At 37.7% G+C, this 57,671-nt stretch carries 48 protein-coding genes, 1 rRNA gene, 1 pseudogene and 1 riboswitch (1 of these 51 running past the window's edge); of the genes and pseudogenes, 5 read left to right on the top strand and 45 right to left on the bottom strand.

From position 1 onward, the window contains the following. The 6 genes from ACQKNX_RS21250 to ACQKNX_RS21225 form a co-directional block, all read right to left on the bottom strand. On the bottom strand, window positions 1–904 hold the 5' portion of the coding sequence (locus ACQKNX_RS21250) for a tRNA dihydrouridine synthase (RefSeq protein ID WP_427430637.1). The gene continues 71 nt to the left of window position 1, outside the view; only the first 904 of its 975 coding nucleotides appear in the window; it begins with the start codon at window positions 902–904; its stop codon lies off the left edge, out of view. Window positions 905–1,329: 425 nt separating this feature from the next. Next, a complete protein-coding gene (locus ACQKNX_RS21245) occupies window positions 1,330–3,276 on the bottom strand; it encodes an LTA synthase family protein (protein ID WP_427430563.1) in 1,947 nt (648 codons plus the stop codon). A gap of 513 nt (window positions 3,277–3,789) precedes the next feature. Continuing rightward, window positions 3,790–4,635 carry a methyl-accepting chemotaxis protein gene (locus ACQKNX_RS21240; RefSeq protein ID WP_427430562.1) on the bottom strand — a complete coding sequence of 282 codons (846 nt, stop codon included), beginning with the start codon at window positions 4,633–4,635 and terminating at the stop codon, window positions 3,790–3,792. A 20-nt stretch (window positions 4,636–4,655) separates the two neighbouring features. Further along, window positions 4,656–6,110 carry an aldehyde dehydrogenase family protein gene (locus tag ACQKNX_RS21235; protein WP_427430561.1) on the bottom strand — a complete coding sequence of 485 codons (1,455 nt, stop codon included), beginning with the start codon at window positions 6,108–6,110 and terminating at the stop codon, window positions 4,656–4,658. 456 nt (window positions 6,111–6,566) lie between these two features. Next, a complete protein-coding gene (locus tag ACQKNX_RS21230) occupies window positions 6,567–7,349 on the bottom strand; it encodes an SDR family oxidoreductase (protein ID WP_427430560.1) in 783 nt (260 codons plus the stop codon). Window positions 7,350–7,366: 17 nt separating this feature from the next. Then, entirely contained in the window at window positions 7,367–8,137 is a 771-nt protein-coding gene (locus ACQKNX_RS21225; RefSeq protein WP_427430559.1) for an SDR family NAD(P)-dependent oxidoreductase, read from the bottom strand. A gap of 140 nt (window positions 8,138–8,277) precedes the next feature. Here ACQKNX_RS21225 and ACQKNX_RS21220 point away from each other — a divergent pair, with 140 nt between their 5' ends. Beyond that, on the top strand, window positions 8,278–8,871 hold the full coding sequence (locus tag ACQKNX_RS21220; protein WP_427430558.1) for a TetR/AcrR family transcriptional regulator: 594 nt from the start codon (window positions 8,278–8,280) through the stop codon (window positions 8,869–8,871). A gap of 104 nt (window positions 8,872–8,975) precedes the next feature. On the opposite strand, the gene ACQKNX_RS21215 is transcribed toward ACQKNX_RS21220, so the two are convergent. Together ACQKNX_RS21215 and ACQKNX_RS21210 are read right to left on the bottom strand one after the other, a co-directional pair. Then, on the bottom strand, window positions 8,976–9,959 hold the full coding sequence (locus ACQKNX_RS21215; RefSeq protein WP_427430557.1) for a bile acid:sodium symporter family protein: 984 nt from the start codon (window positions 9,957–9,959) through the stop codon (window positions 8,976–8,978). 11 nt (window positions 9,960–9,970) lie between these two features. Next, window positions 9,971–11,356: an FAD-binding oxidoreductase gene (locus tag ACQKNX_RS21210; RefSeq protein ID WP_427430556.1), complete on the bottom strand. Its 1,386-nt coding sequence runs from the start codon at window positions 11,354–11,356 to the stop codon at window positions 9,971–9,973. 224 nt (window positions 11,357–11,580) lie between these two features. On the opposite strand from ACQKNX_RS21210, the gene ACQKNX_RS21205 reads away from it, so the two are divergent. Further along, window positions 11,581–12,291: a FadR/GntR family transcriptional regulator gene (locus ACQKNX_RS21205; protein WP_427430555.1), complete on the top strand. Its 711-nt coding sequence runs from the start codon at window positions 11,581–11,583 to the stop codon at window positions 12,289–12,291. Window positions 12,292–12,581: 290 nt separating this feature from the next. On the opposite strand, the gene ACQKNX_RS21200 is transcribed toward ACQKNX_RS21205, so the two are convergent. Continuing rightward, complete coding sequence (locus ACQKNX_RS21200) at window positions 12,582–13,664, bottom strand: LuxR C-terminal-related transcriptional regulator (RefSeq protein ID WP_427430554.1); 1,083 nt, start codon at window positions 13,662–13,664, stop codon at window positions 12,582–12,584. A 147-nt stretch (window positions 13,665–13,811) separates the two neighbouring features. Here ACQKNX_RS21200 and ACQKNX_RS21195 point away from each other — a divergent pair, with 147 nt between their 5' ends. Then, complete coding sequence (locus tag ACQKNX_RS21195; RefSeq protein WP_427430553.1) at window positions 13,812–14,705, top strand: 3-hydroxyacyl-CoA dehydrogenase; 894 nt, start codon at window positions 13,812–13,814, stop codon at window positions 14,703–14,705. Between the two features lie 242 nt (window positions 14,706–14,947). Here the strand turns inward: ACQKNX_RS21195 and ACQKNX_RS21190 are convergent, their stop codons facing one another. The 6 genes and pseudogenes from ACQKNX_RS21190 to ACQKNX_RS21165 form a co-directional block, all read right to left on the bottom strand. Next, window positions 14,948–16,156 (bottom strand): MFS transporter, encoded by a 1,209-nt coding sequence (locus ACQKNX_RS21190; RefSeq protein WP_427430552.1) that lies wholly within the window; start codon window positions 16,154–16,156, stop codon window positions 14,948–14,950. A gap of 429 nt (window positions 16,157–16,585) precedes the next feature. After that, window positions 16,586–16,745 (bottom strand): annotated as a pseudogene (locus ACQKNX_RS21185) (IS5/IS1182 family transposase); the annotation flags it as partial. A gap of 478 nt (window positions 16,746–17,223) precedes the next feature. Continuing rightward, on the bottom strand, window positions 17,224–17,874 hold the full coding sequence (locus ACQKNX_RS21180; protein ID WP_427430551.1) for a TetR/AcrR family transcriptional regulator: 651 nt from the start codon (window positions 17,872–17,874) through the stop codon (window positions 17,224–17,226). A 39-nt stretch (window positions 17,875–17,913) separates the two neighbouring features. Then, window positions 17,914–18,978 carry an ABC transporter permease gene (locus ACQKNX_RS21175; RefSeq protein ID WP_427430550.1) on the bottom strand — a complete coding sequence of 355 codons (1,065 nt, stop codon included), beginning with the start codon at window positions 18,976–18,978 and terminating at the stop codon, window positions 17,914–17,916. Further along, the gene (locus ACQKNX_RS21170) at window positions 18,975–19,706 is read right to left on the bottom strand and encodes an ABC transporter ATP-binding protein (RefSeq protein WP_427430549.1); all 732 of its coding nucleotides are present in this window, start codon (window positions 19,704–19,706) and stop codon (window positions 18,975–18,977) included. Before ACQKNX_RS21170 ends, ACQKNX_RS21175 begins: the two co-directional genes overlap by 4 nt. 563 nt (window positions 19,707–20,269) lie before the next feature. After that, window positions 20,270–21,715 (bottom strand): MDR family MFS transporter, encoded by a 1,446-nt coding sequence (locus tag ACQKNX_RS21165; RefSeq protein ID WP_427430548.1) that lies wholly within the window; start codon window positions 21,713–21,715, stop codon window positions 20,270–20,272. A 198-nt stretch (window positions 21,716–21,913) separates the two neighbouring features. Here ACQKNX_RS21165 and ACQKNX_RS21160 point away from each other — a divergent pair, with 198 nt between their 5' ends. After that, window positions 21,914–22,813, top strand: coding sequence for a TetR/AcrR family transcriptional regulator (locus ACQKNX_RS21160; RefSeq protein ID WP_427430547.1), 900 nt, complete (start codon window positions 21,914–21,916; stop codon window positions 22,811–22,813). Window positions 22,814–23,196: 383 nt separating this feature from the next. On the opposite strand, the gene rlmD is transcribed toward ACQKNX_RS21160, so the two are convergent. From rlmD to ACQKNX_RS21080, 16 genes are all read right to left on the bottom strand, one after another. Next, entirely contained in the window at window positions 23,197–24,561 is a 1,365-nt protein-coding gene (gene rlmD, locus ACQKNX_RS21155; protein ID WP_427430546.1) for a 23S rRNA (uracil(1939)-C(5))-methyltransferase RlmD, read from the bottom strand. A 210-nt stretch (window positions 24,562–24,771) separates the two neighbouring features. Next, window positions 24,772–24,894, bottom strand: a complete 123-nt coding sequence (gene cydS, locus ACQKNX_RS21150; RefSeq protein ID WP_340822240.1) for a cytochrome bd oxidase small subunit CydS — start codon at window positions 24,892–24,894, stop codon at window positions 24,772–24,774. A gap of 12 nt (window positions 24,895–24,906) precedes the next feature. Next, a complete protein-coding gene (locus ACQKNX_RS21145; protein WP_427430545.1) occupies window positions 24,907–25,932 on the bottom strand; it encodes a cytochrome d ubiquinol oxidase subunit II in 1,026 nt (341 codons plus the stop codon). Beyond that, window positions 25,929–27,275, bottom strand: a complete 1,347-nt coding sequence (locus tag ACQKNX_RS21140; RefSeq protein ID WP_427430544.1) for a cytochrome ubiquinol oxidase subunit I — start codon at window positions 27,273–27,275, stop codon at window positions 25,929–25,931. Before ACQKNX_RS21140 ends, ACQKNX_RS21145 begins: the two co-directional genes overlap by 4 nt. 355 nt (window positions 27,276–27,630) lie before the next feature. Continuing rightward, on the bottom strand, window positions 27,631–28,545 hold the full coding sequence (locus ACQKNX_RS21135) for a diacylglycerol kinase (protein ID WP_340822233.1): 915 nt from the start codon (window positions 28,543–28,545) through the stop codon (window positions 27,631–27,633). Window positions 28,546–28,723: 178 nt separating this feature from the next. Then, the gene (locus tag ACQKNX_RS21130; RefSeq protein WP_427430543.1) at window positions 28,724–29,284 is read right to left on the bottom strand and encodes a thioredoxin family protein; all 561 of its coding nucleotides are present in this window, start codon (window positions 29,282–29,284) and stop codon (window positions 28,724–28,726) included. A gap of 167 nt (window positions 29,285–29,451) precedes the next feature. Beyond that, a complete protein-coding gene (gatB, locus tag ACQKNX_RS21125; RefSeq protein WP_427430542.1) occupies window positions 29,452–30,879 on the bottom strand; it encodes an Asp-tRNA(Asn)/Glu-tRNA(Gln) amidotransferase subunit GatB in 1,428 nt (475 codons plus the stop codon). 1 nt (window position 30,880) lies between these two features. Then, entirely contained in the window at window positions 30,881–32,344 is a 1,464-nt protein-coding gene (gene gatA, locus ACQKNX_RS21120) for an Asp-tRNA(Asn)/Glu-tRNA(Gln) amidotransferase subunit GatA (protein WP_427430541.1), read from the bottom strand. A gap of 24 nt (window positions 32,345–32,368) precedes the next feature. Beyond that, on the bottom strand, window positions 32,369–32,656 hold the full coding sequence (gene gatC, locus ACQKNX_RS21115; RefSeq protein WP_427430540.1) for an Asp-tRNA(Asn)/Glu-tRNA(Gln) amidotransferase subunit GatC: 288 nt from the start codon (window positions 32,654–32,656) through the stop codon (window positions 32,369–32,371). Between the two features lie 335 nt (window positions 32,657–32,991). Further along, window positions 32,992–34,128, bottom strand: a complete 1,137-nt coding sequence (locus tag ACQKNX_RS21110) for a CamS family sex pheromone protein (protein ID WP_427430539.1) — start codon at window positions 34,126–34,128, stop codon at window positions 32,992–32,994. A 107-nt stretch (window positions 34,129–34,235) separates the two neighbouring features. Beyond that, window positions 34,236–36,233: an NAD-dependent DNA ligase LigA gene (gene ligA, locus ACQKNX_RS21105; protein WP_427430538.1), complete on the bottom strand. Its 1,998-nt coding sequence runs from the start codon at window positions 36,231–36,233 to the stop codon at window positions 34,236–34,238. A 14-nt stretch (window positions 36,234–36,247) separates the two neighbouring features. Next, complete coding sequence (gene pcrA / locus ACQKNX_RS21100; RefSeq protein ID WP_427430537.1) at window positions 36,248–38,500, bottom strand: DNA helicase PcrA; 2,253 nt, start codon at window positions 38,498–38,500, stop codon at window positions 36,248–36,250. A 31-nt stretch (window positions 38,501–38,531) separates the two neighbouring features. Next, complete coding sequence (locus tag ACQKNX_RS21095; protein ID WP_427430536.1) at window positions 38,532–39,221, bottom strand: heptaprenylglyceryl phosphate synthase; 690 nt, start codon at window positions 39,219–39,221, stop codon at window positions 38,532–38,534. Between the two features lie 108 nt (window positions 39,222–39,329). Next, a complete protein-coding gene (locus ACQKNX_RS21090; RefSeq protein ID WP_004225717.1) occupies window positions 39,330–39,650 on the bottom strand; it encodes a YerC/YecD family TrpR-related protein in 321 nt (106 codons plus the stop codon). Window positions 39,651–39,666: 16 nt separating this feature from the next. Continuing rightward, window positions 39,667–40,719 carry a DUF3048 domain-containing protein gene (locus tag ACQKNX_RS21085; protein ID WP_427430534.1) on the bottom strand — a complete coding sequence of 351 codons (1,053 nt, stop codon included), beginning with the start codon at window positions 40,717–40,719 and terminating at the stop codon, window positions 39,667–39,669. A gap of 85 nt (window positions 40,720–40,804) precedes the next feature. Further along, window positions 40,805–42,526 (bottom strand): adenine deaminase C-terminal domain-containing protein, encoded by a 1,722-nt coding sequence (locus tag ACQKNX_RS21080; protein WP_427430533.1) that lies wholly within the window; start codon window positions 42,524–42,526, stop codon window positions 40,805–40,807. Window positions 42,527–42,827: 301 nt separating this feature from the next. Between ACQKNX_RS21080 and ACQKNX_RS21075 the strand changes: the two genes are divergently transcribed. Next, entirely contained in the window at window positions 42,828–43,289 is a 462-nt protein-coding gene (locus ACQKNX_RS21075) for a hypothetical protein (protein ID WP_427430532.1), read from the top strand. Window positions 43,290–43,381: 92 nt separating this feature from the next. Here the strand turns inward: ACQKNX_RS21075 and purD are convergent, their stop codons facing one another. From purD to rrf, 14 genes are all read right to left on the bottom strand, one after another. Continuing rightward, window positions 43,382–44,638 (bottom strand): phosphoribosylamine--glycine ligase, encoded by a 1,257-nt coding sequence (gene purD / locus ACQKNX_RS21070; RefSeq protein ID WP_427430531.1) that lies wholly within the window; start codon window positions 44,636–44,638, stop codon window positions 43,382–43,384. A gap of 266 nt (window positions 44,639–44,904) precedes the next feature. Continuing rightward, on the bottom strand, window positions 44,905–46,431 hold the full coding sequence (gene purH / locus ACQKNX_RS21065) for a bifunctional phosphoribosylaminoimidazolecarboxamide formyltransferase/IMP cyclohydrolase (RefSeq protein WP_427430530.1): 1,527 nt from the start codon (window positions 46,429–46,431) through the stop codon (window positions 44,905–44,907). Between the two features lie 183 nt (window positions 46,432–46,614). Then, a complete protein-coding gene (gene purN / locus ACQKNX_RS21060) occupies window positions 46,615–47,184 on the bottom strand; it encodes a phosphoribosylglycinamide formyltransferase (RefSeq protein WP_427430529.1) in 570 nt (189 codons plus the stop codon). Continuing rightward, window positions 47,184–48,239: a phosphoribosylformylglycinamidine cyclo-ligase gene (gene purM, locus ACQKNX_RS21055; RefSeq protein ID WP_403057525.1), complete on the bottom strand. Its 1,056-nt coding sequence runs from the start codon at window positions 48,237–48,239 to the stop codon at window positions 47,184–47,186. Before purM ends, purN begins: the two co-directional genes overlap by 1 nt. A gap of 179 nt (window positions 48,240–48,418) precedes the next feature. Beyond that, on the bottom strand, window positions 48,419–49,843 hold the full coding sequence (gene purF, locus ACQKNX_RS21050; protein ID WP_427430528.1) for an amidophosphoribosyltransferase: 1,425 nt from the start codon (window positions 49,841–49,843) through the stop codon (window positions 48,419–48,421). Further along, window positions 49,819–52,053, bottom strand: coding sequence for a phosphoribosylformylglycinamidine synthase subunit PurL (purL, locus tag ACQKNX_RS21045; RefSeq protein WP_427430527.1), 2,235 nt, complete (start codon window positions 52,051–52,053; stop codon window positions 49,819–49,821). The genes purF and purL overlap by 25 nt, the downstream gene beginning before the upstream one ends. Beyond that, window positions 52,040–52,723 (bottom strand): phosphoribosylformylglycinamidine synthase subunit PurQ, encoded by a 684-nt coding sequence (gene purQ / locus ACQKNX_RS21040; RefSeq protein ID WP_173479656.1) that lies wholly within the window; start codon window positions 52,721–52,723, stop codon window positions 52,040–52,042. Before purQ ends, purL begins: the two co-directional genes overlap by 14 nt. A gap of 2 nt (window positions 52,724–52,725) precedes the next feature. Beyond that, window positions 52,726–52,974 carry a phosphoribosylformylglycinamidine synthase subunit PurS gene (gene purS, locus ACQKNX_RS21035; RefSeq protein ID WP_024364458.1) on the bottom strand — a complete coding sequence of 83 codons (249 nt, stop codon included), beginning with the start codon at window positions 52,972–52,974 and terminating at the stop codon, window positions 52,726–52,728. A gap of 2 nt (window positions 52,975–52,976) precedes the next feature. Beyond that, entirely contained in the window at window positions 52,977–53,687 is a 711-nt protein-coding gene (gene purC / locus ACQKNX_RS21030; RefSeq protein WP_427430526.1) for a phosphoribosylaminoimidazolesuccinocarboxamide synthase, read from the bottom strand. A 127-nt stretch (window positions 53,688–53,814) separates the two neighbouring features. Next, the gene (gene purB, locus ACQKNX_RS21025; RefSeq protein WP_427430525.1) at window positions 53,815–55,110 is read right to left on the bottom strand and encodes an adenylosuccinate lyase; all 1,296 of its coding nucleotides are present in this window, start codon (window positions 55,108–55,110) and stop codon (window positions 53,815–53,817) included. A gap of 13 nt (window positions 55,111–55,123) precedes the next feature. Next, the gene (gene purK, locus ACQKNX_RS21020) at window positions 55,124–56,248 is read right to left on the bottom strand and encodes a 5-(carboxyamino)imidazole ribonucleotide synthase (protein ID WP_427430524.1); all 1,125 of its coding nucleotides are present in this window, start codon (window positions 56,246–56,248) and stop codon (window positions 55,124–55,126) included. After that, on the bottom strand, window positions 56,245–56,733 hold the full coding sequence (gene purE / locus ACQKNX_RS21015; protein ID WP_340822204.1) for a 5-(carboxyamino)imidazole ribonucleotide mutase: 489 nt from the start codon (window positions 56,731–56,733) through the stop codon (window positions 56,245–56,247). Before purE ends, purK begins: the two co-directional genes overlap by 4 nt. A gap of 212 nt (window positions 56,734–56,945) precedes the next feature. Next, a riboswitch (purine riboswitch) is annotated at window positions 56,946–57,044 on the bottom strand. Between the two features lie 91 nt (window positions 57,045–57,135). Then, complete coding sequence (locus tag ACQKNX_RS21010) at window positions 57,136–57,330, bottom strand: NETI motif-containing protein (protein ID WP_173479661.1); 195 nt, start codon at window positions 57,328–57,330, stop codon at window positions 57,136–57,138. A 238-nt stretch (window positions 57,331–57,568) separates the two neighbouring features. Next, a 5S ribosomal RNA gene (rrf, locus tag ACQKNX_RS21005) occupies window positions 57,569–57,671 on the bottom strand; the annotation flags it as partial.

Here is a 57,671-nt window from a genome sequence, read left to right as displayed (position 1 = left end):
CACCTGCTCCGCGGAATCCTTTAACATAAATTTTGAAGAAGCGATGAAGTGCTGTAACTGAACGTGGTAATTCCTCTGCATATTTATCCTGAAGATCAAGCTGTAATCTTAAAAGATCTAAATATTCTTTACTAGTATGTTCTTTCGGCTCTTTTTCAAAGGCAAAAGGATTTTTAAAAATACCTCGACCAATCATAACCCCATCAACACCATATTGTTCAACAAGCTTCATGCCAGATTCACGATCAGCAATGTCCCCATTAATTGTTATCAGTGTATTAGGTGCAATTTCATCTCGTAATTTCTTAATATCCGGAATTAGCTCCCAGTGTGCTTCTACTTGGCTCATTTCCTTTCTCGTACGTAGGTGGATAGAAAGGTTTGCGATATCCTGCTTTAAAATATGTGTTAGCCATTCTTTCCACTCATCTACTTCAGTGTAACCAAGTCTTGTTTTAACACTTACAGGCAAACCGCCCGCTTTAGCTGCTTGGATTAGCTCCGCAGCAACTTCTGGACGTAAAATTAGACCGCTCCCCTTTCCTCTCGTTGCCACATTCGGTACAGGACAGCCCATGTTAATATCTATGCCTTTAAAGCCTAGCTCTGCCATTCCAACACTCATTTGACGGAAATATTCAGGATTGTCTCCCCATATATGTGCAACCATTGGCTGTTCATCTTCAGTGAAAAGTAGACGCCCTCGCACACTTTTCTGTCCCTCTGGGTGACAGTAGCTATCCGAGTTTGTAAACTCCGTGAAAAATACATCTGGTCTACCTGCTTTACTTACGACATGACGAAAAACAACATCTGTCACATCTTCCATTGGTGCAAGTACAAAAAACGGTCGCGGTAAATCCCGCCAAAAATTATCTGTCATCTCTACTTCAAATCCTCTCATGATGGGATACATTAGTAAATTCTGCTCCCTAAAATGCTTCTACTTCTTACACGTTTGTGCCATGTTTAATACCTAAATCGTGCCCGAACAAAGGGCAAAATGTTAGGTTTAAGTAGTTAAGTCATTATTATAGTATAACCTAGCTTTTTTAATTTATCTTCACACAGTTGCATCTTTAACTAGATTTTCATATTGATTTATTTTTGAAACTAAGAAATAAAAGCAGATGGCCAATTAGAAATGCATGTTTGCACTTTTAAACCGTCTGCTTTTTATGCTTTCACGAAAATTAAAATAGGAATAGTCCCGTGTGTATTCATACTAAAAAGGGCAATTCAAGTAGACGGGAAGATATTCTAAAGCAGTCTTATTATCAACGCTTTAATATCCAACACATCTTCTTGAACTGCCCTCTTAACTAGTAATTATTTAGATTCTACACTCTCATCTTTGCTGTAGTTATACTTAGAAGGATCTACGGGCGTGAATCCTGTTGGCGTATAAAATCTTAATAAGTCACCATTCACTACTTTGTCAGACAACCCTAACTTAAAGTCTACTTCTTTTTTCATAGCTTTCGCTGACTCTAATTGACTATCATCTAATAGTAAACCTGTTTTGTTATCGTAATATTTTTCATTAATTGAATAAATCGAAGGACTAACAAAGTCACCATTTCTAAATGGTACAATTTCATTGTGCTCTTCTGATAATAAATCTGAACCGAATTGAACATAGTTTTGCGTTTCAATTCCTAGTAAATGTAATAACGTTGGAAGAAGGTCTGTTTGACCACCATAAGTATGGTTAGTTTCACCTTGCATTCCTGGGACATGGATGAATAGTGGTACGCGTTGTAAATTAGCACTTTCATATGGTGTAATTTCTTTACCCATAACTTGTTCCATCGCTACATTATGATTATCTGAAATACCATAATGGTCCCCATAAAGAACAATCATCGTATTATCGTATAAGCCTGATTCTTTTAATTGATTGAACATTTGCTCGATTGCTTCATCTGCATAACGTGCAGTTTGGAAATAATTATCTACACTTGCATCTCCAGTAGTAGCTTTATCAATTGTTACTAAGTCTTGATTCATTTTATATGGATAGTGATTCCCTACCGTAATTAACTTTGTATAAAACGGTTGTGGTAACGAACTTAAAAGACTTTGAGATTGTTCAAAGAATGGTTTATCTAATAAACCATATTCAGCCATGTTATCTGAAGAGGCTGTGTCATAATAACTTGCATCATAAAACTTGTCAAATCCAAATGATTTATAAACGACATTTCGGTTCCAGAAGCTTCCGTTATTGCCGTGGAAGACAGCAGAAGTATAACCATAATTTTTTAAAATACTTGGTGCTGCTTGGTACGTATTTTGTGCTTTCGTAATATAAGCAGAACCTTGTGGTAATCCGAATAAAGAGTTTTCTAACATAAATTCTGCATCAGATGTTTTACCTTGTCCTGTTTGATGGAAGAAGTTGTCAAAGTACATTGTATTTTTATCTTTTGCTAATGAATTTAAAAATGGCGTAACTTCTTCACCATTTAATTTATAATCAATAAGGAAGTTTTGGAATGATTCTAAATGTAAATAGACAACATTCATTCCTTTTGCCGTACCAAAATATTTTGGATTAGGGTTGGCATAGTTAGATTTTGTATAGTTAATTACTTCTGTAATATCACTACTATCCGCCAATGCTCTCTCTGAAGATGCTTTCATCGTTTCTACTGTGTCATAAATAGTATAGTTATACATTCCTAGATATTTCACAATATAGTTTCTATCAAAACCTCGAGATAAAAGTTGCGGACGACTAGTTTCAGCTAATCCTAAATTTACGATTGATATTGCTAAGGCAAAAGCAATAATTGCAAATGCTTTTTTATATCCAAAACGATTTGTTTCTTTTTCTATTTTTCTAGAGAAACGTAGGTATATCAAGAAAAATACATCGACAAAGAACAAAATATCATAAGGTTTTAATAAAGATAGAATACTACCACCTAAATCGCCAAAGTTCTGTGTTTGGAAAATTGTCGGTAATGTAATGAAATCACTAAAGAATCTGTAATATACAACATTCGCGTATAAAAGAATAGACATAAGCGTGTAAATTACAACGAGTGATGTATATTTTTTCTTTCCTTTAAATAAAAATGAGAACCCTAGGAATAGCATTGCTGAACCTAGTGGATTTAATAGTAAAAGGAAATGTTGAAGTGCTCCTTCTACACCTAAATCAAATTGTGCTGTTTGAGCGATGTATGTTTTAATCCATAACATTAAAACAGCTAATATATAAATCCCTAAAAATTTGTTTAATAAGTTTTTACTTACTAGATTTTTCATTTTTGCACCTACCTATTACTTATTTAAAAATATATCTAGATTAGATTATAAGTATAAATTTCGGAAAATTATTACTTCGATATAGCTTTTTTTCGGCGGCTCATGTATAATACTCCCGTTTTTATACTTCTGTCAAGTTGTAGACGATATTGCAGAAGAATAAGTTTCGTTTCTCTCTATAAAGGAAATTCTTGACATAAAAACACCCTGAAAACGTTAGTTTTTACTAACATTTACAGGGTTGAATTTTCCTTTTTATTTCTATTAAGTTCAACCACTTTCCAGCCTAAAAATATTTGTTGGTTGGTTCAGTTGTCCAAATTTCTACTATAATAGAACCAAGCCTTCTGATTTATCATCAAACAGTTTTTCACCAACTTGAGCACGCTGTTAGCTTAATAAACTAATAACGTTCGTCAAAAATCCTGGTATTAAACAGCATGTAGGATTATAAAAAAGATTAAAGACACGCTCTATTTCCTTGAGCTCATCTTTAATCTTTCAAATTTCTATCTATTTTTTTTCTTTATCATATAAAATCTCTTCAGCAAATTGTGCTAATTGTTGAGCTTTCAAGCTTATTTCTTGAATCGTTGAAGAAAACTCGTAGATTGAACCCGATTGCGTATCTGTTAATGTGTTGACTTCTGCAAATGATTGATTTAACACTTTTAGAAGCTGTTGAATATTTTTTGTAATATGATTAATTTGATCTGCATTTTGCTTCGAATTTGTAGCAAGCTTACGTATTTCATCGGCAACTACTGCAAATCCTTTACCATGTTCGCCTGCACGTGCAGCCTCAATTGCCGCATTTAAACCTAATAAATTACTCTGATCTGAAATTCCTTTTACTACAGAAGAAATCTGACCAATTTCCTCCGCACTTGAACTCACATCTTTCATTGAAGAGGTCATATCTTTCACGCGGTCGGATAAATTGCCTACTGAGCCACTAATTTCTTCAATAGAAGCAGCCGTTTGCTCTACAATCGCAGAGAAACTTTCAGCCATTTCAAATAGTTTATGGGCCTTTTCCAAACTTGTTCCAATGCCAACACCACCAATTACTTTCCCAGTACTGTCGTGAAGCGGGATAGCTCTTGCAACAAGTGGGAAGCCGAATAATTCTTTCGGTATAACTGCTGATAAAGATTTATTCGCTTTAATCGCATTTGTGATTACATCACCTTCAACAAGTGGATCCCCTGGCGTAACATTTAAAGCGAATGTCTTCGCTGGAATATTAATAATTAATTTCTCAGTATCGTAAATGCCTACCGTAATATCGTCTTGAATAAGCCCATTTAACAAAGGAGCTACTTTAATAAACGCGCTAATTACATCTGCTTCTTGCATATTTTCCGACCCCTTTGTCCTTAATAAGGTAAAATTCTTTTGCTATAGTTTACAGAAATCCATTTTAACGTTGTAAACTCTTCAAGGCTCCATTCTCCGTTTAAGCGACCGATACCTGATTGTTTTTCACCACCAAATGCAACATTTGGTTCATCATTGATTGTTAAATCATTTACATGAATCATACCTGTATGTACTTTCTTAGCCATTTCTACACCACGTTCAAGGTTAGCCGTATGAATTGCACCGCTTAATCCAAAACGAGTATCATTTGCGATTTGAATAGCTTCTTCTTCCGTTTCGAATGGAATAACACAAACAACTGGGCCAAATAGCTCTTCTTGTGCCACACTCATGTCTGTTGTTACATCTGCTAAAATAGTTGGCTCTACCATTCTACCTCTAATATTACCTTTAATAATGGCTTTCGCACCTTCAGCAATGCCTTTTTCAATCATTGCTTCTAGGTTAGCTGCTTGGCGGTCATTAATGACTGGGCCAATGATTGTTTCAGGATCTCTTGGATCACCTACTTTTAGTGAAGAAACTTTCGCTACATACTTGTCAAGGAACTCATTGTAGATCGATTTCTGCACTAAAATGCGGTTTGCTGACATACAAATTTGCCCTTGGTGTGTGAATCGACTAAATGTCGCAGCACCAACTGCGTAATCCATATCTGCATCTTCTAATACGATAAATGCACTATTGCCACCTAACTCTAATAATGGCTTTTTGAAATTTTTAATCGCTACTTGACCAATGTAACTTCCTACCTTTGTTGAGCCTGTAAAGGAAATAATTCTTGGAATCGGATGCTCAACAAATGCATCCCCGATTTCATTAATATTCGTTACAACAACATTCATTAATCCTTTTGGTACACCAGCCTCTTCAAAAATCTTACCAATTAATGTTCCACCTGTAATAGGTGTATCTTCATGAGGCTTTAAAACAACAGCGTTCCCAGCACCTAATGCAGGTGCTACAGATTTCATTGATAAAAAGAAGGGAAAGTTAAATGGACTAATGACGCCAACAACGCCTGCTGGAATGCGATATAGTCTGTTTTCTACATCATCGATTGTTGAAGGTAAAATCTTACCCTCCATACGAATTGGGAATGTTGCAGCCTCTTTAATAATATTTTTAACAAGACCAATTTCAAAAGCAGCCTTTAATCTTGTCCCACCTAATTCATCCATAATAATCGCTGTAATGGCCTCTTCGTTTTCTTCAATATATTTCACTGCATTTTCAAGAATATCGCGCTTTTTATATGGGTTTACTTTGTCCCATTCTTGCTTAGCTTGTTGCGCGGCTTGATATGCATCATCAATATCAGAAACGTTTGCTAATTTAAATTCTGTTATTACTTCATCTGAATAGGGATTAATGTCATGTAAAAGGCTATTACTTTGTCCTTCTCTCCATTTCCCACCTATAAATTGATTTCCTAAATTTTTAATATCCATTTTATAACCTCCAAATTTAATCAATGTGTGTAATACAAATATCGACAAATATTTAGAAAAATTTATAAAATAACAAAAATTTTGTAGGTTTTTCTTTCTAATTACAGCTTACTCAGATTATGCTTTGTCCCTATTTTTAAAATTCCCCATCTACAAAAAGTACCTTATTGCTTTAAATTTCTTTTCTTTATATAATCTTTTTTACTCATTACATTTGACTCAAATTCGCTCAAATTGGTAATGATAGGCGCTCTTCCTCATCTTACTGATAGCCCAAAAGCCCCTTCTCCTTACACACGGCGAATATCTGACTATCTGTATTTATTGTTAGTTAGTATTTATTTCAGGATGTTGATAAATCCGTAAAACAATTTAAAAAAGAGAAAGGTGAAATTGAACATAGTCAATTTCACCTTTCTTGCTATTGGAGATTGCTATCGTAGCGCTCCAACATAATTAGTATTTATAAGATTGTCCACCATCGATTGGCACAACAACACCATTTATGAAGTCTGCTTGGTTAGAAAGTAAGAAGGCAACTAAGTAACCAACCTCTGCTGGTTTACCGAAACGGCGCATTGGGTTTGGTTTGACGAATTCTTTACCTACCTCTTCCCAATTATCTCCACCAATTTGACGTAAAGAGCCCTCTACCATCGGAGTCATTATGGCACCTGGTGCGATTGCTTTAATAGAAATACCAAATTGTCCATATTCAATTGCCGAGTTACGTGTTAATCCGACAACACCATGTTTAGATGCTGCGTAGCCTGATTGATTTCCAACACCGCGAATACCACCTACAGATGCTGTATTGACAATTGAACCTGCCCCTTGTTCTTTCATTACTTTTAAGACGTATTTCATGCCGTAGAATACACCATTTAAGTTAATAGACACAACTTTTTGGAACTCATCAATACCAAAGTCTTCTGTTAAATTTTGTTTTCCTTCGATGCCCGCATTGTTAAAGAAACCGTCAATTTTGCCGAACTTTTCTACAGTCGCATCTACAAAACCTTTGACAGCATTTTCATCTGCTACATTTGCTGCAATTAATAACAGTTCAGCCTGTGGTGAAACAGCTAACACCTTTTCTTCTGTTTCTTTTAAACCCGCTTCATTCAAGTCGACTAATACTAGTTTAGCACCTTCTTGTGCTAATTGAAGTGTTGCTGCTTGTCCAAGACCAGATCCTGCACCTGTTACAATGACTACTTTCTCTTCAAAACGTTTCATATTCTATTCCTCCGTTATTAAATATTATATAGTGACCCATCTACTGTGTAAGATGAAGAACTTACATAAGATGCTTCGTCTGATAGTAAAAATGCAATGACATTGGCTACTTCATTTGGTTCACCATAGCGCTTCATTGGCACTGCATCTTGATATGCAGATTGCGCTGCTTCAGCGGCCCCTGGTGCAACTTTTGCCTCAATCTGGCGCATCATTTGTGTATTAATAACCCCAGGATTGACTGTATTCACTCGCACATTATATGGAGCTGCTTCTAATGCAGCTACTTTATTAATGCCCATAAGAGCATGTTTTGACGAATTGTATAGCATCATATTTGGCGAACCAATTAATCCAGCAACAGAAGCTGTATTGACAATTGAACCTGCTTTTTGCTGTTTCATAATTGGCATTACATATTTTAAACCGTAGAAAGCACCTTTTACGTTAATGCTATATACGAAATCGAATTCTTGTTCAGTAATTTCTTCTAAAATTTTTGCTGGACCTTCTACCCCTGCGTTATTTGCAAATCCATCAATACGACCAAATTTTGATACAGTTTGATCAACATAATTTTTTACTTCTTCCTCTTTAGAAACATCTGCCTTTAAAGTCAGTACGCGATCCTCACTTAAGTTAAGCTCCTCTGCAACCGCTTTCACAGCAGCTTCATTTAAATCTACTAGCGTTAACTTAGCTCCTTCATCTGCAAGCTTGCGAGCAATCTCTTTACCGATACCTCCTGCAGCACCTGTAATAATGACAACTTTGTTTTCAAATCTCATTTTTTGTACCTCCCCTAAAGATTGTTGTTACATTTATAGTTTAATCCGTTGCACTTTCTGTAAGCCATCCTTAATATTTGCTATAATGTCGAAGAAACCAACACTTTTTATCAATCTGTCTAATGTAGGAGATAAATTTGATGAAATCTAATTCCAGTCAAGCTTTACGGACAAAGCATTTCTTGAAAAAGGCATTTATTGATATGGTCCATAAAAAGGGATTTAGTGCTGTTACCGTGAAGGATATTGTAGATTATGCTCAATATAATCGGACAACCTTTTATGTGTACTATCAAAATATAGATGATCTTGTTAAAGAGTTAATGGAAGAAATGTTTGAAGCTATCCAATATAACAGCATGTCTAAGTATGAAAGTAATAGTCGTGTGAAAGTACAGGATTTGACTACTAATTCCTTTGAATTGTTGTATTACATTTACGATCACCGTGATTACTTCACATTATTATTGTTAGAAGATACGTTACCTCGTATCCACCATCAACTGCCTGAAGCGATTTTTAATTTGCTCAAAGATAAGTTTGATATTCATTACGGCGTGTCGGTTGTTGATGATCATTCCCAAAAGCGCTATATGGCTTACGGGACAGCCGGTTTGATTTTGGACTGGATTGCACAAAATTTTGATGCGACACCTGGTGAAATGACAGAGCGTCTCAATCGAATTTTCAACACCTTTGCAAGAGGCTTTATTATAAAAGAAATCGATAGTTAACAAACAAAAGAACGAATTCCACCCGTCGGAAATTCGTTCTTTTAATTATTATTAAGCTAACTTCACCTATGCAACATGGAAACGAACACTTTAATTTTTTTCTTTTAAATATGTGTTCCGACGTTGCTTTCCTGTATGTTTTTACTAAGATGATTCTCTACGTTCTCTGTTTTTTTCGACCAATACGTGGCTAAAATTGGACCAGAAATATTATGCCATACAGCACCAAGAACACTCGGTAAGGCAGCTAACGGACCAAAATGGGCAGTCGCTAACGCCACCCCAAGACCAGAGTTTTGCATACCTACTTCAATTGAAATAGCTCTTCGATTACTTTCATTTAGTCCTAACAAAAGCGCTGTTAAATAGCCCAGTAGCAAACCGAATGCATTATGAAGCATTACTGCCGTAAAAATAATAAATCCAGCTGAAGCAATGCTATCAACATTTCCAGCAACAACCGCAGAGACAATAATGATAATTGCAACTACAGAGATAAGAGGAATGACGTTGATGCTTTTTTCTACAACTTGTGGAGCAACTCGTCTTATAACAATACCTAGAATAATAGGCAAAATAATTACTTGAATAATGGAAGTAAACATTGCCATTGGATCTACAGGCATCCATTTACCTGCAAGTAAAAGTAGAATTAATGGTGTTGCGATTGGGGCTAGTAACGTCGAAAAAGATGTCATTGTAATGGATAACGGTACATTACCTTTAGCTAAATAAACCATAACGTTTGAAGCAGTACCCCCTGGAACAGAACCGAGAAGGACTAGTCCCGCAGCTAATTCCGCTGGTAAGTTCATAATATAAGCAATTAAAAAAGCTGTAAGCGGCATAATAATATATTGAGCACATACACCAATGATGACTGGTAATGGATTCGTTAAAATCAATTTGAAATCAACCGCTTTTAACGTCAGCCCCATGCCAAACATAACGATGCCTAGCAAAATCGTAATATATCCTCCAAATATTAAAAATGGATCAGGAACTATAAAGGCAATAACAGCTATACAAATAACCCATACGGCAAAGTATTTTCCCGCTATCGTACTAATGGCTTCTAAAATTTTCATATTTCCACTCCCTATTTCTTTATTTTTAATATTTTATTTGGATTCAAAAGAGCGTCAGGATCAAGCGCTTGCTTAATCTTTTCCATCACAAGCAATGCTTTTCCATGTTCTTTCTCTTGATATTTCTGTTTCCCGATACCGACACCATGCTCTCCTGTACAAGTACCCCCTCGTTCAAGTGCATACATTACAATCAATTCATTAAATTCATCAGCTTTTTTTATTTCATCACAATTATTCATATCAATCATTAAAAGAACATGGAAATTACCATCACCGACGTGGCCTACAATCCCCCCTGTAAGTGCTAACAAATTAAGGGCTTCTCTTGCATGTTCAATTGCCCCTGCTAACTCTGAAATCGGTAAACAAACGTCAGTCACCATAAGCTTTTTCCCTGGGTGTCCATGGACATAGGCGTAAGCTAAATTATGACGAGCTTCCCACAGCTGATTGCGAGCTGCATTATCGGACTCAAATTCAATATTTTCACAATTGTGCTCCCCTACAATTTCTTTCATAAAGTCAACGTCTTGCTTTAAGCCAGCTTCATTTCCATGGAACTCTAAAAATAATGTTGGTTGCTCCTCATAAGCTGTTTTACTATGCAAGTTCACTTGTTTCATCGAATGCTCATCAACCAGTTCTACTCTTGCAATTGGAATTCCCGCTTGTAAAATACTAACGACTGCCTCGACAGCATCATTGACTGTTTTGAAGGATGCTCGAGCAGCCATTTCATGTTCAGGAAGCCCATAGACTTTTAGCGTCAATTCAGTGAAGCAACCAAGCGTTCCCTCAGACCCTACAAATAGACCATTTAAATGATAGCCAGAGGATGATTTTTCTGCTAAATTCCCAGTATGAATGACCTCACCATCTGAAAGAACAACCTCTAAATCTCGAACTTGGTCGCGCATAACTCCATATTTAACAGATGTTGTTCCACTAGCATTTGTTGCTGCCATCCCCCCGAGTGTTGCATCTGCTCCAGGATCGACAGAGAAAAACAATCCATATTTTTTCAATTCTTTATTCAACTGAGAACGCGTTACCCCTGGTTGAACTTTTACGAGAAAGTCCTTCTCCCTCACTTCTAAAATTTTGTTCATGTTGGAAAAATCAATTGTTATCCCGTGGTCGTAAGGGATAACATGCCCTTCTAAGCTTGTTCCTCTACCAAATGGCACTATTGGTACTTTGTATTGGTTTGCTATGTTTATTGTCTTACTCACTTCTTCCGTCGTTGTCGGAAACACAACTATATCTGGAAGACTGACACTATGATAGGATTCATCACTACTATGTTGTTCTAAAATTGTTTGATTGATCGTTACTTGGCTTTCTGAAAGAGCACATCGTAGAGCATTTACTAATTTTTCATTTGTTGCAATCATTTAATTCTCCCCTTTTTACTCTCATTCCTTCATGTTTTTCGTTGTTTAAAACAAACATATCATACCAATTTATTAAACTATTATATTGGTCCAACCATTATTATTATACTTAATATTCTGAAAATATCAATAATTATTAATTTTCTTTAATTGATAACGATGAAGTATTTCTGTATGATTAAAGCGTTTATAATAATAGGTAATTGAGGGGAAGGACATAGGTAATGCTGCAACCAAGAAAAAAAGCCTATCAAATAATTGTTGATCAAATAAATGAATATTTTTTAAATGGGGAATTACAACCTGGAGAAAAACTCCCGACAGAAAGAGAATTAGCGAGTCGGTTTAATGTTAGTCGAACATCAGTTAGGGAGGCACTTCGGAAGCTTGAAATAAATGGAATTATTGAAATTAAACAAGGCAGTGGCAGCTTTATTAAAACACAGGAAAGCCATTCATTAGGACAAGAGCTTTCATCTACAATCTTAAAAACTGAAAAAAAATTAGTATATGAAATGTTAGAGCTACGCCAGACACTTGAAGTAGAATGTGCTTTTTTAGCTTCACAACGTGCCACTTCCGAAGACTTAGAACGCATTGGTCATGCATTAGAAATGATGGATCAAGTTAAAAATGATGTGGAACTAGGCATACAAGCTGATCTCAGTTTCCATATTAATATTGTTCTCGCCTCACATAACTCAATCTTCTCGCAATTGTTCCAAACCCTTAGCGAACATATGCAAGATACAATCCGCGTTACCCGAACACAACGCTTGAAAGATGTAGAACGTACGCAAGAGACTATTGATGAACATAAAGGAATTTACTTGGCAATCGCAGCTGGCGATGCAAATCAAGCTAAACAACTTATGGAAAAGCATATTAAGCAAATAAGAAGAGAATTGACAGAATCACTTTTTAATCATATTTGAGAACTAATCAAATAAAGCGCCCTACTCGTTGATTGGAGCGGAGGACGGGCGACTCCTGCTCAGGACGCACAGTACGTAAGACGCAACAGACCGCGCGTTAGCGAGGGTTGCGGCTTACGGTGTGCCCGCGGAAAGCGCCCGTTCGTAGCGGAAATCAACGGCAGGAGACATCACTTCTATATTAATTTTAAATAAAAAAAGGACTATAGACAAACTCGAAAATCTTCGAGTTTGTCTATAGTCTGAACGAAACTTCTCTTAGGATTCTCCCTTTCATTCATAGCTTTCATTTATTCTAAAACAGCCATTCGAAAAGCCGTCGCAATGATTTGTGTACGGTTTTTTGCATTAAATACAGTTAAAAGCTTTTGAATATAGTCACGAATTGTGTACTCACTGACAACGAGAAGCTCTGCCATTTCTTTATTACTGAATCCTTCCGCTAATAAAAATAAAACCGCCAAGTCTTTATCCGTTAACTTTAAGTCATGCAGTAGCCGTTGTGTACTGCGTGTACGTGAAAAGTAACAACCCAATAAGTTCCCTGCTTCTTCAAGTAATTGCATTTCTTCTTCATTATATGAAAAAGGCGTTCCACATTGGTCAAACGTTAACCAACCAAATAATTGTCCATTTTGCTGTATTGGAATAAAAATAATTGTAGATACATTCAATAATTTAATTGCAATAGGATTTATATATGGTGCTGGTTGCTCTAAATAGAGTGGCTTCTTAATAGCGAAAACGGGCTCATCTTCCAGCTTGCCTTTTAGCATTTGTACTTTGTGTAGCTCAGAGCCGTATACACCTGAAAATTCATTGAGCCATGGATTATAGCTATGAAAAGTAACTCGTTGATAGCCGAAGTTTTCCTGTGCTTTCGTTAAAATAGTTGGCATATGATCTACTCCATCTAATTGAACGAGCAATTTACTAAAGTGCTGTAGCTTAAGCAAACTCTCTACACTCATGTCAGCCTTTATCGGAGATTGTACTACTTTGCTGTTTATAAGACGTAATACATCTAGTACTTTTTCGTGATACATTAACATTTCATCTGTATATGGATGCTTAATTTGGACAAGGACATCTTTTGTTGCGTAATAAGACAATGAAGGAAATGTTGTTAGCAATTTTTCTGGTAAAAGTCGACTATGCATTGTCGCCCAGTTAATTAGCTCCTCCCGTTGAATCGTTTTATTTTTTAACTGACCATTTAAAAATGTCAGCCAAGAACGGTACCAATAACCAATTTGAATAATTTCTTGCTCACTTAACTCTTTTCTAGATTGCAAATGCTTATTCCACGCATAGGCAATATCTTGATGATGAATTTTATGAAACAATACATATTGAAAGTTTATTTTAGTCATAGTACACCTACATTTACATGTTCATTTTGAATTAATATACCCTTAATTACAGGTATCTTTGCATTTACTCTATCATTTACACTCTAAATGTAACAACTTTATTTTGTTTATATAAGGGTATTCTAATCAAGAAATGAGGTTCTAAATATGGAATTTAAAAAAATATTAGTCGCAGGTAGTGGAGTATTAGGAAGTCAAATTGCTTTTCAAACTGCGTTTTTTGGATATGAAGTAAATGTATATGACATTAACGATGATACAATTGCAACAGCGAAACAACGCATGGAATCGTTATCAAACACATACGGAGATTATTTTAATGATTCTGCACGTGCAGCTACAGCGTTAGAAGGTTTATCATTTTACACAGATTTAGCACAGGCGGTATCTGATGTAGATTTAGTTATCGAAGCAGTACCAGAACGTATTGAAATTAAACAATCATTTTATGAGCAACTAGCAAAAGTAGCACCAGCAAAAACTGTTTTCGCATCAAATTCTTCCACTCTGTTACCTAGTCAATTTGCACAATTTACAGGACGACCTGAGAAGTTTTTAGCTTTACACTTTGCAAATACTATTTGGAAAAACAATACAGCCGAAGTGATGGGGCATGAAGGAACTGATCCACAGTACACTGAACAAGTAGTTGAATTTGCACGTACTATCGGCATGATTCCATTCCATTTAAAGAAGGAACAACCAGGCTATATTTTAAATACACTATCTGTACCCTTTTTAAGTGCAGGTATGGGGCTTTGGGCAAATGAAATTGCAGATCCACATACAATTGATAAAAACTGGATGATTTCAACTGGTTCACCGTTAGGTCCTTTCGGGTTTCTAGATATAGTTGGCATGGAAACACCATATAACTTAAATGTGATGAAGGCAGATATTGATCCAATGGCAAAAATCATAGCGGAAAAAATTAAATACGAGTATATCGATTTAGGGAAAATGGGTGTATCTTCAGGGGAAGGTTTTTATAAATATCCTAATCCAGCCTATCAGGATAAAGATTTTCTCAAACAAAATTAATTAGGGGCAAAAGAGAAAAAGTGTTAGATTGACTACATCAATCTAACACTTTTTTGCATCACCGTTGATGTCCGCTACGGCGATGCTTTCCGCGGGCACGTAAACCTAAGAACAGACAGCGCCCTCAAGGATGTAGCGATTTATTCTAGACAACAACTTTCGAAAAAAAATCTATAATTTCAAAAAAACCACCAATTAAAACGCAAATGCATTTCAATTGGTGGATAAATAAACTTCCGCTGTTATATAGTTTCACTGACATTCCCTATATTATCTTTTTTAAGCATTAGCATGACAATAAAGGAAATACAATATAAACCTGCTAAGTAAAGCATCGCAACTTGCATATCATAACTTTGTAGAATATAGCCGACAAGAATTGGTGAAAAGCCGCCTATAGCTCGACCAAAATTGAAAATTGTATTTGTTGCGGTACTTCGAATTTGAACGGGATATAGACTACCAATCAACGCTCCATATCCGGCAAACATACCATTTGAGAAGAATCCGACAATTGCACCACCTATTAGGACACCAACACTACCCGTAGCATAAGAGTATAAAAACACAGCACATGCTGAGGCAATAAGGAAGGCGCCAAAGGCACGCTTTGCGCCAAATCGATCTAGGAATAGTCCAAAGGTTAACATACCGATAATCATGCCAACCGCTGTACTAATTGTCCAAATGGCAGAACTTGAAACAGATAAACCTTGTGACTGTTGCAACATCGATGGTAACCAAATCATTAATCCGTTATAACCGGCAATTTGAACAGTTGCCATTATGATTAAAGAGATTGTTGTAATCGCTGTTCGTGGCGTTTCAAACAATTGTACCAACTTACCCTTTTCATCTTTCTTACTAGCCTTTTTATTTTTCTGAGCAGCGAGCCACTCAGGAGATTCATCTAAATTTTTTCTTACGATAAAGGCAAAAATAACAGGTACTACACCAACAAAGAATAATGCTCGCCATCCTAAAGTAGGCAATATGATGGCACTTAGTAATGCTGCTAAAATAACACCATATTGAGCACCTACACTGACATATGAAGACGCACGCCCTTGTTTATTTTTCGGCCAAGCTTCTGCAACAAGTGCCATACCAATACCATATTCTCCTCCGGCACCTATTCCTGCGATAAATCTAAATAGGTACACTTGTTCAATGCTAGTGGCTAATCCTGTTAAAGCCGTACCAATTGCAAACAAGATGACGGTATACGTAAAGACCTTTACCCTTCCATATTTATCTGCTAAAACGCCGAAAACAATTCCTCCTAATAGCATCCCTACATTCGTTATAGAAGAAATAAGTCCTCCCGTTGCTAAATCAATGTTAAATTCTGCAATAATCATTGTCATCGCAAATGAGATAAACATGATGTCCATGCCTTCTAATGTTAAACCAGCTACCGATGCGACCACGGTTTTTTTTCGATAATCCATTCTACTCTCCTCCAGTATGTTCTAGATGAAATAAATCTCTTTTATTTACGAATGAATGGATGTATCTATATAAATATAACGTTTCCATTCTCCTTTTAAGCCTCACTGGACTTCCTTTAAAAGAGGTACGTTAGTTGTGTAATCACAGCTAAAATGTGCAAAATAAATGCCCTTTCGTCAGAACAGACAAAAGGGCATGAATAAACAAAGATATTACTAGCATAATAACTTAAAGTATCATATAGCCCTTTTCAGCCTCTCTGGACCGTATTAAAGGTAAATTATTTCAAAAGATATCTTAGCAAAATTATTTATATTTTCATACAAGAAAATTTTGGTAAAAATTTAATTAAGTCTGTTCTAGTAATGCTTTCAACTCATATAAATATATTTGAATAGTTGCTGCCACGAAAAAAACACTAGTCAAAATACGCATAATGGTTTTTGAACTTTTTGGACGATTTTTTCAACAAGTAGCTGCAATACATGACTATCGTGCACATTTCCAGGAGTCACGATGGTACCTCTTTTCATCTGTCGCTGCATGAAATGAATACACAAACTGCTTTGTCCGTTCATCTTTAACATACTAACCACTCTTACTTGGACGCCTTAACGATGAATAGAGGTTTTCCATTAATGGATAGATAAACGAACAATTAATCGCTGCCTCTAGTTTTCAATCCAAATGGTCTTGTTGCACCAATTGGTCAATTGTCAGCATTGCTAATTGTTTGCAATCATTGATTTGATTCTTCGTCATCATTTTCCAGCACCGCAATAGATTATTTTATTTACAGTAGACTGCTAGCAATACATTGGAGTGGAAGGCGGGCGACTCCTGCGGGAACACACAGTACGTAAGACGCAACAGACCGCCCGTAGCGGAAATCAACGGCAGTCGTCATCACTTCTATATTAACTTTAAATAAAAAAAGGACTGTAGACAAACTCTAAAATCTTCAAGTTTGTCTACAGTCTGAAAGCAGCTATTGCTGCTTTTTTTGTGGAAGAATATATATTTTATTTAAAACTATTTTTACGAAGGAACATTAAAATACCTTTTACTAATGAAATTGCCCAAGCCCATTTAATATAAATAACACAACTTCTTCAATTTCCTTTTCGCTAACGGAATGTTTATTTAAAAACACAAGATTAGAAACAAAGAATCCTCCAATTACTGTGCTCAACATTTTTATAATTGATTCGTTTGATATGTCTTTGATGTCACCACGTTGTTTGAATATCTCTATTACTTTTATTAAGCGTTCAGTTGCTACTTTTGAAATGTATGGAAATAATTCATTTCTAAGTTCCTCTTTATAAATCATTTCCTTTATGACTACCTGAAATATTTCTCTGTTTTCCGAGAGAAAGGTAATGCGATTAATTAAAAAAGCTCTTAAAAAATCTTCAAATGAACGCTCATCATCCATAAGTTCCCCAATAAGTTCATCTGCCATCGTAGGAAAAAATTCCTTTAGAAAAGGTACCATTATAGCTAGCAATAAATTTTCCTTGGTTCCATAATGCTTAAAAATAGTTCCTTCTGCAACGCCCGCTTTTTTTGCTATTTCAGAAGTCGATGTATTTGAATATCCCTTTTCGGCAAATGTAGCAATAGCAACCTCAATAATTTTCTTTTGTTTAACAGTTTGTTTATTGGATTTTTGAAGAATTTTAGCTACTTCATCCATTAGATTATTATTTTCCATTCGATCCACCATCTTTGCTTAACACTTATCGTTACTGTATCATAATTTACGGTACTTTTTCAGAGCAAACAAATTTAAGACGATAAATACTGCTGCAAAAGCTAACAAAATATATAAATTACTACTAATATCAGATAAACTCAAACCTTCGTACATTACTCCTTTTAATGCATCTGCTGCGTAGTACAACGGCATAAAGTTTGCAAAAATTTGTAGCCATCCTGCCATTCCCTCTATAGAGAAAATACCTGAAAAGAATATTTGTGGCACAATGATAATTGGTATGAACTGTATCATTTGAAACTCTGAACTTGCGAATGAAGATAATAGTATGCCAAGTGACAAAGCCACAAGTGCTACGATGACATTGATTAATATAACATTCCATATAGAACCAATTAAAACCATATCCAGCACATTGATTGCAAACAACACAATAATAATGGTCTGTACCACTGCTAATAAACCGTAACCAACTAGATAGCCTGTGACAATCTCACCTCTCTTAATAGGTGTTGCTAATAAACGTTCTAGCGTTCCAGTTGTTCTTTCATTCAATAGACCTATGCCAGAGATTAAGAAAACGAAAAAGAAGACAAAGAACCCTACCAAAATAGGACTAAAAGTATCAAAAAGTTCTGTATCACTACTACCGTATACATAGTTGGTTTTCATCGAATCTTGTGATGGAAGCTCACTCATTATACTGTTTGCTTCCATTTGCTTTAATTGAATATCTCTACTATAAATTTGCTTTACTTTTATTTCTAGGTTTTTGGCTATCGTAGGATCATTATTCAGTAACGTTATTGTTGGGTTATCGTCGACGACTTGTAAAAAACCATCTAAATTATTTTCTAATATAGTTTCATTCACATTTAAAACGTTGCTATATTCTTTTACCTCAATATCTACATCCTTTAATTTTTCAAGAAGTTGCTGATTCCCATTAGCAACTCCCAAAACAGGCTCAACAGCATTTCCATTAAAGACTAGGTTCATTAGTGTTAAAACTAATAAAGGAGCAACAAAAAGAAGAGCTAATGTACGCTTATCTCTAAATATTTGTAATAAAATTCTCTTAATAAGTGCTACTGTTCTCATTGTACTTTCCTCCCAGCATATAAAAATACCTCATCCAAACTATTAGCTTCAAATTGCTCTTTCAATTGGTGAGGTGTGCCAGTTGCAATAAATGAACCATCTCTTACCATTGCGATATAGTCACATTTTTCTGCTTCATCCATTACGTGAGTCGTGATAATAATGGTTTTTCCTTCCTCATTTTTTAATCGTAACAGCTCATTCCAAATACTTAATCTTAATTCAGGGTCTATTCCAACAGTAGGTTCGTCTAAAATCAGTACTTGAGGGTTTTGTATTAAAGCAATTGCGAGAGATAAACGTCGTTTCATACCTCCTGAGTATGCTGACACTTTTTTATTAAGATCTTCAGTTAGATTAACTAAGTTAGCGGTGTAGGCAATGCGTTCCTGTTTTTCTTTATTATTTAATTTAAATAGGGATGCGAAAAACATTAGATTTTCCTTACCCGTCAGAGTTGTGTATAACGCATCTGATTGAGCCATATAACCAATTTTCTGTAAGACATTTAAATTAGGCATTTTTTCATTTAATAAATAGATAGAACCTTTATCTGGTATATCCATACCAACCATCATTTTTACTAATGTTGTTTTTCCAGCTCCCGAAGGTCCAATAAAACCATAAATACGGCCCTCTTTAATATCAAAATTGATATCTTTTAATACCACTTTCTTACCGAAACTTTTAGTTACTTCTTGAATTTGAATAGTAGTTGTCTCGCTCATAATTTAATCCTCCCCTCAAAAAGTGAGTGTTTAATCACTCATACTTATTATACTTCTATGTTGAGACTGTTTTCAATTAAAAGTGAGTAATTACTCACTTTTAATATTCCGACATAAATTAACATTTTTAATTCCACTAACCTGCACCTAATTCCTTGCAATCTCTATAAATATATCTATATAAATATCCAGCAAATGATTCAAACATTAATACAAATTATCAAACTTTCTTATAAATAATCGATTTTTTCATTAAGCTACAGCAGGTGCATTGTGGATTATCGAACATGAAGGTATCGAGGCTGTAAACGTACATTTCTCAGCTATCCATGGTAAGGAAATCAAATCTTTAGAAGAAGGTTAACCAGTAACATTTAATGTTGAAGCAGGACAGCGTGGTCCCTTTTAAAATAATCTTCGCAAAAAAAGTAGTACAAATCCATAGCTTTGATTTGTACTACTTTTTTTAGTATGTTCCTCTGACTAATGAGAGTGGAAAAAGTTAGTGGTAAATAAAAATTCGGATGGAAATCTTAATCTATTAATTTACTTAATCCCGCAAACTATTTATTTGTAGCGACCGGCTCGCTTTTGACTTTGACACTTTTCTTTTTAAGGAAAAGCGTTAAAACAAAGGCAATACCTGAAACTATTAATGTTGCTAAAAAGGCATCATTTACCCCAATTATTGAAGATTGTAGCATTAAATGCTGCTGGGATGCTTGATCTGTTACCTGATTTGCTACGTCTGCCATATGTGTTTTTGTACGGCTTACCATGACTGACACAAGCAAACTTGTTCCAATTGCTCCTGCAACCTGGTTTAACGTACTATTGATTGCCGTACCATGAGTAGTTTGGGTAGGTGTTAATGAGTTTAGGCCATGTGTTTGGATAGGCATACTAACAAACGACATACTTAACATACGGAACGCATAAATTGTAGCGATATATAGGCTTGATGTGTTCTCATCTAATCTTGCAAACGCAATTGTTGTGAAAATCGTAATACAAACGCCAATTAAGACTAAATTTTTTGCCCCGAATTTGTCAAATAATCGACCGGCAATAGGGCTCATAATCCCGTTTAAAATAGCACCAGGTAATAAAATTAACCCGGTTTCTAATGGCGTTAATCCTTGCGTATTTTGCAAGAACAGTGGAATTAAAATCATCGCAGAATACATCGCGATAACATTTGTCGCCGTAATTGCCGATGCAAGTGCATATTGTGATGACTTATAAATACCAAAGTCAAGCATTGGATCAACTAGGCGGAACTGTCTAATAATCAATAGTGCTAAGAACACACAGCCAAGCACAATCGGTAACCATACAAATGCGTCTCCCCATCCTTTGTTTCCAGCAGAACTGAAGCCATATAAAATACCACTAAAGGCAAGTGCAGAGAAAATAACAGAAGGTACATCAATTTTCCCTGTATAGCTCGGTTTCGTTTTATCTAAACTGAAATAACCAATCAACCAAACAATCCCCATAATTGGAACCATCATTAGGAATAAAATATTCCAATTAAAATGTTCAATTATGAAGCCAGAAAGCGTTGGACCGATTGCTGGTGCGAACATAATTACTAGACCGAAAAGCCCCATCATTGATCCTCGTTTTTCAGGCGGGAATGAAGTCATTAAATAATACATACCCATTGGCATTAGCAGTGCTGAACCGACGCCTTGGATTAAGCGCCCAGTTAAAAGTAAGCCAAATGACCCTGCAATACCAGCGAGTAAAGAACCTAAGAAGAAGCTCCCAATCGAAATCAAAAATAATTTACGTAGAGAGTATTTTTTCATTAAAAATGCTGTCGTTGGAACGAGAATCGCATTGACTAGCATATAGCCTGTAGTAAGCCATTGGACAGTCGATTCAGTAATCGATAAATCCTTCATAATTTGGGCTAATGCTACATTTAAAAATGAATTGTTCAGTAAAGCAAAGAAAGCACCAGTAATTAAAACAATTAATGTTGTTTTGGTGGATTGTTTCATGTTTTTAGAGTTCCCTTTCTTGGTTAGTATTCTTTAAATAGATTCTTAACACCGAATTATACTCAGTGTATAAAAATGGACTTAAAGTATAAAATGTATTCTAAACCTTTTATTTTTAAAAAACAAGCATTAATATACTTGAGTTATAAAAACAGAATCGTAGTATAATAAATGTATTAATTTGAGGGAAGTGTTAATATGAAGGACAAAAAATTAGCCATTATACAATCATCATTTGAATTATTTTTAAGTCAGGGTTATCACGCAACCTCAATTCAGGACATATTAAATAAATCAAATGTTTCGAAGGGGACGTTTTATAATTACTTTGAATCGAAAAGCTCTTTGCTACAGCAAACATTGTTATATAGGGAGGAACGTATTCAGTATCAAAGAGATTTACTGCTAGATGGTGATAACGAGGGAGATCGTCATATTTTTATTAAGCAAATAGAAGTGACCTTTTTGAATAAAGGGACGATTAATATGTCAGAATTGATGGATGATGCAGCGGTTTCAGATGATTCAAGCTTGATTAAATTTATGAAAGATTTACGGAATTCCTTTATTGAGTGGCTGTATAAACGACTACATCAAGTATATGGGGAGAAATATGAAGCATACATCGCTGAAATGACACTAATATTTGCAGGGATTCTTCAAAATTTGTTTCATTTCTCGCCCTTGATGAATAATAAGAGCAACGATTATCTCAAACTGATTGAATACAGTCTGACAAGTACAGAAACAATTATTGCAAGTAAAGAAAAAGGCGAAGATGCGCTAATTACCAATGAAGCATTTGAACAGAACTTTTCAATTGCTATGCAGCCTGATTCTTTGTTTAGTGAGTTTGCAATCCATACAAACAGTTTAAAAAAAGCGATTGAGCGACTGTACGGGGACGAGTCACAAATCAGTGAGTTATTATACGAATTAGTTGCGTTTGTGCAACAAGAAATCGTGGCTGTACAACCAAATAGGGCCTTAATTTTAAGTGCGATGACAACGTTTAATTCATTTGATAAGCTCCATTCATCAATTGAATTAGCTGATTTCCTGCAAACAATGCAAAATTTAGGATATGAAATGTTTTAGGGGTTTGTGTGTTTTGGTGGAAAAAATATAAACTACCCAAAATTCACTGGCATAGTGGATAGTATCCACTAATTTAGACAGATTAAATAAGGGAAAGCAAGACGGCTAATTAGAGGTGCATAATTACGCTTTTAAAGCGTCTGCTTATTTCGACGAATATGAAGTTAGATATACCAAAGGAGCATCCTAGTAGAAACAAGATTAAATAATTTCTTTAATTAATCATTGTCAAATACTTTTAATAGACACCTTGAAGCGTAACTAAATAACCTGCATCGGAAGTAAAAGAAATTCTGACAATTACTTTAAATGCAGAAAGCTGTGCCGAAAATCCCAATAATAATTGGATATTTCAGCACAGCGATTTTTTGTTACTTACTAAATTAAACTAATTCTAACCATGCAACTGCTTCACAATGTGTAGAATGCGGGAACATATCGACTGGTTGAATTTCCTGTGTTTTGTATCCGCCATCTTCCAATATGCGAAGGTCACGTGCAAGTGTAGCTGGGTTACATGATACATAAACAACTCGTTTTGGACGTTGCTCTAAAATTGTTTGTAAAAGTGCTTCATCGCATCCTTTACGTGGTGGGTCTACAACAAGGACATCTGCTTCTTTGCCTTCCTTATACCAGCGTGGAATGACTTCCTCTGCCGGGCCTGCCTCGAAGTACGTATTTGTAAAGCCGTTAAGCTCTGCATTGCGTTTTGCATCTTCAATGGCTTGTGGGACGATTTCGACACCCATTACTGCCTTCGCTTTTTGAGCGAGGAATAAAGAAATGGTACCGATGCCACAGTAGGCATCAATGACACGTTCATGACCTTGTAAATCAGCATAGTCTAGCGCTTGCTTGTATAGCACTTCCGTTTGCTGGGGATTTACTTGGTAGAACGAGCGTGCCGAGATTTCGAAGCGTACATCACCGATAGAATCAATGATTACATCATTGCCCCAAAGGTTAATCGTTTCATCACCAAAAATAACGTTTGTTTTATCGCTATTGATGTTTTGCATTATGGATGTAACGTTTGGCAATAGCTTTAATATGCTCGCTACAGCCGCATCTTTTTGCGAGAATTTTTTCTTTTTCGTAACGAGTACGACCATAACCTCACCTGTTGCACGTGCAGTACGAATAACGACGTGACGCAGCATCCCCTCATGTGATGCTTCATTATAAGGTTGAATACCGATTGACGTTAATTCCTTTTTTAGTCCCGAAAGAATTGCGTCCGCTTCGCCTGTTTGAATTAAACAGCGATCCATATCGACAATTGTATGTGATTTTGTTTTGTAGAAACCAGCAATGACTTGTCCCGCGTCATTTGTAGAAAATGGAATTTGAGCTTTATTGCGATATTGCCAAGGCTCCTCCATTCCCTTCACTGGTAAAATTGGTGCGTCAATTTTGCCTAGGCGTTGCATAACATTCCGCACCATATTTTCCTTCCACTTTAACTGCCCCTCGTACGATAAGTGCTGTAACTGACAGCCACCGCATTGCTTAAAATAATCGCAAGGTGCATCTACTCGATCAGGTGAAGGTTTAATTATTTCTATCATTTTTGCAAATCCATAATTTTTTAGCGTTTTTAAAACATGAATTTCTGCTGTTTCATTCGGTAATGCACCTTGAATAAATAATGGATAGCCATCGACTTTTGCGACACCATTGCCATCATGTGTTAAATCTTCTATATAAACTGTAAGTTGGTCATTCTTTTTTACGGGTGCTGACATTCGTACATCCTCCATTTCAATCTTCTTATTGTAGCATGTGATAGCGGAGGAAAAAAGAACAAGGCATGAATTTATCACGCGATTCTAGCTGTGCTAAAAAATAATGACCTGGAGCGACCACGACTCGCAATGTGAACGAGCTCCCCGTTTTCCTTAGCGTATCTTCAATTGATAGTTTACCTTAGCCCAGACAGTGCTAAAAAAGAGTCGCTATTCGCGACTCTTTTCATTATTTTTCGTTACATAATCATCTTTTGGTGCCCACCAGAACATCACAATAATCCCGAGAATGACGACAATAAATGGTGCATAAAACATTAAAAACTTTTCCATCGCTATAACCTCCTATGCATGATGGTCTTCTTTCCCTGTCACATAATTTTTGTTGAATAAGAATAGTTTCAGCAATAAATATAGTGAAGGTAGAAGCAGGCATAATCCTAAAACAAATACGATGACTAATGCAATGGCCATTTGGGTGTTTGTAAAGCTATCATAAATCGTTAAATATGGGTACAGTAAATATGGATATTGCGCGATACCGTAAGCAAAAAACGCTACTGCGAACTGAGCGATTAATAGGCCTACAGCAAGCCCATAATTTTTTCGCATCCATAACAATAGGACAGTAATAATAAATAATACTGCGGAAATAGCAAACATCCACCATAAGTTAACCATATGCTGATAGCTTTCAGGGTTAATGGATTTCATTTCATACATAATCCCAAGTGCACTAATCATTAATGGTGCTGCCCAAATTAATGCATATTTTCGCATTAAATTTGTTGCCTCTACATCTGTTGCTTTATGTGCATACCACGTTAAAAATACTGCGGATATATAAAGGACAGCTGCTATGCTTAATACGACAATACTCCAAGCAAATGTACTCGTATATAGTGTCCAATAATTTAATACTGGTTGCCCTTCCACCATATCCACATAGCCGCCACCTGCAATAGCAAATACTACAGATAATGAGGCTGGAATAAGTAAACCTGTTAAGCCATATGTCAGAGAATAACCAATATGTCCACGTGCGCCATACGATTCAAATGCATAGTACGAACCGCGAATCGCAAGCAACACTAATGAAATACTAACCGGCACAAGCAAAATTGTTCCATAGTAAAATGCTGTTTGAGGAAAAAAACCTACAATCCCAACAAAGAAAAACACTAAAAAGACATTCGTTACTTCCCATACAGGTGATAAATATCGTTTAATAATATTCGTTATAATATGGTTTTTCCCAATAAGTAGACTGTAAGCATTAAAAAAGCCTGCACCAAAATCAATGGATGCGAGCATCACATAACCAAAAAGGAAAATCCACAATACTGAAATTCCTAATATCTCTAATGTCATATGATGTCACCGCCTTTTTCTATATTCCGATCTTCAATTTCACGCTCAATTGGATTCTTTTTAAACATGCGAATTAATACAACGGTACTACCTACTCCAAGTACGGCATAAACACCTGAGAATAACAGCATCATTAAATCCACATGATCGCTCGTTGTTGCGCCCTCTGGTGTTCGCATAATACCGTATAATATCCACGGTTGACGTCCAACTTCGGCAAGCCACCAGCCTGATTCAATCGCTAGAATTGACAGTGGTGCACCTGCAACAATAATCCATCTAAACAACCGCGAATGAATAAACCGCCAACGACGTAGTTTCCCTACTACATAAACTAAAGATACTAATGCCATGAACATACCGATAAAGACCATGATATTAAACAGATAGTGAATATAAAGCGGTGGTCGGTCTTCCTCCGCAAATTGATCTAAGCCTATCACTTCTGCATTTGGATTATTAGCTGCCAGTATACTTAATGCATAAGGTACTTTAATGGCATACTTTACTTCCTCGCCATCTAGCACACCGAATAAAATAAGTGATGCTTTATCTGTTGTTTCAAAATGCCATTCTGCCGCAGCTAATTTTTCTGGTTGGTATTCCGCTAAGTATTTGCCTGAGAAGTCACCTATTATTGCTGCTGAAATCGATGTAACCAGACCAATCTTCATTAGTAAAAATAATGATTTTTTATGATAAACATGGTCTGAGCCTTTAAGCATACGGTAGCCTGCAATTGCCGCCAACACAAATGCTGATGTCATGTAGGCAGTAACAAGCACGTGCGCTACTTTAGTTGGCATAGCTGGGTTAAACATTGCTAGAAATGGTTGAATATTAACGAGCTGACCGTCCACTATGTCAAAGCCTTGTGGTGCGTTCATAAAGGCATTGACGATCGTTATAAAAACCGCAGACATTGATGCACCTAAAGCAACAGGAATTAGAAGGAGCATATGTTTTTTCTGACTATCGAAACGATCCCAAGTGTATAAGTAGATACCTAAGAAAATGGCTTCAAAGAAGAATGCAAAGGTTTCCATAAAGAGTGGTAATGCTATAGTTTGCCCTGCAAGTTGCATAAAATTCGGCCATAGTAACGATAATTGTAATCCGATAGCTGTACCTGTAACGACCCCTACAGCAACGGTAATGACGAAACCTCGTGCCCAACGTCGTGCCATTAAAATATAATGCTCGTCATTCTTTTTATATCCAGTCCATTGCGCAATCATAATCATTAACGGCACGCCGACACCAATCGTTGCATATATGATATGGAACGATAACGTAAGCTCCGTTAATGCACGACTCCAAAAGACTGCTGATTCATTAATCATCTCATTACCCTCCTAACTACCAAATATTCTTCCCAGAATGGAAAGTAGCATGATAATTGCAACACCGAAGCTTAACCAAATAAGCTTTCTTTCCTGTGACTTATACAAATTGCACCACTTCCTTTCCCTTATCCATACCCATATTTTCCACCATTTCAACGAAAAAAACCTTTATAATGGACCGAAACTTCGGCCTATTATAAAGGTTTCAAATTTTGTTCATTTAATATACGTATATTCGCCAAACATTTTTCTTAATTCTTTCACAACCCCTATTTATGAGGGGATTATAAACAAATAAGTGTAAATTTACAAAACTTATTTACACTTATCTGCAATTGTTCCATAAGATTATTTAAATTCGATCTTCCTCACGAATATCTTCAATCGGTACAAAAATTTCAATATGGCGCTTTAAGTTCTCAAACGTTGCAGGTGCATCTCCACCATATTCGCCATCTAAATTTAAATGCACTTCGTTTTCCGTCGTAACTTTCACAACACTCGCCTTTTTATAAATAACACGATCATCCTTTAAATGTTCGCCTCGTAACGCCATTGCCGCAAGTTGAATAAATTCTGGAAGGCTCACTTTTTTTAATACTAATAATGTAAAGTAACCGTCGTTTATGCTCGCATCTGGTGCAAGCTTTTCAAAGCCTCCAACAGAATTCGTTAAGCCACATAAAAACATCATTGCATCTCCATCAAATACTTCACCATCATATTCTATACGCATATGTGATGCCTTAATAGATGGAATCATTTCAACCGCTTTTAAATAGTAAGCTAACTGCCCTAGCATTGTTTTCATTTTGCTTGGGACTTCGTACGTTAGCTCAGTAATACGTCCCCCAGCAGCAATATTGATGAAATAGCGTTCTCCATTTAACAATCCAACATCAACTGGTAAGGTATCGCCTTTAATAATAATATCAACGGCTTCATCAATATTTCGTGGAATATGGACGGCACGTGCAAAATCATTCGTTGTCCCCATTGGAATTAAGCCAATCTTCGGACGTTTTTCAAATTGACCTACACCAGAAACAACCTCATTTAACGTCCCATCTCCACCAACTGCTATGATAATATCAAATCCACGTTCTACTGCGTTTTTTGCTGCTTCTATAGCATCGCCTTCACAAGTTGTTGCGTGACAAGATGTCTCATAGCCTGCTACCTCTAGTTTCTCCAATACTTCTGGTAAATGCTTTTTAAACGCTTCTCTCCCAGATGTAGGATTATAAATGATTCTTGCTCGTTTCATAACATACCTTCCTGCTTCATAAGATTCTAATACTTTCAACGAATAAACCATTGAAATGTTGCACTGATGATTTAATGCGAAGTTCTACGCCTTGCAACTCAAATTACACCATATGCTTTCAATACGCCAGTACGAGCACGTATTGAACGTTACACCTTTGACTAAGCAAATTGCTCCATTATTGTAATGCTGCTGTTACGTGTTTTTTGAAATCTTCGTATACATATGTCCAATTTGCATTGTTCGTAATATTATCTTCACGTATTTCAGTATAAAGTGCTTTTTGTGCTTCCTCAAAAGTCGGATCTTCTTTGTCCGGTAATGTAGCTCTTTTTTTCACTACAATATCCTGTAACTCAGGCGCACGTGGTCCCCATTTACCTATAACTTGACCTGATTCATTAAGTAAAATATACATTGGAATTGCACGGCCACCGTTTGTTAAGTAACGGTCTATTAAATCTGTATCTGCATCGCGTAAAACGGTGCGCATAACTAATCCAGCTGCCTCTGCAACACGGCGAATAATTGGATTATTTAACATCGCATCTCCGCACCAATCTTCAGTAATTGTTAAAATTTTTGGTTGCTTGTCTTTTAATAAAGCTACAAAACCATCGTTCATTGGCACTTCAAAGCCATCATAAATACGGAAGCTATCTTCTTTAAGCGTTGTCATGTTTTCCATATATTGTTGAATTGACATGGCTTCTTCAAAATATTGTTGTTCAGTTTTCATATACTTATCCCCTTTTTAAATGAAGTGTTTGTTCTATTCTATATTTTGCTATGAATACTCTTTTTAGACAACTATTTAGTGTTACGATTTGTTAGTATGTACAATTTTTGCATTTAAAAAGCCAAGAAAGTGAATACACTCTCTTGACTCATCGAAATAACAAAAAATTAGCGTTTTGCAATTTCTTGTTGTAATAATTTGTTGACCATTGGTGGGTTCGCTTGGCCTTTTGTAGCTTTCATAATTTGTCCAACTAAGAAGCCAATTGCACGATCCTTACCATTTTTGAAGTCTTCGATCGATTGTGCATTGTTATCTAATACTTCTGTTACGATTGCTAATAATGCACCCTCATCAGAAATTTGAACTAATCCTTTTGCCTTCACGATGTCATTAGCTGAACCGCCGTTTTCGACTAACTCAGTAAATACTTTTTTACCAATTTTAGAAGAAATTGTACCGTCTGCAATCAATTTCACCATGCCTGCTAGGTTTTCTGGAGTTAACGCAGTATCTTTAAGATCTTTTTGTTCAGCATTTAAATATGCAGAAACATCACCCATCAACCAGTTTGCAGAAAGTTTTGCATCTGCTCCTTCAGCTATCATCGCTTCAAAGAAATCAGAAATTTCTTTAGCAATAACAAGAACGCCAGCGTCATAAGGTGTTAATCCTAATTCTTCAACATAACGTTTTTTACGAGCATCTGGAAGTTCAGGAATCTCTAATTTTACGCGCTCTAACCATTCATCGTCGATTGATAGACGCACTAAATCTGGCTCTGGGAAGTAACGATAATCATCTGTTCCTTCTTTAACACGCATTAAAATAGTTTTACCTGTTTTTTCATCAAAGCGACGCGTTTCTTGATCAATCACGCCACCTGACAATAATACGTCCGCTTGACGTAACTCTTCGTGCTCAATACCACGACGTACGTAGTTAAACGAGTTAAGGTTTTTAAGCTCTGTTTTTGTACCAAATTCTTCTTGGCCATATGGGCGAATCGAAATGTTGGCATCACAGCGTAGTGAACCTTCTTCCATTTTACAGTCTGAAACATCTGTATATTGGATAATTGATTTTAATTTTTCAAGGTAAGCATATGCTTCATTTGCTGTGCGAAGATCTGGCTCAGAAACGATTTCTACAAGCGGTGTACCTTGACGGTTAAAGTCCACTAATGAATGGTCACCAGCATGAGATAGTTTACCAGCATCTTCTTCCATATGAAGGCGAGTAATACCGATACGTTTTGTGTAACCATCTACTTCAATATCAATCCAACCGTTTTTACCAATTGGCTTATCGAATTGTGAAATTTGATATGCTTTCGGATTATCCGGATAGAAGTAGTTTTTACGGTCAAATTTTGTTTCTTGCTCGATTTCCATGTTTAGTGCAAGTGCTGCACGCATCGCGAAATCTACAACATTTTTATTTAAGACAGGAAGGACACCAGGATAACCTAGGTCAATTACTGTTGTATTTGTATTTGGTTCAGCACCGAAGTGAGCTGGCGCTGGCGAGAAGATTTTTGAGTTTGTTTTTAACTCAACGTGTACTTCTAAACCAATGACTGTTTCAAAGTTCATGTTATTTTCCCTCCCAAATTTGAGGAACTTCTTTATGGAACGCAGTAGCTTGCTCGAACGCATGCGCTACACGGTAAATTGTTGCTTCATCGAAGTATTTACCAATGATTTGCAAACCTAGTGGTAGACCGTTTTCAAAGCCACATGGAATTGAAATTGCTGGCACGCCCGCTAAGTTCATAGGAATTGTTAAAATATCGTTAGCATACATCGTCATTGGGTCATCAACATTTTCACCAATTTTAAATGCTGGCGTTGGTGCCGTAGGTCCAATGATTACATCAAAGTCTTCGAATACTTTGTCGTAGTCTGCTTTAATAAGTGTACGTGCTTGCTGTGCTTTTTTGTAATAAGCGTCGTAAGTACCAGCGCTAAGTGAATAAGTTCCTAGCATAATACGACGTTTTACTTCATCACCAAAGCCTTGTGCACGTGTTTCTTTGTAAAGGTCCATTAGGTTATTAACGTTTTCTGCGCGGAAACCGTAACGGATACCATCAAAACGAGAAAGGTTTGATGACGCTTCAGAAGAAGAAAGGATATAGTACGCTGCAAGTGCATATTTAGAATGAGGAAGTGATACTTCTTCTACTGTCGCACCTAAGCCTTTTAGTACTTTTAGTGCATCAAGTACTGATTGACGTGCCGCTTCGCCAACACCTTCACCTAAAAATTCCTTTGGTACAGCAATACGTAAACCTTTTACATCGCCAGTCAGTGCTGCTGCGAAGTTTGGTACTTCTACATTTGCTGATGTTGAATCGTTAGTGTCTAATCCTGAAATAGCTTCTAGTAAAAGCGCATTGTCTTCAACATTACGTGTAATTGGTCCGATTTGATCTAATGAAGAAGCAAATGCCACAAGTCCAAATCGAGATACACGACCGTATGTAGGTTTCATCCCTACGACACCGCAATATGCTGCTGGTTGACGGATTGAACCACCTGTATCTGAACCAAGTGAGAATGATACTTCTCCTGCTGCTACTGCTGCCGCAGACGCACCTGAAGAACCACCTGGTACGTGATTTAAGTTCCATGGATTTTTTGTTGTTTTATAGAATGAGTTTTCATTTGAAGAACCCATTGCAAACTCGTCCATGTTCAATTTACCGATTGTAATCATGCCAGCTTCGCGTAGCTTATTAACGACTGTCGCATCGTAAATTGGCATAAATCCTTCAAGAATTTTAGAAGCACAAGTTGTTTCTAAGCCCTCTGTTACGATATTGTCTTTGACACCAATAGGAAGACCAAAAAGTGGTCCACGTTCTTCAAATGGCACTTTGTCCATTTCAGCTGCTTGTGCAGTTGCTTTTTCTTCGTTTGAAGCAAGGAATGCTTGTACATCGCCGTCAAGCTTTGTTACGCGTTCATATGCTTCTTTTGTTAAGTCAGCGATTGTTAGGTTACCAGCTTTAATTTCAGCTTGTAGCTCCTTTGCTGAACGTTCAAATAACGTCATGAGGAATCCTCCTATTTTTTAGTATTACATGATAGCTGGTACTTTTACTTGACCATCTTCTTGTTCTTTCACGTTTAACATCATTAAATCACGGTCTAGACCTTTTGTTGCCACATCTTCACGCATTACGTTTACCAATGGTAAAACGTGTGTTGTTGGTTCAACATTTGTAGTATCTAACTCGTTTAGCTGCTCTGCAAAGTCAGTAATTTTCCCAAGTTGCTCTGCAAATTTTTCCGCTTCTTCTTCTGTAATTGCAAGACGTGCTAAATTCGCAACGTGCTTAACTTCTTCTTTTGTTAATTTTGCCATTTTTTACACCTCCGAATACGATCCAATTCATTGTTTTTGTTGATAACAATAGGGTTGAATAAAGTTAACCATGCCAATAATCATAACATTTTTCCTATTAAAAATCACAACTTTCACCAAAAATACAGAAACTTTCACTACTATAACAAAGTGTTGTCCTAAGATGTCTTCTTTTGTTGAACGTAGCTATAATTGTTAGCTGATCTGGATTTTAGAGAAGCTTTACTAACTATTACTTACGTATGATGTACATTGTCCAAATTCTATTAAACGAACACTTATTGGATTTAAGCGCGATTATGCATAAAAATAGCCAGCACAAGGCTGACTATTTTTTACTCATAAACGTGTACATACGGGTCTTTATCATTCGCTTCTTTCATAATTAAAGCCTCTGGACCATTGATTGAAGTAATGCTCACCTCGACATTTATATTATCAAATTGATTGATTAGGGCGCCCGTTAAATATTGTGTAAAGCCTATAATTTCAGCAGTGCCGAAAAATTGGATTGGAATTTCTATTGTTAGCTTTTGTATTTTTTTATTTTGATAAAAGCCTGTGCCAATAACACTTGTATAGTTAGAAAAATATTTATCGACATCTTGTTTGAAGTTTTTGAAGTTATTACTAACATCTCGATAAGTATCATGTGTATCATCTGTTGGGAACATCACATATTCTTCGTCAAGAGGTTGCCATTCGCCAATATCATTTTGCCCCTCTTTTGCAACACCATAAGTAAAATACGAACCTGGAATAATTTCATTGCGGGCCTGCTGTTTAAACAACCCAACGACTATCGGTACATCTTTTAATTCATCACGTGTACGCATACGGGAAACGATTTCAGCCGCCATTTTTTTACCTTGCTCAACAAGAGCAGACTCAGGAATAGGCTCCTCGTAATACTCACCATATTTTTCTTTTTGATAATAATAGATAGAATTTAAAGATAGCCCTATTGAAATACCGGCTAATTTCACCTTATTATCATCCGTTTTCTTTAAATAATTTTGCTCAACAATATGAGATAAATAAATAGGTGCTTTTGTTGCACGTTCTTCTGGTGTCATAGCATCTGTTGTTGGGGGATTTAAACCATCCTCCGTTTGTGAACTACGTGCTAGCCAAGAGCTTACAGTGCTTTCAGCTAAATATTGGCCTTCTTGGAAGTAATAATTTTCAGTGTCAAACTCATTTTGAGAAAGACGCATTAATCCCGTTTCTACTTCCTTCATATCATACTTCGTGTAAATATTCGAAACGACTAACCCACGGCTTGCACTTTCTTTATATGGTATTAGTGTTTTATAGAAAGATTCATCAATCTGTAGACTAGGAATAATCGTTGTTTCCGCTTTTTCCTGTTGCGTTTCCTGTGTAAGCTCTGTCTCCTTCTTATTCGAAGGTACACAGCCGACTAGCATTGCAGCAGCTACAATTGCTGGAATGAGTCGAAATGACTTCATTATTTTAGTACCCCTTTACTAATTATCAGATTCACCTTTGACAAATTTTCTATACCGCTCTCATTTAAGAGCAAACATCTGCCAGTGCTGTATCTTTTACGTATTGTTTAAGTTAGTTGCTCAATTAGGTCGTCTTCATTCCAAACTTCAATACCTAATTGTTCTGCCTTTGTCAGTTTTGACCCTGCATCCGAACCTGCAATAACAAGATCCGTTTTTTTACTGACACTTCCTGTAACAATTCCACCTAACTCTTCTATTTTCGCCTTTGCATCGTTCCGTGTCAATTGCTCAAGTTTACCAGTTAGCACGATTGTCTTGCCTGCAAATGGATTGTCACCTACGACTACCTCTACCTTTTTACCTTTATACGTCATATTGACACCAGCCTCAGCAAGACGCTGAATAACAGCACGTGCATCTTCATTGGCAAAATACTCTACGAGTGAAGATGCCATTTTATCGCCAATCTCATGAATTGCTACAAGCTGCTCCTCAGTTGCAGCCATCACCGCTTCCATCGTCTCAAACTGCTCTGAGACAATCTTTGCCGCCTTCTCGCCAACATGTCGTATCCCTAAACCAATGAGTAGACGTTCCATCGAATTGTCCTTCGATGCTTGAATAGCATTCACTAGGTTTGTAGCTGATTTTTCGCCCATACGTTCTAGCTCGACTAACTGCTCTACTGTTAACTGATATAAATCAGATACATCATGAATTAAATCTGCACGCAACAGCTGCTCAACAACCTTTTCACCAAGTCCGTCGATGTTCATGGCGTTACGGGAAACAAAGTATTTAATGCTCTCAGCAATTTGTGCAAAACATGCTGGATTTACACAACGCAGGGCAACCTCTCCCTCAATTCGAATAAGCTCACTATCGCAAACAGGGCAATTTGCTGGCATTTCATAAGGGATTGAATCCTCCGGGCGTTGCTCTAGTAATACACCAACTACTTGTGGGATAATATCGCCCGCTTTTCGGATAATGACTGTGTCCCCAATTCGAATATCTTTATCACGAATTAAATCTTCGTTGTGTAAAGATGCTCGTTGCACTGTAGTTCCCGCTACTTGTACAGGTGTTAAAATCGCCGTTGGTGTCACGACGCCAGTTCGACCTACTGTTAAATCGATATCAAGCAACGTTGTTACAACTTCTTCTGCAGGGAATTTGTAGGCAATTGCCCAACGTGGACTTTTTGCTGTATAACCAAGTTCATCCTGCTGCGCAAAACGATCGACCTTGATTACAATACCATCTATTTCATAGGCTAAATTCGGACGATTTTCTGTCCAAGTTGCAATAAAGGACAAAACCTCTTCAATCGAAGCACAGCGTTGACGTTCTTTATTTGAAGGGAATCCAAGCCCTTCCAAATAATCTAGCATCTCGCCATGCCCATCAATGCCGTACGCTTCACCATCTCCTCCAATTGCATAAATGAAGGTTGATAGTTGACGACTTGCTGCAATTTTTGGATCTAATTGACGTAATGAGCCTGCAGCAGCATTTCGAGGGTTTGCAAATAATTCTTCACTATTTTCAGCGCGCTGTGCATTCAATTTTTCAAACGACTTTTTAGGCATATATGCTTCGCCGCGCACTTCAATCGTAATTGGTTCTTTTAATCGCAGTGGCACAGCACGAATTGTTTTTAAGTTTGCTGTTATATCCTCACCGATCACACCATCACCGCGTGTTGCTCCTTGGACAAAAACACCATTCTCATATTTAAGAGAAATCGCAAGACCATCTATTTTTAGTTCGCATACATAAGAAAAGTGATCTCCGATTGCTTGACGAATTTTACGGTCAAACTCTCGCAAGTCCGCTTCATTAAATGCGTTGGACAGACTTAGCATCGGATAATCGTGCGTCACTTTTTTAAATCCCGCTATGATAGCACCGCCAACACGCTGTGTCGGTGAATCAGGATAAATAAGTGAAGGATTCGCCTCTTCTAATGCAATGAGTTCGTGTAATAGTTGGTCATATACACTATCTGCAACAAGAGGATTATCTAGCACGTAATACGCATGCCCATATTCATGCAATAATTTATTTAACTCCGCTATGCGCTGTTCAATTTCGTTCATTTAAGTTCCTCCGCTTACGCTTTTTCAATAGGTGCAAATTGCGCTAGTAATCGCTTAATACCGATTGGTTGTGGAAAAGCGATATCTAGTTCTGTACTATCACCCTCACCTTTTACGCTAACAACCATACCTGTTCCCCATTTTTTATGAATCGCTTTATCTCCAGCTTTCCAACCAAATTGGTCACCCCCAGTTGCTTGCAGGCGTGCCGTTGCTGGTTGTGTATGCTGTTGCGTGCCAAGTGTCCGTTTTTGATAACCACTTGCCGAACGATTACTTGAGCCAAATGGAACTTCAGGCTTTGGACCACCTTTTGAGATGGATTCTAAAATATCCTCTGAAATTTCACGTAAGAAACGGGAAGCATTGTTAAAGCTTGAACGACCAAAAATCGTTCGAGATTGCGCACATGTTAAATACAACCGTTCCTCTGCACGTGTTATGCCGACATATGCGAGGCGTCGTTCCTCTTCCATTTCATCATTATCATCAAGAGAACGAGAATGTGGGAAAATATTTTCTTCCATACCAATAATGAAAACTATAGGGAACTCTAACCCTTTAGCAGCATGCATCGTCATTAAAATGATATTGCCTTTAGATGCATCTTCTTTATCAAGCGCATCAATATCTGCAATTAAAGCTAAATCTGTCAGGAAGGAAATTAAGCTCTTATCTTCACTACGTTCTTCAAACGCTTTTGTCACAGATAAAAATTCTTCAATATTCTCTAAACGACTTTCCGCTTCAATGCTCTTTTCATTTTGTAGCATCGCTCGATAGCCTGATTTCTCAATAACTTGCTCTACGATTTCCGTTACGGACAAGTAATTTTGCATTTCAGTGAAGCCTTTAATCATCGCATAAAAATGTTCTGCTGAAGCAGCAGCTTTTCCTGTTAATCCCATAAACAAAAGATCATTCATTGCATCAAAAATAGAGCGATCCTGATTGATTGCATAGCGTGCCATTTTTTCGAATGAGGTTGCACCAATACTACGCTTCGGTTCATTGATAATACGCGCAAGCGATAAATCATCGTCATTGTTCGCAATGAGACGCAAATAGGCTAATAAATCCTTTATTTCTTTACGATCATAGAACTTTGTACCGCCGACAATTTGATAAGCCATATTAGACTTAACTAACACTTCCTCCATTACACGAGACTGTGCATTCGTACGATATAAAATGGCAAAGTCATCAAATGAACGATTTTCCTTTTCCATCAACTGTTGAATCGTTTGTACGACAAACTGTGCTTCTTCCTGCTCATTATAAGCTTTGTACAAAGCAATCTTTTCACCATGTACATTTTCTGTGCGCAGCTCTTTTGGGTAACGGCTTGTGTTATTTTGAATGACGTCATTTGCAGCTTGAAGGATGCGTTTTGTTGAGCGATAATTTTGCTCTAGCATGATGACGTTTGCATTCGGATAATCCTTTTCAAAAGACAGGATGTTCCCAATATCTGCGCCACGCCAACGATAAATTGATTGATCCGAATCCCCTACTACGCAAATATTTTTAAATTTCTTCGCTAGTAATTGCACGAGTAAGTATTGGGATTTATTCGTATCTTGGTATTCATCCACATGGATATATTGAAATTTATTTTGATAAAATTCAAGCACTTCAGGTACTCGCTTAAATAATGTAATCGTCGTCATAATCAAATCATCAAAATCAAGGGACTGATTGCGACGTAACCTTTTTTCATATCCTTTATAAACACGAGCAACCGTTTTTTCATAAGGATTTTGTTCATTAATTTGCCCTGCATATTCATCGGCAGTTATGCATTCATTTTTTGCTGAGCTGATTGCATTTAAGATTGCACGAGGTTCAAAACGCTTAGGGTCAATATTTTCATCCTTCAAGACATTTTTTATGACAGAAAGTTGGTCAGTAGAATCTAAAATCGAGAAATTGCGCGAGATGCCAAGCTGCTCAATATTACGTCGTAAAATGCGTACACACATCGAGTGAAAGGTTGATACCCACATGCTGTCGCCAGTACCATTTCCGAGAATACCATCTATACGCTCACGCATTTCACGAGCTGCTTTATTCGTGAACGTAATGGCTAAAATCTTCGAAGGGTATATTTCTTTTTCTATGATTAAATACGCAATACGATGCGTTAATACTCTTGTTTTTCCCGAACCAGCACCTGCCATAATTAGTAATGGCCCTTCTGTTGTTTTCACTGCTTTTTCCTGTTCAGGGTTCATGCCTACTAATAAGTTTTTTGTTAAATGCTCCATTTCGCACCACCTTACAAACGTTTGTTCCTAATTATATCGCATTTTTTACGGCCTTAACAGTCGCAAGTGCAGCTTTTAAATCTTCATAAATAATATTCCCTACAACGACCGTATCAGCAAACTGTGCCATTTCTGCAGCTTGCTTTGTAGAAGTTATGCCACCACCGTAAAATAGCTTTGTATTTTGCAATTCATTTTTCACAGCACGTACCATATCAATGTCGCCATATTCACCGCTATATTCTAAATAAAATACAGGTAGCTTAAAGAAATTTTCAGCCATGCGCGCATAAGCAACAACATCATCCACTGATAAATCTGTCTTTGCTTGTGTTACTTCTGCAACTTTACAATTTGGATTTAAAATACAATAACCTTCAGCGACTAACTCATCCCACACCATGATATCTCCGTATTCTTTAATCGCCTCATGATGCAAATTTTTAATCCATTTTGGGTCATCACTATTTAACACTGTTGGAATGAAATAATAGTCATAGCCAGGTGTTACTGCATCAATCGTTGAAATTTCCAGCGCTATTGGTACTTCAAAGCGACGTACGCGGACAAGTAAATCTAATACACCATCTAATGTTACCCCATCTGTTCCACCAACTAAAATGACATCTGTTCCAGATTCACAAATTTTTTCTAATGCTTCATCCGATATATCCTTTGCTGGATCTAGCTTGAACACATGTCTCCACTGTAAATAATCCATCTATTTTACCACCTATCATTTTCTATCTACTCGTTTACAAGTATAGCTTATGACTCTCGACAAAAAAATAAAAAAGCTGAGCAGAAACTCTACCCAGCCTCTTATCTACTATTCTTTTGGTGCTTGGAATGGCTTTTCATCTGGATACAAACGACCTAACATTTCATCATATGTATCATTTCCATAATCAAAGCATCGACGTACACGAGAAATCGTTGCTGTACTTGCCCCAGTCTCCTTTTTAATGGATTCATAGGTTTTCTTTAAACGTAATAAATGTGCTACCTCAAATCGTTGTGCTAGCGATTGAATCTCACTAATCGTACATAAATCATCAAAAAATTTATAGCATTCTTCAATGTCCTTCAGTTCTAATACTGCTTTAAATAACTGATCTGTTTGATGCCCTCGAATTTTTTCGATTTGCATGCAGTTTTCCTCCCTCTTAAGGTTGCGTTTTCACCATTGCTTCTAACCCTGGTGAAGCTGGTACGAAATGAACCCATGTCTTTCCTGGAACTAGCTTCACAAGTTCACCAGTCTCTTCGACAGCCGTTGGTAATCCATCGATATTAGCCCATTTCACTTCTCTTAAATAACCATTTTGAAATACATATGCATTTCCACCAGAGGTTAAGTCAATATCTTGGCGGCCTACATCATCAATTGTTTGATGCTTCATTTCAAAAAATAAAACATTTGCAAATGTTAATGCTTCACCTGTCAACATATCCTTTGTTTCTACGCCTGCCGATTGTCGTCCATAACGATTTGTTTGATGATCATATACATAGGTGTTGTGGAAAGAATTACTATTCCCATAGTAAATGTCAACTTGACTTGTTTCAACGCCTATTTTACCACGTTCATCGGGTTCATAAAAAGCCTGATGCACTTTTTCACTGTAATTCATTGAAGCGCCTACTTTTTCAGCACCATTTAATATATTTTCAGAAGTTATATAGGAATTATGTGGGGCTACACGATCGTTAGAACGTTTAAATAGTGTGCCATCATAATTCATCCCATTAATATTATCCACGACATTATTGCTTAGCATCGTTTTCGCCTCTGGACTGTAGCCGTGTGCTACATAAAATGCGCCAAAGCCTTTTGCCATATCAATAAAATAAGAACGTGCACTTCGTACCGGTCCAATAGTTTCTGGTAATTCGCTTTGATAGACTGCTAGTAAACGAGTGACATTTCCTTCTGCTAGCATTTCGTAAATAATATCTGCTGCTGCCAATCCTGATTGAGGACGAGCAGCAGGATGATTGTTAACAGTCACAATAATTGGACGTTGCGTCACTTCTTCTTTTACAGCCTCTCCCGTTAATGGGGCCACAATTGTTTCTTCCTTCACAGGCTCTTCAATAGCTGGTTCATCATCTATTTTAGTTACGTCCTCTTCTGGTTCAGAGGCATCTTTAGAACATCCGCCGATAAACAAGGCGCTAAATGCTAGGCCAACTAATAGTTTCTTTGATTTCAACACTTGCATTACTCTCCTTTAGTCAATACCGCCTCGATGTAAAAGTGTATGCTGTTGCTCTGGCGCTACAAAAAATGTGCTACTACACCTAACGCATAACTGCAGGTAATAATAATTTATTCTTCATTACATCGAAAATTCCTTTAGGTGTAATTCGAATATACGGTAAATGCGTTGATTGTAAAAATAGTAAAGTATAAATAGCGTCGCCTAGACGATAGCCACGTTCTGCTAATGCTTGCTTTAAGGCAAGCTCTTTTACTGTAAGCTCCTCCACATCTCCTTGATATAGAAGACCACCGATTGTTAGTGGAATGGATGCTACTACTTCTCCTTTTTCTACAAGGACAATACCTCCACGCAAAGCCTTCATCTCTTCAAACGCTTTAAGCATATCGTCTTTATTTTTCCCGATAAGCAAAATATCCCCAGTGTTTGAATAGGACGATGCAAAGCCTTGAACACTTGTTGCAAATCCTTTAATCATCGTATTAACATGCCAGTTTCCACTTCGGTTAATGAGCATTAAATAGCTTTCATCATGGTTTGCAAGCTGTCCTTCTCTAGTGATTAACGAATTATAAGGTTTCGTAATAACATCATTTACTAATTCAATCCCAAATGGCATTGAAAATTGGAAGTCATGGGAAGTTAGTGAAAAATCCAATTCGAATGATGGAATTGCTTTATAGTCGATTGCATTAAAGCGATGCACTCGTTCGCCATCACGTTTTAACCAAACACCTTTGGACAGTACACTTTCTGGAACTGGATGCCATTCATCTTGCAAAATATTAAGAGAGGCAAAGCGACCAGTTGCAATAAAGCCATGTAAGTTTGACATATTGTAATAACGCGCAACATTATATGATGCCATTTGGTAAGCATCTATTGGTGAGACGCCTGCATCTAAAGCGACTTGAATACATTTATCCATTACGCCATCTTGATGGAATGAAGGCGTTGAGCCATCAGTTGTCATCATGAGATGATCGAAAATAGGTAGTTGTTTTTCTACGATTCCTTTTAATAGATTAGGTAAATCAGGACGAATCGAAGAATGACGAAGCGTTACTGCAAATCCTTGCATAATCCGTCGCTCTACTTCTTCCACCGTCATCGCCTCATGGTCGCCATCTGCACCAAGTAATTTCATACGCGCTAAAGTGCGTTCTGAAGCACCTGGGAAGTGGCCTTCAATCTTTTTGCCATGCGCCTTAGCCATTTGCATGCGATACAACATTAAATCATCACCATGCAATAATTTTGGCCAACCAGTTAGCTCGCCACCTAACAATACATCATCACGTTGTAACCATTCTAAAATAGAAGTATTTGAAAAAATTTCTTCTTCCTGTTCCATTTCAGTCTGTGAGTCAAACCGCGCCCACCAATAAAAAGAGAACGGTAACTTCTTTAACTCATCTAATATTGAAAACGCTTTCTTGTTGTCTAAAGATAATACAAAACTTAAATTATCTGAGATAAAAGCGGTAGTACCTAGTTGCCCACAAAAATCAGCAAAGGACTGTGGATGGTACAACTGGAACGGATGAACATGAGGTTCAATATAACCTGGAACAATCGTTTTATTTGTACAATCAACAATTTCTGTGCCTTCTATTAAAGGTGGCATTCTATCCCCCGCATAAACAATACGGTCTTCTGAAACCCAAATATTTCCTACCACCCATTGCTTTAACATGCTATGTAAATAACGCGCATTTTTTAAGACAATATTAGGCGATTTTTTGCCATCTATAACAGCTATATGTTGACGCAATTGCGAAATTCTCCATGTCGGATCCATGTAAATCGCTCCTTCCTAATTTGCGTAAAATTTCATTGTGTAAATCCTACTTGAATTCACATACTACTATTGCATAAGCGCTTATTTGTTTTCATTGCGCCTTTTGCGTAATGATTCGCATTTTGAATAGGACTCGTTAGTTGACGCCTTTCAAAATCCGTGCCATATATCCTCTTTACTAAAAGACGATAAAATAATGCTGCTTTATGCAATCATCTTGTTTCAATCGTAACACAGCACTTTCATAAAGCAAAGTGCACCCCGCTTTATTTTTTCCACTATGACTAAAGGAGGAAATTATATGATGCAACAAGCAAATTTAAGTGATAAAAATGCCTTTTGCCGCTTTGCCCTTGGGACAAGTATGACGGCGTTTGGTATCGCTAAGGTATCTAGAAATCCTAGCTGTATGAAAGGACGACTTATGATTGCATTAGGAGCCATGAAAATGGCTGAAGGTATTTTTAAATATTGTCCTTCGAAGGCAATGTTGAACACAAATGTGGAAAATGCCATGAACACCTCTATGCAAAGTATGTTCAGTGGACAAAATTCTATGTCTTCCGGACAGAATTCTATGTCTTCTGAACAAAATCCTATGTCTTCTGAACAAATCAATAAGCTAATGAAGGATTTCTCCTCTGCTATTACTGGAAATTCGTCAAAGATGACAGCAAGTTTTAATTCATCTGACACCAGCACTTCAACACAAAATTCCTCGGACAGTAAAAATTCTACAAATAAAGCACAAAATCCTTCTTAGTCAAAGAAGCCGTCTCAATCAACATGAGACGGCTCCTTACTTTTTTAGAGAAATGATATGTCTATGAAAAATAATTACTTATGGTAAAACTGTTATTTAAATGTACGCCAGCCGATATCTTTGCGGTAGAAAAAATTATCCCATTCTGCTGTTGCGATACCAGCATAAACTTTTTCTTGTGCTTCCTGTAAAGAAGATGCTTTAGCAGCAACAAGTAAAACTCGCCCACCATTCCCTACAAACGTTCCATTTACATGCTTCGTACCTGCATGGTAGACTGCATGTGATGCAGATAATGCTTCTAAGTTCGGTAAAGCATTTCCTTTTACTACATCACCAGGATAGCCTTCAGCAGCAATGACAACACCTAACATAGCTTCGTTTGACCATTGCAAATCAAATGGTTTTTCATCCATTAATGCGCTCATAAACGCTCCGAAATCGGATTTCATGCGTGGTAATACGACCTGTGTTTCTGGGTCACCAAAGCGGGCATTGAACTCAATTACTTTAGGGCCATTTTTCGTTAAAATAAGACCTGCATATAAAATCCCAGTAAAGGATACTCCATCTGCTTCCATGCCTTTAACAGTAGGTTCAACAACTGTTTGATACGCTACATCTACTATATCCTGTGAAATTTGTGGTACAGGTGAATAGGCACCCATTCCGCCAGTATTTGGTCCTTTATCGCCGTCATATGCACGTTTATGATCTTGTGCAATGACCATCGGATAAATTTGACCCTTGTGAACAAAGGACATAAAGGAGAACTCTTCACCATCAAGGAATTCTTCAATGACAACACGAGATGAAGATTCGCCGAAACGTTGATTACCAATCATATCTTGCACTGCTTCAATCGCTTCTTCTTCCGTCATTGCTACAACAACACCTTTACCAGCCGCTAAGCCGTCTGCTTTAATAACGATTGGTGCTCCTTGTGCTTTAATATAGTGAATCGCCTTTTCTGCTTCTGTAAACGTCTCGTGGGTTGCTGTTGGGATATTATATTTATTCATAATATCTTTCGCATATGATTTGCTACTTTCAATTTGTGCTGCTGCCTTCGTCGGACCAAATACGCGTAGACCACGATGTGTAAAGAAATCCACGATTCCTTCTGCTAGTGGTTGCTCTGGACCAACAAATGTTAAATCTACTGCATTTTCTTTTGCAAATTGTGCAAGACCTGCAAAGTCCATTGTATCAATAGCAACAACCTCTACATCTTCTCGCATACCATCGTTACCTGGCGCAACGAATACTTTCTCTACGGACGGAGAAATGCTAAATTGTTTGGCAATTGCATGCTCACGACCGCCACTTCCTATTACTAATACGTTCATAATTAGTGAATCCTCCTCTTTAAAGGTAAGGACTGTCTCATATATCGCTCCCACTTCTTTCTAGCAAAGTCCACTTCGCTTTCTGCCGCACAGTATTCGTTACTTGCTGTTTAGTGCGTCTTACTGTCTTATGCAGCTTCTGCTTTAGTCGACTTGTACTTGGATATGAAAAAATAGCATACTAGAAACACGTCCAGTATACTATTTTTTCTATTAGGACAGACCCTTTGTTTTTTGACTATTTGTTTATTACTGCATATCGATTATTAATGCTTGAAGTGACGTACACCTGTAAACACCATAGCAATGCCGTATTCATTGGCTTTATCAATCGAATCTTGGTCTTTAATAGAGCCGCCTGGTTGAATAATTGCTGTAATACCTGCCGCATGTGCAGCCTCCACAGTATCACTCATAGGGAAGAATGCATCAGATGCTAGTGAAGCACCTTTCGCCTTATCACCCGCTTGCTCGAAAGCGATTTTTGCGGCACCTACTCGGTTCATTTGGCCAGCACCAACACCCAATGTCATTTGCGAATCAGTTACAACGATTGCATTTGATTTTACATGTTTAACTACAGACCAACCAAGTTGTAATGCTTCCCACTCTTCATGAGTCGGTTCTCTGTCTGTTACTACTTTAATGTCAGCGTCTGCAAAGCCATAGCTATCTGGCTCTTGTACAAGTAAACCACCTTCAACAGAAACAACGTTAAATTGATCTTTTTTAGCTTGCTCAAATGGAATTGTTAGTAATCGAATATTTTTCTTTTGTGTTAAAATGTCTAATGCTTCTTGAGAGAAAGCAGGTGCAATAATAATTTCTAAGAAAATATGGCTTAACTTTTCTGCAGTAGCCGCATCTACTTCCTGATTTAATGCAATAATACCACCGAAAATTGACGTAGAATCAGCTGCATATGCTTTATCAAAAGCTTCTTCTAGTGTTACACCTGTCCCAACACCACAAGGATTCATATGCTTCACAGCTACGGCTGCTGGCATTTCAAACTCTTTTACGATTTGAAGTGCCGCGTTTCCATCTTGGATGTTATTATATGATAATTCTTTTCCGTGCAGTTGCGTTGCATACGCCAATGAGAAATCAGAGCCCAGGCGTTTTTGATAAAAGGCTGCTTTTTGATGAGGATTTTCGCCATAACGTAAGTTTTGTTTTAACTCGTAAGTAAGCGTTAAGCTTTCAGGGAATGCTTCTTCAGTTAAATGATTCGAAATATAAGAATCATAAGCTGCTGTGTGACGGAAGACTTTTGCCGCTAGCTTACGACGTGTTTCAATTGTTGTAGCGCCAGTTGCTTTTAGTTCTTCTAATACTGTTGCATAGTCATTGCTATCTACAATAACTGTTACGTATTGATGGTTTTTAGCAGCAGAACGTAGCATAGTTGGCCCACCAATATCAATATTCTCGATGGCATCATCCCATGTTACATTAGGCTTTGAAATTGTTTCAACGAACGGATAAAGATTAACACATACAATTTCAATTGGTTCAATGCCGTGCTCATTCATTTGTGCTTGATGAGAAGCATCATCAAATTTCCCTAATAGTCCACCGTGAATCATTGGATTTAACGTTTTTACACGACCATCTAAAATTTCTGGGAATTTTGTTACTTCATCCACTGCTGTTACTGCGACATCATTGTCCTGTAACATTTTTTTTGTACCACCAGTTGATAAAATTTCATAACCTAATGCCACTAATTCTTTTGCAAATTCTAAAATACCATCTTTATTGGAAACACTGATTAATGCACGTTTTGTCACAACGAAATCCTCCTAATTTGTCTCGTGTTTAGCCACGAAAATATCTAGCCAACTTGATTTAGCGGAGTTAGGTGCTAATTGAACGACTCGTTCTACTTGAGCGGAGTTCATCATGAATTGATCGAATCTTACGGGTAATTAGCGTTCCCCGTTACAATAAGCCAGACCTAACTACCTACCAATCTACTTTAATAATTGCTGTAATGCCTTTGTATATAGTACATGCTCTTCTTTATGAATAGCAGTTTCAGTTGCCTCGCGATCCCCTTCGATAACTTCAACAGCGGCTTGCGCAATAATAGGCCCTGTATCCATGCCTTCATCAACAAAATGCACCGTAACACCGGTCACCTTAACACCGTGCTCTATTGCTTGGCCAATCGCATCTTTTCCTGGGAATGATGGTAATAGTGAAGGGTGGATATTAACAATACGTTGTGGATATGCCGCCAATAGCACCTCACTAATTAAACGCATATACCCTGCTAGGACAATCCACTGCACACCACATTCACGTAAAGCTTCAATAATAGCAGTCTCGTATTCTACTTTCGAGGCAAATTGTTTCGGGCTCAAAGCTAGTACTGGGATGCCAAATTGTTTAGCACGTGTAACGACAAATGCAGTGGGCTTATCTGTTACAACAAGCTCAACCTTTGCATGTAATTCTCCACGTTCAATCGCTTCTTGTATAGCTTGAAAATTACTGCCGCTCCCTGAAGCAAATACGGCAATTTTAACTGGTGCAGTCATTACACTAAGCTCCCATCATGTGAGCCGTTAAATACAACACCCTCGCCTTTCACAACGCGACCGATTTTGTACGCTTTTTCACCATTCGCTTGTGCTGTAGCAATTACTTTATCTGCCTCTGCTGCTGGTACAGCCAACACAAAACCAATACCCATATTGAAAACATTGTATAAATCTTTGTCCTCAAGCTGACCCTTTTCCTTTAAAAATTCGAAAATACGAAGAACTGGCCAAGAACCTAAGTCAATTTCTGTTGCTAAGCCCTCTGGCATCATACGTGGAAGGTTTTCATAGAAGCCGCCACCTGTTACGTGTGCGCAACCATGAACGTCAGCTGCTTTTAATGCTGCAAGTACTGGTTTTGCATATAATTTAGTCGGTACTAGAAGAGCTTCACCGATTGGACCTAAATCTTCGAAGCCTTCAACAACTGCATCTACTGCATAGCCGTTGTCAGCGAAAACAATTTTACGTACTAATGAATAGCCGTTTGAATGGACACCACTTGAAGCTAATCCAACAAGCACGTCACCTTCGACGATATTTTCACCTGTTACGATTGCCGATTTTTCACAAGCGCCTACAGCGAATCCTGCTAAATCATACTCATCTTCTTCATAAAGGCCTGGCATCTCAGCAGTCTCACCACCGATTAAAGCAGCACCAGATTGTACGCAGCCATCTGCAACACCTTTCACGATTTGTTCGATTTTTGCTGGCTCTGCTTTACCAAGTGCCACATAATCTAAAAAGTAAAGTGGCTCTGCACCTTGTGCTACGATATCGTTTACACACATAGCAACACAGTCCACGCCAATTGTATCGTGCTTGTCTACCATAAATGCTAATTTTAATTTTGTCCCAACACCATCTGTACCTGAAATTAGAACAGGTTCTTTAAGATTTAGTTCTGACAAGTCAAACATACCACCAAAGCCACCAAACGTACCCATCACACCTAGTCGATTTGTACGTTCAACGTGAGACTTCATTCGTTTTACAGCTTCGTAGCCTGCTTCAATATTTACACCTGCTTGTTCATATGCCTTTGACATGCAGAGATCCTCCTTTAAATTATTTACGCAGCAGTCCATTACTTTTAAAAGTAGAGGACATATGCATGTTCAACATTCAGTGAGGAATTGTAATCCTTACTCAATGTTATTCCACCTTCAGCGAATACCCACCAAATAACTGTGGGCAGTCGGACAAGGTTTCATCCATTAACATACACTTAGCGTAAAAGTTCTTTTTCATGTGGTAAGATTGTATCTGGGAAAATTTCAGTTGGGTATTTGCTTGTAAAGCATGCTAGGCAAAGACCTTTGTTCTCATCTTCAAATGGACGTGCTATCGTTTCTACCATACCTTCAACTGAAAGGAATGTTATTGAATCAGCACCAATCGCATCTCGGATTTCTTCTACACTATGACTCGAAGCGATAAGTTCTTCATGTGTCGAAGTATCAATACCATAATAACAAGGGTCAGTCATTGGCGGAGAAGAAATCACTACATGCACCTCAGCTGCACCTGCATCTTTTAGCATTTTGACAATACGACGTGATGTTGTACCGCGAACAATTGAATCATCCACCATCACAACGCGTTTTCCTTTGACAACTTGAACAACAGGTGAAAGCTTCATTTTTACACCGCGTTCACGTAATTCTTGCGTCGGTTGAATAAACGTACGGCCAACATAACGATTTTTAATTAAACCTAACTCATACGGAATACCACTTTCTTCAGCAAAGCCAATTGCTGCAGAAATACTTGAATCAGGTACACCTGTTACGACATCCGCTTCAATATGTGCACATTCACGTGCAAGTTGTTTCCCCATACGTTTACGTGCCATATGCACATTAATACCGTCAATATCAGAATCTGGACGTGCTAAGTATACATATTCCATCGCACACATTGCGCGATTTTCCATATTAGCAAAACGGTCAGATTTTACGCCCTCATCGTTTATAATTAATAATTCCCCTGGTTCCACAGAACGAACAAACTCTGCCCCTATTAAATCAAACGCACAAGTTTCAGAAGCAACAACCCAACCATCTCCTAGTTTTCCAAGAGACAATGGACGTAAACCATGTGGATCACGTGCAACAAGCATTTCATCTTTTGTCATAATTAAGAACGAATACGCACCCTTTAGTAATGACAGGGCATTTTTCACCTTCGCTCGGAATGGTGAATGCGAGCTTTTCTTAATAAGATGCGCTAACACTTCTGTATCTGAGCTAGAGTGAAAAATACTACCTTGACGCTCTAAATATTGCTTTAAGTGTGTCGCATTGACTAAGTTACCGTTATGAGCAATTGAAAGGCTACCTGTAGATGAATGAAATAGTAATGGCTGTACATTTTCGATACCGCCACCACCAGCAGTCGTATAACGAACATGCGCAATTGCCGCTTTTCCGTCCACTGCCTTTAACTTCTCTTCATTGAAAACATCATTCACTAATCCTTCGCCTTTCACCGCGCGAAGGTGAAGACCGTCAGAAACGACGATACCAGCACCTTCTTGTCCACGGTGTTGAAGAGCATGAAGCCCGTAATAACTAAGGTGTGCTGGACTTGGATTACCCCAAATACCAAACACCCCACATTCTTCGTTTAAGCCTCTGAGTTCAGCAAGCATGGGATTGCTCCTTTCCAATTAGAACGGAATTCCTCCACTGTACCTTCTACAAGCACACCGTTGTCCCCGTTGATTTTAACAAGCGCATCGTTCGTTACGACACCGATTTTCAGTGCACCTTCTACTGTTTCTACAAATGCAGCTGCATTTTCTTCTTTAACAGTTACAACAAAGCGGGATTGTGTTTCACTAAATAGAACCGTTGTTGCAGAACCTGTTAACGTTACATCAATACCAAGACCTTGCGCACCAAAAGTAGTTTCTGCTAGTGCTACAGCAAGTCCACCCTCTGCTACGTCATGCGCAGATTGTACAAGTCCCGCTTTAATCGCTTTTAGCAATGCTTGTTGGCGGGCTGCCTCCACAGCTAAGTCTATAGCTGGTGCTTTTCCTGAGATTACACCATTATTTATTAATTTTTGAAGCTCAGAGCCACCGAATTCAGTTTTCGTTTCACCAATAACGAATACGACATCACCAGTCGCTTTAACATCTTGCGTTGTTACATGTGCTAAATCTTCTATTAGTCCTACCATACCAATTGTTGGTGTTGGATAAACAGCTTCTCCTGAACGTTCATTGTAAAGTGAAACGTTACCACCGATTACTGGTGCATTTAATGCTGTACAAGCAGCAGAAATACCATCAGCAGATTTTTCAATTTGCCAGAAGATTTCTGGCTTCTCTGGATTACCGAAGTTTAAGCAGTCTGTAATGGCAAGTGGTGTACCACCCGTTGCTACAATGTTACGAGCCGCTTCTGCTACTGCAATGGCACCGCCCACTTCAGGATCAAGATAAATGTAGCGAGAGTTACAGTCTGTTGTCATCGCAAGACCTTTGTTTGTACCACGCACACGAATAACAGCAGCATCTGAACCAGGTGCCACAACTGTTGATGTACGTACTTGATAATCATATTGATCATAAACCCATTCTTTCGAAGCAATTGTAGGTGCTTTTAAAAGCGCGTTTAATGTTTCTTTGTAATCTGTTATAGCTGGCTCAGTGTTGTCGATTGCTTGGAATTGTGCATAGTATGCAGGCTCAGCAGAAGGCTTATGGTAAACTGGCGCATCTTCTGCAAGTGCATCCGCTGGTACATTCGCTACAACTTCACCGTTGTGAAGTAAACGAAGCATTTTATCGTCTGTAACGACACCAATAGCGACTGCATCTAAATCATATTTATCGAATATCGCTTTAATTTCATCTTCGCGACCTTTTTTCACAACTAATAACATACGCTCTTGTGATTCGGATAGCATCATCTCGTAAGCAGTCATGCCTGTTTCACGTTGAGGTACTAAATCTAGGTTCATTTCTACACCAGATCCAGCTTTAGAAGCCATCTCTGCTGAAGAAGAAGTAAGACCCGCAGCACCCATATCCTGAATACCAACTAGAGCATCCGATTTTACAACTTCTAAGCAAGCTTCAAGTAGTAGTTTTTCCATAAATGGGTCCCCTACTTGCACAGCTGGACGTTGATTTTCTGATTCCTCTGTTAATTCTTCAGATGCAAATGTCGCACCATGAATTCCATCACGACCAGTTTTTGCACCTACGTACATAACTGTATTTCCTACACCTGCGGCAATACCGCGTTGAATATCTTTGTGGTCAATTAAACCAACACACATTGCGTTCACTAGTGGATTTCCTTCGTAGCAAGGGTCGAATTGAATTTCACCACCAACCGTTGGAATTCCAATACAGTTACCATATCCAGCAATACCTGCAACAACTTCTTCAAATAAATATTTACCACGTGCTGATTTCAACTCACCAAAGCGTAGTGAATTTAACATCGCGATTGGACGTGCACCCATTGAGAAAACGTCACGAATAATGCCGCCTACACCTGTTGCTGCACCTTGATAAGGCTCGATTGCTGAAGGATGGTTATGTGATTCCATTTTAAATACAACTGCTTGCTCGTCACCAATATCTACAATACCTGCACCTTCACCAGGACCTTGTAATACTTGAGGTCCCTTTGTAGGGAATTTACTTAAAACTGGTTTCGAATTTTTGTATGAGCAGTGTTCAGACCACATTACTGAGAAAAGCCCTGTCTCTGTCCAGTTTGGTAGACGGCCTAAAATACCTTCTACCATTGCAAATTCTTCGTCTGACATCCCCATTCCAGCGTATAGCTTTTCATCTTTAATTTGCTGTGCTGTTGGCTCAAACTTAGTTGTTGACATGATTTTCCCTCCACTGCTTCACAATTGATTTAAATACTGCTAGACCGTCTGCTCCGCCCACTAGTGTATCGACAGCTCTTTCTGGGTGAGGCATCATTCCTAATACATTTCCGCGCTCGTTAATAATCCCTGCGATATCTTCTAAAGAACCGTTTGGATTTTCTCCTGAGTATGTGAACACGATTTGATTGTTATCTTTTAGTTTTTGTAATGTTTCCTCATCACAGTAGTAGTTGCCTTCACCGTGTGCGATTGGAATATTAATTACTTGACCTTGCTCATATTGATTTGTGAATAATGTATTGTTGTTTTCAACTTTAAGCTGTATAGTACGACACATGAATTTAAGATTTTTATTGCGAAGTAAAGCACCTGGCAATAATCCTGCCTCAGTAAGAATTTGGAACCCGTTACAAACGCCTAATACGGGCTTACCAGCATCTGCTGCTTTTTTAACTTCAGCCATAATGTTTGATTGGTTTGCCATAGCGCCACAACGTAAGTAGTCGCCGTAAGAGAAACCTCCAGGTACTAAAATACCGTCAAAGCCACTTAAATCTGATTCTGTGTGCCATACATATTCTACTTCTTCACCTAGTTCGTCTTTAATCGCATGATACATATCGATGTCACAGTTTGACCCAGGGAATACGAGTACTGCGAATTTCATGATTAGTTAGCCTCCTCGACTTCGTAACGGTAGTCCTCAATTACTACATTTGTTAAAACTTTTTCACACATTTCTTTAACTAGAGTATCTATATCACGTGCTGAATCTCCAACAGTTAGTTCAAGATATTTACCGATACGTAAATCTTCTACTTCACCATAGCCCATTTTTGCTAAAGAACCTTGTACTGCTGAACCTTGTGGGTCTAGAATACTCTCACGTAATGTTACGTAAATTTTAACTTTTTTCATTGTTATTTGCCTCCGAGTCTAGAAAGAATAATAGTATATACTTCAGTTAAATTACCAAGGTCTCGACGAAAGACATCTTTGTCCAACTTTTGCTTTGTCTTTGTATCCCAAAGTCTGCACGTATCTGGTGAAATTTCATCTGCCAGTAGAACATCTCCGTTTGTGTCACGGCCAAATTCCAGTTTGAAGTCAATTAGCGTGACATCTACATCAGCGAAAATCGGTTGCAGTACTTTATTAACTGCTAATGCACCATCATACATTGCTGTTACTTCTTCTGCTGTTGCTAAGTCAAGTACATCAATATGCTCAGTTGTAATAAATGGATCGCCTAACGTATCATCCTTATAATAAAATTCAACGATTGGGCGTTTTAATGGTGTGCCTTCTTCAAAGCCAAGACGTTTTGCTAAGCTACCTGCCGCAATGTTACGTACGACAACCTCAATTGGAATAATATCAACCTTTTTCACTAGTTGTTCTGTAGCAGACAATTGTTTTACGAAATGTGACGCAATTCCGTTAGCTTTTAATTTTCCGAAAATTAAGGAAGTAATGCGGTTATTTAACACGCCTTTGCCTTCAATCTCTTCTTTTTTCTCACCATTAAATGCAGTTGCACTATCCTTGTATTCTACTAAAAGTATAGTAGGCTCTTCTGTCGCATATAATTTTTTGGCTTTACCTTCATACAAAAGTTGGTCTTTCGTCATTTCGTCATTCCCCCAGATTATTATGAAATACGCCTCGACGTATTGATGTTATGGATTTTGAATCTGGGATAAGATTCAAAACCCGTAACATCCGTCGTGGCACTAACTGTCTATCGTTTCAATACGGTTAGTTAAGTCCAAGACGTTCAAAAATCATGTCTACATGCTGTAAGTGGTAGTTGTAATCAAAGCACTCATCTAACTCTTCCTTCGTTAAGTATGAAGTGATTTTTTCACTTCCATCAACTAACGTACGGAATTGTACTTGCTCGTCCCACGCCTGCATCGCTAATGGCTGAACTGTATCATACGCTTCTTCACGTACTAATCCTTTATCGATTAGTGCTAATAAAATACGTTGAGAGTAAATCAGCCCAAATGTTCGACCCATGTTACGTTTCATGTTTTCAGGGAATACTGTTAAATTTTTCACGATGTTACCGAAGCGATTTAACATATAGTTCAATGTGATTGTCGCATCCGGTAAAATAACGCGCTCAGCAGATGAATGTGAAATATCACGCTCATGCCATAACGCTACGTTTTCATAAGCTGTCACCATGTAACCACGCATTAAACGTGACATACCAACCATGTTTTCAGAGCCGATTGGATTACGTTTATGTGGCATAGCAGATGAACCCTTTTGCCCTTTCGCAAAGGCTTCTTCTACTTCTCTCGTTTCAGACTTTTGCAAACCACGAATTTCAGTTGCGAACTTTTCGATTGATGTTGCAATTAATGCAAGAGCACCTAAATACTGTGCATGTCGATCACGCTGTAATGTTTGCGTTGAAATTGGCGATGCTGCAAGCCCTAATTTATCACAAACATATTGTTCAACACGCGGGTCAATATTTGCATATGTGCCAACTGCGCCAGACATCTTACCTGTTTCAATCACTGTTGCAGCAGCCTCAAAGCGTTCTAGGTTACGCTTCATCTCTTCGTACCATAAGCCTAATTTTAAACCGAATGTTGTTGGTTCCGCATGCACACCATGTGTACGGCCCATCATAACGGTATGTTTATGCTCTTTTGCCTTTGCCGCAATAATATCGATAAAATTCACAATATCTTTTCTTAAAATATTATTTGCTTGTTTAATCACGTAAGAAAGGGCAGTGTCCACAACGTCTGTTGAAGTTAAACCGTAGTGCACCCATTTCCGTTCTGTGCCTAGTGTTTCAGATACAGCACGTGTAAAGGCAACTACATCGTGTCGTGTCTCTTTCTCAATTTCTAAAATACGATTTACATCAAATGAAGCATTTTCACGAATTTTAGCTACATCTTCTTTTGGAATATCGCCAATCTCTGCCCAAGCCTCACATGCTAAAATTTCAACCTCTAACCAAGCTTGGTATTTATTCTGTTCTGTCCAAATTGCACCCATCTCAGGTCTTGTGTAACGTTCAATCATCGCTTATCTCCTTCTATTCTGACCAAATGCCAGAACTCTCGATTTGTTGTAGTGTTGCTTCTAAGTCTTTTGTCATAATCGTTACGTGGCCCATTTTACGGTTCACCTTAGCTTCAGCTTTCCCATAAAGATGTAATGACCATTCAGGATATTTTGCAATTGAGTTACTAAGTGGCATAACATGCTGCCCTAATACATTCACCATTATAGATGGCGCCCAAAGTTGTGGTTTACGCAGTGGCCAACCACAAATAGCACGGATATGCTGATGGAATTGTGATATATTACATGACTCTATCGAATAGTGACCAGAATTATGAGGTCTCGGTGCTAGTTCATTAATAATTATGTCGCCATTTTCTAAAACAAACATTTCTACTGCCAGCGTCCCTACAAGATTTAAGTAATCTGCTATTTTTATTGCCTCTTGTTCAGCAGCCTGTGATGTCGCCTCTTGGATACGAGCTGGTACAATTGTTTCGTGTAAAATATGATGAACATGAATGTTTTCACCAACTGGCTGACAATATAATTCGCCATCACCGTTTCGTTGTACAATAACTGATACTTCTTTCACAAAAGGTACGAAACCTTCAGCAATACATTGTGAATGAGCAAATAGCCCTTTTGCCAATGGTAAATCTGCTGCTGAATTTAGAAGTTGCTGCCCTTTGCCATCATAACCACCTCTTGCAGTTTTTACGATACATGGGTAGTTGATCTGGCCAATGCTAGCTACTAACTCCTCATATGTATTTGCTACGATATAAGGAGCTACTGGACAGCCTGCTTTAACGATTGCTTCCTTCTCAGTCACACGGTTTTGTGTAATGCGTACTAATTCTGCTCCTTGTGGTACATAAGCCATTTGTGTTAAACGTTTTAAGCCTTCGTAATCGATATTTTCAAACTCATACGTAATAACGTCACTGACTTCGGCAAGTTCCTCGAGTGCAGCCTCATCATCGTAAGGTGCCAAAATTCGAATATCTGCAACCTGTCCACATGGTGAATCCATTGTCGGTTCAAGAACAGCTATTTTAAAGCCTGCTTCCTTGGCAGCTAGTGCCATCATACGGCCAAGCTGTCCTCCTCCGATAATTCCTATCGTTTGTCCAGGATATATAATTTTTGTCACACTAAGTCACCTGTGCTTTCCAATACTTGTTGCTTCGTCGCCTCGCGTCTAGCATCTAGTTTATTAGCAAGCTCTACGTCTGTTGTCGACAAAATTTGCGCTGCAAGTAAGCCAGCATTTGTCGCACCTGCTTTTCCAATTGCCACAGTTGCTACAGGTACACCACCTGGCATTTGAACAATTGATAAGAGTGAATCAAGACCATTAAGTGCACGAGATTGTACAGGCACTCCAATGACAGGTAACGTTGTTTTAGCTGCTACCATACCCGGCAAATGCGCCGCACCACCAGCACCTGCAATAATCACCTGAATACCTCGCCCACGTGCTGCCTCTGCGTACTCAAACATTAAATCAGGCGTACGATGTGCAGATACTACTTTTTTCTCGTACGGTACTTGTAATTCATCTAAAATATCACACGCATGTTTCATAGTTTCCCAGTCACTTGAACTACCCATAATGACACCGATTTTCGGATTCATGAATTGTCGCTCCTTTTAAACGATAGAAAAATGATCGATTATTGTGCAAGCCTCTATTATTCAATAGTCACTGCATTTCTTTACTTTTTGAACAAAGAAAATCCTCAAATAAGCTACTCTCTACAATACACGTGAAAGCAGCTTACTTGAGGACTTATTATGAAAAGAATATGCAGATTTAGACATCTGTACACACACCTTCCCGTAACATGCCAAAAGTTGCTTTCCCGCATAGTCCAGCATTTACGGTGCCGGGTAGAGACACTAGAGCCAATTCTCTAGCATATATGGGGATTTAATTGTTTTCCTTATCACATTTTAACAATTGCAAACACTGGCGTCAATGCTAAAATGCGAACAATTTATTTTGGTCATTAAATATTGTTCGGTTTTAAGTCGTGTTTATTCAGAATCTTGACACAACATCGCTTTAAATTGTATTTTTTGACGTAAATACGTTGGTTCACCATTCACTAGATGAAAGATAGGCTCTTCTTTCCGTCCCATCGCCATATAGCCATCCTGACGCATTCTTTCTAAACATTGATCAATTGTTTCATTTTCTTCTACTTCATACCAAATTTGCTTTTTCCCCAAACCGTTCTTCCTTCCAATCGCATGTCATTTTTATTCTTCCTTACTTGTACTCCATTATACCCGATTTGACACATCCAAAATGCACGAAATTGTAACAATTCCTATCGCTGCGATTATTCGAAAGATGTGGAAACAACAAAGGAAGTTATCCTCGCATTTCATATCCTATATTGATATTACATTGTAAGTAATTGAAAAAACAAAAAAGCCAAGGAATATATCCTTGACTTTTTTTATTGCCTAGCAATGTCCTACTCTCACAGGGGGAAGCCCCCAACTACCATCGGCGCTAAAGAGCTTAACTTCCGTGTTCGGTATGGGAACGGGTGTGACCTCTTTGC

It is taken from the genome of Lysinibacillus sp. NPDC093712 (assembly GCF_050280025.1).
Classification (GTDB): Bacteria; Bacillota; Bacilli; order Bacillales_A; family Planococcaceae; genus Lysinibacillus.
Note: the sequence above shows the minus strand (reverse complement) of the source record. Positions and strands in the feature narration are given on the sequence as shown.

Bases quoted from the DNA above. Each gene is read 5' to 3' on its own strand.
- ACQKNX_RS21140 (WP_427430544.1), bottom strand. From the start codon at position 27,275: ATGATTAATGAATCAGCAGTCTTTTGGAGTCGTGCATTAACGGAGCTT.
- ACQKNX_RS21195 (WP_427430553.1), top strand. From the start codon at position 13,812: ATGGAATTTAAAAAAATATTAGTCGCAGGTAGTGGAGTATTAGGAAGT.
- ACQKNX_RS21130 (WP_427430543.1), bottom strand. From the start codon at position 29,284: ATGAAAACTGAACAACAATATTTTGAAGAAGCCATGTCAATTCAACAA.
- ACQKNX_RS21200 (WP_427430554.1), bottom strand. From the start codon at position 13,664: ATGACTAAAATAAACTTTCAATATGTATTGTTTCATAAAATTCATCAT.
- ACQKNX_RS21090 (WP_004225717.1), bottom strand. From the start codon at position 39,650: ATGCAAATCGAAAAAATTCGAGGGCATCAAACAGATCAGTTATTTAAA.
- gatB (WP_427430542.1), bottom strand. From the start codon at position 30,879: ATGAACTTTGAAACAGTCATTGGTTTAGAAGTACACGTTGAGTTAAAA.
- purE (WP_340822204.1), bottom strand. From the start codon at position 56,733: ATGAATCCGAAAATCGGTGTCATTATGGGTAGTTCAAGTGACTGGGAA.
- ligA (WP_427430538.1), bottom strand. From the start codon at position 36,233: ATGAACGAAATTGAACAGCGCATAGCGGAGTTAAATAAATTATTGCAT.
- purQ (WP_173479656.1), bottom strand. From the start codon at position 52,723: ATGAAATTCGCAGTACTCGTATTCCCTGGGTCAAACTGTGACATCGAT.
- ACQKNX_RS21220 (WP_427430558.1), top strand. From the start codon at position 8,278: ATGAAATCTAATTCCAGTCAAGCTTTACGGACAAAGCATTTCTTGAAA.
- ACQKNX_RS21240 (WP_427430562.1), bottom strand. From the start codon at position 4,635: ATGCAAGAAGCAGATGTAATTAGCGCGTTTATTAAAGTAGCTCCTTTG.
- ACQKNX_RS21215 (WP_427430557.1), bottom strand. From the start codon at position 9,959: ATGAAAATTTTAGAAGCCATTAGTACGATAGCGGGAAAATACTTTGCC.
- ACQKNX_RS21145 (WP_427430545.1), bottom strand. From the start codon at position 25,932: ATGACATTAGAGATATTAGGAATTTCAGTATTGTGGATTTTCCTTTTT.
- gatC (WP_427430540.1), bottom strand. From the start codon at position 32,656: ATGGCAAAATTAACAAAAGAAGAAGTTAAGCACGTTGCGAATTTAGCA.
- purD (WP_427430531.1), bottom strand. From the start codon at position 44,638: ATGAACGTATTAGTAATAGGAAGTGGCGGTCGTGAGCATGCAATTGCC.
- gatA (WP_427430541.1), bottom strand. From the start codon at position 32,344: ATGACGTTATTTGAACGTTCAGCAAAGGAGCTACAAGCTGAAATTAAA.
- ACQKNX_RS21175 (WP_427430550.1), bottom strand. From the start codon at position 18,978: ATGAGAACAGTAGCACTTATTAAGAGAATTTTATTACAAATATTTAGA.
- cydS (WP_340822240.1), bottom strand. From the start codon at position 24,894: ATGGAAAAGTTTTTAATGTTTTATGCACCATTTATTGTCGTCATTCTC.
- purC (WP_427430526.1), bottom strand. From the start codon at position 53,687: ATGACGAAAGACCAACTTTTGTATGAAGGTAAAGCCAAAAAATTATAT.
- purF (WP_427430528.1), bottom strand. From the start codon at position 49,843: ATGCTTGCTGAACTCAGAGGCTTAAACGAAGAATGTGGGGTGTTTGGT.
- ACQKNX_RS21165 (WP_427430548.1), bottom strand. From the start codon at position 21,715: ATGAAACAATCCACCAAAACAACATTAATTGTTTTAATTACTGGTGCT.
- ACQKNX_RS21205 (WP_427430555.1), top strand. From the start codon at position 11,581: ATGCTGCAACCAAGAAAAAAAGCCTATCAAATAATTGTTGATCAAATA.
- ACQKNX_RS21080 (WP_427430533.1), bottom strand. From the start codon at position 42,526: ATGGATCCGACATGGAGAATTTCGCAATTGCGTCAACATATAGCTGTT.
- ACQKNX_RS21075 (WP_427430532.1), top strand. From the start codon at position 42,828: ATGATGCAACAAGCAAATTTAAGTGATAAAAATGCCTTTTGCCGCTTT.
- ACQKNX_RS21180 (WP_427430551.1), bottom strand. From the start codon at position 17,874: ATGGAAAATAATAATCTAATGGATGAAGTAGCTAAAATTCTTCAAAAA.
- purS (WP_024364458.1), bottom strand. From the start codon at position 52,974: ATGAAAAAAGTTAAAATTTACGTAACATTACGTGAGAGTATTCTAGAC.
- ACQKNX_RS21135 (WP_340822233.1), bottom strand. From the start codon at position 28,545: ATGAAACGAGCAAGAATCATTTATAATCCTACATCTGGGAGAGAAGCG.
- pcrA (WP_427430537.1), bottom strand. From the start codon at position 38,500: ATGGAGCATTTAACAAAAAACTTATTAGTAGGCATGAACCCTGAACAG.
- purB (WP_427430525.1), bottom strand. From the start codon at position 55,110: ATGATTGAACGTTACACAAGACCTGAGATGGGTGCAATTTGGACAGAA.
- ACQKNX_RS21190 (WP_427430552.1), bottom strand. From the start codon at position 16,156: ATGGATTATCGAAAAAAAACCGTGGTCGCATCGGTAGCTGGTTTAACA.
- purN (WP_427430529.1), bottom strand. From the start codon at position 47,184: ATGACTGCACCAGTTAAAATTGCCGTATTTGCTTCAGGGAGCGGCAGT.
- rlmD (WP_427430546.1), bottom strand. From the start codon at position 24,561: ATGTCAGCACCCGTAAAAAAGAATGACCAACTTACAGTTTATATAGAA.
- purM (WP_403057525.1), bottom strand. From the start codon at position 48,239: ATGTCAAAGGCATATGAACAAGCAGGTGTAAATATTGAAGCAGGCTAC.
- ACQKNX_RS21160 (WP_427430547.1), top strand. From the start codon at position 21,914: ATGAAGGACAAAAAATTAGCCATTATACAATCATCATTTGAATTATTT.
- ACQKNX_RS21225 (WP_427430559.1), bottom strand. From the start codon at position 8,137: ATGAGATTTGAAAACAAAGTTGTCATTATTACAGGTGCTGCAGGAGGT.
- ACQKNX_RS21245 (WP_427430563.1), bottom strand. From the start codon at position 3,276: ATGAAAAATCTAGTAAGTAAAAACTTATTAAACAAATTTTTAGGGATT.
- ACQKNX_RS21110 (WP_427430539.1), bottom strand. From the start codon at position 34,128: ATGAAGTCATTTCGACTCATTCCAGCAATTGTAGCTGCTGCAATGCTA.
- ACQKNX_RS21170 (WP_427430549.1), bottom strand. From the start codon at position 19,706: ATGAGCGAGACAACTACTATTCAAATTCAAGAAGTAACTAAAAGTTTC.
- ACQKNX_RS21095 (WP_427430536.1), bottom strand. From the start codon at position 39,221: ATGGATTATTTACAGTGGAGACATGTGTTCAAGCTAGATCCAGCAAAG.
- ACQKNX_RS21230 (WP_427430560.1), bottom strand. From the start codon at position 7,349: ATGAAACGTTTTGAAGAGAAAGTAGTCATTGTAACAGGTGCAGGATCT.
- purL (WP_427430527.1), bottom strand. From the start codon at position 52,053: ATGTCAACAACTAAGTTTGAGCCAACAGCACAGCAAATTAAAGATGAA.
- ACQKNX_RS21210 (WP_427430556.1), bottom strand. From the start codon at position 11,356: ATGATTGCAACAAATGAAAAATTAGTAAATGCTCTACGATGTGCTCTT.
- ACQKNX_RS21235 (WP_427430561.1), bottom strand. From the start codon at position 6,110: ATGGATATTAAAAATTTAGGAAATCAATTTATAGGTGGGAAATGGAGA.